Origin of the sequence: uncultured Thomasclavelia sp. (assembly GCF_944324745.1) — a bacterium.
Classification (GTDB): domain Bacteria; phylum Bacillota_I; class Bacilli_A; order Erysipelotrichales; family Coprobacillaceae; genus Thomasclavelia.
Map to the genome: position 1 here is coordinate 1 of NZ_CALUXO010000086.1, position 46,243 is coordinate 46,243.

A 46,243-nucleotide genomic window follows, 5' to 3' on the forward strand; every position below is an offset into this window, starting at 1 on the left:
TGTTATGCTGGTACTTATTGGCGAAAAAGAAGATGTCACCGATCAAAGTAATGTTACTGTTAGTAGTGATTGCCTTTGTAGGAGTATTAGTCGGATTCTTTAATCCAGGTTTACAATATTAAAAAAGGAGCAGAAGTTATATGGAGGCCAAAATTAAAAATGCTTATCTTGAAGAGATAAAATATCAAAGTCGAATGTTGAATAATTTAAAAAGATGGATGCGAAACTTAATTATTTTATCATCAATTTCCTTAGTTCTTGTTCTATTTGGTTCATCCATTCATCCTTTAATTCAGATTATTGGAGTTGTTTTGATGATTATTAGTATTCTAGCTTGCGTTCTAGTAGGATTAGGATACAAAAATGGTCAAAACAATGTATGTAAAATCATTGATAATATTAAATAAGTTAGTGGGTTTTATTCTTAATGAATAAAACCCATTAGAATTTAGGAGAGTTTTAATATGAAACAAATTGTTTTTAGTGATGTTGATGGTACTTTGTTGAATCATCGACATCAAATTACCCCATTAACCCATAAAGCAATTATTGAATTACAAAAGAAAAATATTCCTTTTGTAATAGTTTCTGCTAGAAGTCCATCTGGAATTTATCCCATTCTTGATAAATATCAACTTTGTGCATCGATAATTGCATATAGTGGAGCCTTAATCATGGATAGTAATTTTAAAATAGTAGCTAATCAGGGAATGCCCACCAGTTATGCTTTAAGTATTATTGATTATATTGAAAAAAATAACTTTGATTTGTCTTGGTCAGTTTATAGCTTTGATCAATGGTTAGTAAAAAACTGTCATGATGATAGAATAAAAAATGAGGAAAGGATCGTTGCTGCTAAATCAAAACAAATATCTAAAGAAGAATTAAGAAAATTGCCAGTTGTTCATAAAATACTTTGCATTTGTAATCCGCAATATACAAAAGATATTCAAAATCAATTAAAAGAGCATTTTAAAAATTGTACGATCGTACGATCATCTGATATTTTGATTGAAATCATGGATCATGGAGTTAATAAAGGAAAGGCAGTTAAAAAACTATGTTCACTATGGCAAATTCCTTTGGCTAATGCTATTGCTTTTGGTGATCAATATAATGATTTGGAAATGTTGCAAACAGTAAAATATGGATATGTGATGGAAAATGCGCCATTTGATTTGCAACAACAAATTAAAAGAATCACATTAGATAATGATCATGATGGAATCTATCAGGCCTTATTAAAGTTACAGGTAATTGATAAATAAAGAAGAGGGTATTAAAAATGAATTATGATAAGTATCCAGAAACTAAAATAATTGGATTTGATCATGAAGCTTTTGGAAATTTAAATGCGATGAAACAAGAATTATTAAAAGTTACTCAAGATATTTGTTATTTGACGGTTGATTGCTATCCAGGAGTTGATGACGAAGTTTTTGATTTTATAGTGGCAGTTTTTCAACCAGAAAGAATAATTAAAAGTGAAGATGTTTTTTATGACAAAGAGCAACTAAATGAATTGATGCAGCCTCATTTAACTGATGATCGTGTTAGAGGTGTAATGTTTTATGGAAAGCTTGAGGATTTTATTGATCAATCTAAATTAAAGAAAGTAAAAGATAGGTTACAAAATCATCAAAAGACACTAATATATGGAGTTGGTGCTGGCTTGATTAGTACTGGTGATTGTTATATCTATTGCGATTTGGCTAGATGGGAAATTCAATGTCGTTATCGTGCTGGAATGCCTAATTTTAAAGCCGAGAATTATCATGAAGATTCTTTAAGAAAAATTAAAAGAGGTTTTTTTATTGAATGGCGTATTGCTGATAAACATAAAATGAAGATGTTTGAACAAGTTGATTATTTTATTGACAGTAATCAAAAAGGTCATTTAAAAATGATAACTGGATCAGCTCTACGTCAGGGGTTAAAACAGATAGTGAAACAGCCGTTTCGATTGGTACCTTATTTTGATCCTGGAATCTGGGGAGGGCAATGGATGAAAAAGCATTGCAACTTAGATCCAAACGCTAAAAATTATGCCTGGAGTTTTGATGGTGTACCAGAAGAAAACAGTTTGTATTTGCGATATGGTCAAGTGAAAATTGAAATTCCTGCTATGGATTTAGTGCTTTATCAGCCAATAGAATTATTAGGAATGAAAAATTATTGTCGCTTTGGTGCTGAATTTCCAATTAGATTTGATTTTTTAGATACTGTCGATGGTCAAAACTTAAGTCTACAAGTTCATCCTTTGACCGAGTATATTAAATCTCACTTTGGAATGACTTATACTCAAGATGAAAGCTATTATATTTTAGATGTTCAAGATCATGGTGGCGTATATCTGGGGCTTAAAGAAAATATTGACCCTCAGGCAATGATTAGTGATTTAAAAAATGCCCAGACTGGTAAAAAGACATTTGAGGTAGATCGGTATATTAATTTTTTTCCTGCTAAAAAACATGATCATTTTTTAATTCCGGCTGGAACAGTTCATTGTTCATCATCAGGCTGTATGGTTCTTGAAATCAGCGCTACTCCATATATTTTTACTTTTAAATTATGGGATTGGGATCGTTTAGGATTAGATGGTTTACCACGTCCTATACATATCGATGATGGGAAAAATAATATTCAATGGAGTCGGACTACCAGCTGGGTTCAAGAAAATCTTGTTAATAAAATAGAAATCATCCACCAAGATGATGATTATTTGGAAGAAAAGACAGGATTACATGAATTGGAGTTTATTGAAACAAGAAGATTCACTACGGACAGTAAAACTTATCATCATACCAATGATGGAGTACAGATGCTTAATCTTGTAGCTGGATCTAGCGCGGTTATTGAGAGTCCAACTAATACTTTTAAGCCCTTTGTTGTTCATTATGCAGAAACGTTTATCATTCCTAGTATTGTTAATGAATATACTATCCGCCCCTATCATCAAGGCGAAACAATAAAATTTATCAAAGCTTATGTTCGTAATTGATGATAACATTAAAGATTAAAAATGAGCTAACAAATAGCTCATTTTTAACTGTTTTATTTTAATATATTTATTTAAGACCCTAATTAAAATTGGGGCTGCCAACAAATAAAAGAACAAATTACCAACAGCATGAAAAGTATCAAACAAAATCCCAAAACTATAATAAACGATAAATAAAGATGGACCACCAATCATCAATTTATCAAGTGAAACGACAAAGCCAAAAACATATCCCATAAAAAAGGCAAAGATAGCCATAACAATTATATGTGGTTTACGATTAAAAATTCGGTATAAATCGATTAAACATTGAGTTAATAGACAAATGACGATCCAGGCTAAGATTTGAAAGAAAGTCCAGGTGCCCATACCTAAAAAGATATTTGAAACTAAAGTTGTAACGATTGTTAGTTTGAAGCTAAAGCTTAATCCAAAAACATTACTAAAATACAAAGGGGATATGATGTCCCCTTTTGTATAATAAATTTTTAACTTAATGACATTAGTGCTGTGCTTCTGTTTTGTTCCCGTTGATTTCGACTAATTTTCCTTCTTTGATTTTTAGTTGAACATCCATTTTATCCGCAAATTGTTTGGAATGAGTGACAACGATAATACATTTATTTTTTTGATGAGCTAAATCGATAAATGTTTGAATAATACTATCAGAAGTTTTTTCATCGAGATTTCCAGTAGGCTCATCACAGAGAATTAAATCAACATTTTTAGCCATTGCTCGAGCAATGGCAACGCGCTGTTGCTGACCTCCAGATAGTTTTCTTATATCTCGACAACATTCATCTTTGGTTAGCCCAAGATTTTCTAAGATTGTGAAAATATAATCTTTCTTATTTTTAATTTTCATTTTGGCAATATTTACGGCATTTTCAACATTTTGATAAGCATTCAGATAATGTATTAAATTATATGATTGAAACATGAAACACAATAGAAACATCTTGACGACGATACTGGTTTAACCTAATTTTTTGTAAATCTTGATTTTTATATAAGATATGTCCTTTTTTTTGGTTTATCTAAACCACTGGCTAATACTAATGTAGTAGTTTTCCCGCTACCGCTAGCTCCAACAATGGCATAGGTTTTACCTAATTGAAATTTGCAGCTGGCATCTTGTAAGATAGTGACGCTACTGTTACCATCTTGATAAGAATAACTTACATGATCAAATACTAAAATATCTTCATTCATTGACTATCCCTCTTTTAGTTAATATTTCCCGTGGTGATAATCGTAATATATATCCAGTTGGTAATAAGACAGATATTAAACAAAGAGCACCAGTTATTTGGGCTAATTGGATTATCGTAGTACCAGTAATCGAAACATCGAGTTCTTGATTATTGGTTTTATCGACAGGATTATTCTCTTTTGATCTTTGGCCTGGTTCTTCACTATTATTTTCATCAGGTATTTCCATAACAACCTGATTTTCATTTGATGATACTAGCATAGAACTAATGAAGTTTGATGAAATCTTTCCACTAGCTAGTGAAAGACAAAAGGCCAAAGTGGCTACTATGATAATTTCAATTAACTGTTGCAAACCAATTTTTATTTTTGATTGTCCTAGTGATAATAAAACTCCAAATTCATAGAAACAACCACGCATTGATAAAATCAAAATTAAACAAAGAATTAAACTACCAGCTATTACAACTACCCATAAAAAGATCGTTGCAAATTGGGTAATGTTTTCTAAAGATATTACACTGTTTAGATAACCCATATCATCAGCATTTAATGTAAATGTATCAAAATCGATATAACTGTTAGATTGAGCTAATTCTATGAAGGCATCAATATGTTCAGGATCATCTAAATAGTAGGTCACTGATGAGATAGTTGAATTATCACTATTTAATGTTTGAGCTAAACTTAAATCTACATAAATTTGATTCATTGGGTTTTGAAAATTATTATTCATTCTTCCCATATCATTACTAGAAACAATTTCATAAATTCCAACGATTGCCAGAGTTACGGTTTGATCATTATTAGTAATAGTAAAACTGTCACCAACTAGTAAATCATTATCATTAGCTAAATTAGTTTCAATTACACAATTATTACTATTGGCGTCATTAGATAATAAATGACCTGAGATCAATGAATAATTACTATTTTCAAATGATTCTAAGTATTCCATTGTTGTATTACCACTGATACTAAAGTCTCCTTGACTGGTCATTTCTGGTTGTGATTCACCCATGATTTCTGGCATATTTTGATTATTTATAATTTTTGTCTAAAAGACTTGACCTTATAGTGGCTTAAAGGTTTATGGTATAAGTGAAATCAGGGAAAGGAGATTATTAGAAACGATTTTAAAGTATTAGTTTTAGAAATGGGGGAATAATGATGAAGATCAAAGAAGTAGAAACGATGTTACAATTAAATGCTCAGACAATTAGATATTATGAAAAACTAGGATTTTTAAATCCGAAGCGTGACTTAAATGGTTATCGTAATTATAGTGAAGAGGATATTAAAGTTTTAAAGAAGATTCGTTTTTTAAGAGAGCTGGACATGTCTTTGGAAATGATTGAAAGGATATTAGCTCATGAAGATGAATTCCAGGATGTTTTAGAAATACATTTAAAAACTTTACAGCTAAAAGTGATTAAATTAGAAGAAATTCAAAAGCGCTGCCTTGATTTAAATCGTAAAAATATTCCTTTACTTGATGGAGTAGTTGAAGGAGAGTTTCAGGAAGTAGATAAAATTCACCGTGATGGAATTAAAGAATTAACTAAAAAGATTTCTAATTATTTAAAACCATCATCAGTTATTACCTTAGGTAGAAAAACTACATCTTATCAGCTGTTAAAACAGTTATGTGGCTGTTATTTGGGGTTATCATTTGTATTTTTAGCTTTATTACATTTTTCATTGAGAATGAATATCATCCATCATGTAAATTGGTTATTATGGTTTGTGGTAGATTTTATTTTAGTTGCTTTATTGATAATCATGATGTTTGATGAACGATTTGTTGAATTTAGAAATAATGATTTTGTTGTATTTGAAAGCAAAGGGAAGAAACTAAAAAGTATTAAAGCTATTTTAATGAATACAACTGATCAACTTGCTAAAAAGTATTCTTATCAGCAAATAGATTCTGTTGTAATAAGAGTTGAAGAAAAATTAGGTGGATTAGGTTTTGGGGTTGAAAAATATCATAATATCATTTATCAATTTAAAATGAAAGATGCATCGCTGTTTGAAATTAATAGTTCGATGTTTTTAAAAAGTGATCAAGATCGTAGAGCTGTTTATGAAATTCTAGAATATCATGATGTAAAGATTATTGATCATCAAAATCTAAAGGAATATTTAGAATAATTAAACTTAATTTAACATTGCTTATAAATAATAAGCAATTAACGTTTTAGTTAAAAGAAGTCATATGTGGGTTCTTTTAGTTTTAATAGCTTTTGAATATAATTTAGTTATTTTTTTAAAACTACGATAATATATAAAATGTAATTGAGCTTTAAAAAAGATTGCTGATTTTTCAATAAAATGAAAAATATGGCAATAAAATGAAAATAGCATTTTAATTTTATTATCTAATATTGCTGACAGTTAGCTAAATATATTAACATATAAATATATTTAACAGGAGGACTGGAAAATGGATTTTAAAGACAAAGTAGTTGTTATAACGGGAGGAGCTTTAGGAATTGGTAAATGTATCAAAGAAATGTTTATCAAGGAAGGAGCTCATGTTTGTACGATCGATATTTTAGAAAATGATTATTTTCAAGGCGATATGGGTAATAAAGAAGTATTAGAACAGTTTGCAAGGAAAGTAATCGATGATTATGGTCATGTTGACTATTTGATCAATAATGCTAAACCGATTTTTAAAGGTATTGATGAGTGCAGTTATGAAGAATTTCAATATGCATTAGCTGTTGGAATTACCGCACCATTTTATTTAACTAAATTATTAAAAAATCATTTAAATAAAAGTGCCTGTATTATCAATATGTCATCATCTCGTGATCGAATGAGTCAAAAACAAAGTGAAAGCTATAGTAGTGCTAAAGGTGGTATTTATGCTTTAACACATGCCATGGCTAATTCTTTAGCTGGTATTGCTCGAGTTAATTCTATTTCGCCGGGGTGGATTGATACGAATAATCAAGATTATCAAGGACCTGATGCTACTCAGCATTTAGTTAAACGAGTTGGTAAAGTTGAAGATATAGCCAACATGGTTTTATTTTTGTGCAGTGATAAAGCTGGTTTTATTACTGGTGAAAATATTTGTATTGATGGCGGTATGACTAGACAAATGATTTATCATGGTGATGATGGCTGGAAGTTAGATGAATAAGAGAATATTGTCGATATTCTCTTTTTTTTGGATAAAATGAAATATCGTTTTATTTTTTTGAATTAAATTATTAGTTATTTGTAAATGATAAATTAGTTTTAACTGTTTATATATCTTTATCTAAAATTTTTGTTTAGACTTACTATGACAAATGTTTAGGAGGATTAAGATGATTATAATCGCTATATTGATTAGTACTTTATTGGCTGGATTTATTCAGGGAGTATCTGGCTTTGGGGCTGGAATTGTCTTTATGAGTGTAATTCCCTACTTTTTGAGTGTTATATCTTCAGCTGTAATTTCTAATTTTATGAGTGTGTTTTTGAATTTGTTGATGACCTATCATTATCGTCAAGCAATTAATAAGACAATTATTGTTTTACCGGCGCTTTTTTTTATTATCGGTGGTACTTTGTCACTTTATTTTGTTACGATGATCGATACAGCTTTTTTAAAATTAATTTTAGGTCTTTTTTAACGATACTGGCCATTTATTTTTATTTTTTTAGTCATAGAGTAAAGATTACTAACAATATTTTTACCATGTTTCTTTGTGGCTTTGTTTCTGGAGTATGTGATGGATTATTTGGAATTGGAGGACCATTAATGGTGTTATTTTTCTTGGCCTTGACTAATTCTAAAGATGAATATTTGGGAACTATTTCATTATTCTTTTTAATTGTTTGTAGCTATAATCTAATTTTTAGAATAGTTCACGGAATTTTTACTCTGCAGCTTTTGCCATATGCTTTATTATCGTTAATTGTGGTCTTTGTAGGATTACAACTAGGAAATCGAGTTGTTTGTAAAATTGATGAACAGCGATTAAGAAAAATAACATATATATTAATAGGTTTTTCAGGAATTATTACTTTATTAACAGCGATTTAGGAGGAGATTATGGAAAGAGTTTTGATTCGTTATCAAGAGAGTTATTTAAGCTATTTCTTGATGTATTTATTTAGTTACATTGCTTTAGCTGTTTTTTCTAGTTATATTTCTATTTATTTAATGGATATAGGATATAGTGGCAGTGAAGTGGGATTTGTTGTTTCATGTTCATTTGTGCTGTCGATGATCACGCAACCATTTATTGGAATTTTAAATGATAAATACCATGATCAAATTAATGAGTTATTATTAATAATTGCCGGAATATTAGGAATAGTCTTTATCTATTTACATAATATTTTATTAATTGGTTTAATTTATGGGCTGGTCTTAGCGATTATCAACGGAATTACGCCGATGCTGGAAAAGAAAGCTACCATTTCCAGCCATCCGTATGTTTCTATTAGAATCTGGGCGACAATTGGCTATGCTGTGGGATCTTTGATTGGTGGGTTGATCTATCATCATATTTCCCCTGATGCTATGTATGTTTTATTTACGTTGGCAATTTTTATTAGTGTGCTGGGTATTCATGGAACTCGTGATATTCCTAGTGTAAAAAATAATAGTAAAACCCCAATAACAAAAGTATTTTTAAATAAACAAGTTTTGCTTTATTTTGTAATTGCCTGTTTATTTTATGGAACTACAAATGTCAATACGACATATTTACCAGCGATGTTTCAAAGTGTCGGTATGTCAATGGATTATGTTTCAACGATAATTCTGATCTTGACTTTATTTGAATTGCCAATCATTGCTTTAAGTAAGTATATTAACCGAATTAGTAATAAAACTTTATTAATTATTAATTTTAGTATTATCATTGTTCAGTTTATAGTTTATGCTTTTATTTCTAATCTAGTAATTGTCGTTATAACGGCATTTTTAACTAAAGCGGTAGCGACGATGTTATTTATTATGGTCAATATGAAAATAGTGTCTTATTTAGTCGCTGACCAATATCAAATGACGGCATTGGCTTTAGTTTCGACAGTTAAAAGCTTTTCATCAATTTTATTTCAATTTGTGGCCGGATATTTAGTGGATTTTTATTCATATCAATTCTTATATTTTGTTTTAGCTTTAATAGCGATCTTAGGATTGATTGTAGTTTTATTTTATCGAATTGGAACAAAAGACGAAGTATTATTTCAATGATAAGATGTTTTATTTGACTAAACCAGAATATTTTCTGGTTTAGTCTTTTTTAGCTTTTTCGGTAATTATTTCATTATCAATAACTCGATTAGTTTCAACCTGTTTAGCTACATTAACTTTATAATTTAAATTATCTTGATAATTTAAATTAAATAAACAGCTATATAAAATATCTAAAATCAAATTGATCGATGTCAATGAAGAAAATCCTGCAATTTTAGAAAAAGATTTCTCTCTGGTTGTTATATTTAAAGTAACATCCGCCATTTTAGTAAGACTATTAGACCCTAGACTGGTAATGGCAATAACAGGAACCTGATTTTTTTTAAAAATCTAACCGTTTTTAATAATGTTGGAGTTTCTCCAGAATAAGAAAGACAAATGGCACATTCGTCAGATGTTGCCATAAGCGCGTTTTGAAACATATTATCTTGAATTGGATCAATTTTGGCTTTTTTATTAATTCGGTTTAATTTAAAAACAAATTCTTCACCAGCATAATTTAAATTAGCAATAGCAAAAACATGGACATTTTTAGAATGATTTAATAGCATTACGGCTTTTTGCAGGGAATCATGATGAACTAACGATAGGGTATCATTGATACTTTCTAGATGTAAATTAGAAATTCGGCTGGCAATATTCATAATATTATCTTGACTGGTAAAAGGATAATTGGCATCGATATCTTTAAAATGACGGTTTAAATATTTTGCTTCAGCGACAAAAGCCTCTTTAAATTCATTCCAGCCAGAAAAGCCCAGTTTTTTAGAAATTCTAATTAAAGTAGATGGAGAAGTGTAGGTTTCTGTGGCAATTGATTTAGTGGAATAATCAGCAATTAGTTCGTCTTTATCTAAAATAAAATTGATAATGATGGTTTCACTATTTGAAAAATGAGTAGTTTTCATTTTCTCTTTAAGTAACATGGCTTTCACCTCGGTTTTATTATAGCTAATTTAAATCTTGTTTACAAATAACTCAATTTTTTAAAAATGATTTGTAAAAGATATTTTATAGTTGAAATGAACACTGTTTTTAATAAGTTATCTTGTGCTATTTTATTGGTAGAAAGATGACAAGGAGGAATCGGTGATGTTAAATTTTGTTTATCAAAATCCTACTAAGATTATTTTTGGAAAAGGGGTCATAGATAATTTAGCTGATGAGATCTTAAATTATGGTCGCAAAGTATTAATTGTCTATGGTGGCAAAAGTATTTTTAATAATGGACTTTATCAAAAAATTATTGATCAATTTGATCAAAAGAAAATTGAATATTGTGAATTAGCTAATGTAACTGTTCCATCACTTACATTATTGTATCAGGGAATTGAAATTGCTAAAAAAAATCAAGTTGATGTAATTATTGGGATTGGCGGTGGCTGCTGTATTGATATGGCTAAGTCAATTGCCGTTGGTGCTAGTAATGACGTAGATATTTGGGATGTATTACAGGGAAAGGTTCCTTATCAGATATTAAATTGTCTACCAATCGGAGCAGTAGTAACGATTGCTGGTAGTGGCAGTGAAATGGACGGTAATAGTGAAATTGATAATTTAGAAACGGGTGAACATGGAAGTATTGGTAGTTTTTTAAAAACTTATCCCGCCTTTAGTATCTTAGATCCTGAGTTAACTTATAGTTGTCCATTTACCCTAACAGCTTATCATGGAATGACGATTATTGTTCAAGCCATGGAACAATATCTAGTTGATCGTGAAGCAACTTATATTCAAGATGGTTTTGTCGAAACAATCTGTAAGACTGTTATTAGTTCTTTAAGAACTTTAAAAGAAAATTTGCATGATTATAATGCTCGAGCAAACTTAATGTGGGCGAGTGCAATTACTTGTAATCGAATTTTAGGACGGGGTAAAAATGCTCCATGGTTAGGGGGACCTTTAGGTGGCTTGATTGACGATAAGTTAAAAATCACTTATGCACAAGGAATTACGATTACCTGGCCAAAATTTTTAATTACTTGCTATCAAGATTATGTACAAACATTGAAGTCATTTGCGTTAAATGTTATGGAAATTGATCCGGCCGGTAAGACCTGTGACGAAATAGCTAAAGCTGGGGCACTAGCTTTACAGGATTTTGTTGATGAAATGGGGTTGGCCCATACAGTTAAAGATTTGAACTGTGGCAATCATGAAGTTGTAGAATTTAATGATAAAATTGAAAAATTAGCTAGTCGTCAAATAATTAGTAAAGAAGATATTGAAACAATAGTAAAATTATCAATTAAAGGAGAGTAGAGAAAATGTTATCAAATTCTAAATTAGGTTTTGGTTTAATGCGTTTACCAAAAGATGAAAACGGTACAATTGATATTAATCAAGTAAAGTTCATGGTTGATGCTTATATGAAAGCTGGTTTTAATTATTTTGATACCGCTTATGTTTATGGCGGTAGTGAAGCAGCAATGAAAGCAGCACTGGTTGATCGTTATCCTCGTGATGCTTATACGATTGCCGATAAGCTTCCAGCTTGGAAACTAAATAGTGAAGATGATGTTGCTCGTATTTTTAAGGAATCATTAGAAATTTGTGGTGTTGATTATTTTGATTTTTATTTATTACACAGTATAGAAAAGAAACATTATCCTACTTATGAAAAATATCATTGTTTTGAATTCATTCAAGAGATGAAAAAGCAAGGAAAGATTAAGTATATTGGATTTTCATTCCACGATACTGCTGATTTCTTGGATAAAGTTTTAACTGAGCATCCAGAAATTGATTTTGTTCAGCTACAATTAAATTATTTAGATTGGGAAAATGGTGTAATTCAATCACGTAAAAATTATGAAGTGGTTAGAAAACATCATAAACCAATTGTGGTTATGGAACCAGTTAAGGGTGGAACATTGGCATCATTTCCTGAAGAAATTGAAAAAATTTATCGTGATTATGCCCCAGATAAATCAATTGCTTCTTGGGCTCTTAGATATATTGGCTCAAAAGATGGGGTGATGACAATTCTATCAGGAATGTCAAATGAAGAGCAAATGAATGATAACTTAAAGACAATGTCAGATTTTAAGCCATTATCTAAAGAAGAAGATGATTTGATTCGAAAAGTAGTTGGACAGGTTCTTTCATACCCAACGATTCCATGTACAGCCTGTCGTTATTGTGTTCCAGGTTGTCCAATGAATATTCAAATTCCTGATTTATTTACTGCCTATAATAGCGCAAAAACTTATGGTTCTAATACTCGCTATAATACTTATTATAAAGATCATACTGGTGGCGAATTTAGTTTAGCTAGTGCCTGTATTGAGTGTGGTCAGTGTGAAGGAGTATGTCCACAACATCTAGAAATTATTAATTTATTGAAGGATGTTGCAGCTGGATTTGAATAATAATTTAATGGTAGGATGAATTTCAATTAAAGTTAGGAGGTTATCAGATGAATATTGGTGGTATGGAGCCGGGGCAGGCTTTAGAGTATATGAAAAATAATCCTGATTTGGTTTTAATTGAATGTACTGAGCCGGAGTGGAAGTTAAATCAAAATTTTGATGGTTCCCTTTATATTCCTTTTACGTTAATGGATGAGCGCTTTAATCAAATTCCTGCTAGTAAAAAGATAATTTTATATAGTGAAGATGGTAATACTTCAAAACGAGGTTATGAATGGTTGAAAAATAAAAAGATGGATATTGAAGAGCTTAGTTATATTGATGGAATTCCTAAGATTTATGAATATAATAATTGGAAAAGACATCATTAAAAATGGGGGAGCATGATGAGTAAAGATAATAATCAACATTTATCAATGTGGAATGGCTGGTCTGGCAGTCGTCGGGGGATTCCTGTTTATGATTTATGGTTACAGGAATATTTGCCATTATTAAAATACGATGAAATGATTTTAGATTTAGGCTGTGGTATTGGGGCTAATACCCGATATTTAATTGAACAGGGTTTTCAGGTTTTATCATGTGACTATTCTTTGGAAGCTTTAAAAAATGTTAAGGAATTTATTAAAGGAAGTCAAACTAAGTATTTGAATATGAATGACCCCTTTCCATCTAATGATGATAGTTTTAAAGTGATTGTTGCCGATATTTCTCTACATTATTTTCTCGATACTAAAACGATACAGATCATGAAAGAAATTAGACGAATCTTGAAACCAGATGGAATTTTATTAGCTAGAGTTTCTAGTATTCATGATGCTTTTAATGTCAGCAATGATGATCCGGATTCTCGTTATCATGATTATGGCAGTTATGGCCAGCGTTATATGAATGAGTCTGATTTAAAACGTTATTTTGGTTTAATTGGTGATTTTGAATATCGTGAAGTAACAATGGTTAGAGATGAACCATATTACTGTCATCCTAAAAAATTATATCAATTAAAAGTTTGTAAAAGATAGGAGTAGAAAGATGGATATTAATACACGGGTGAAATTATGTTGTGCTACTAAGATGCCAGTTGTAGCTCTTGGAGTTTGGCAAAGTGGCACTAAAACTAAACAGGCCGTTTTAGCAGCATTAAAAGCTGGTTATCGTCATATTGATACGGCATCTTGTTATGGCAATGAAGCAGCCGTCGGTGAAGCAATTAAAGAAAGTGGTATTGATCGTAAGGAAATTTTTGTTACGACTAAGCTATGGAATGATGATATTCGTAGTCAAAATGTGCGCCAGGCTTTATTAGATAGTTTAAATCGATTACAATTAGACTATGTTGATCTTTATCTAATTCATTGGCCGGTCACTGGATATGTCGATGCTTATCTAGAAATGGAAAAGTTGAAAAAAGAGGGTTTAACTAAAAGTATTGGGGTATCTAATTTTCGTAAAGCTCACTTACAAAATTTATTGTCTAAAGTTAATAAAATTCCTGCTGTTGATCAAATTGAAATTAATCCCTGGATGCAAGATGAAGAAACCATTCAATTTTGCCAAGAAAATAAGATTGTTCTCGAGGCCTGGTCGCCACTTGGAAATGGGGCTTGTTTACAAATTAAGGAACTGGAAGTGATAGCTAATAAATATCATAAATCAGTTGCTCAGATAATTTTAAGATGGTTATTGCAAAGAAGAATCGTAGTTTTACCTAAATCGGTTCATTCAACTCGAATTAAAGAAAATATTGATTTATTTGATTTTAAACTAACTGATGATGAAATGACGTTGATAAATTCATTAAATCAAAATCATAGAACCGGACCCGGTCCTGATAATTTTGATTTTTAATAAAAATACCTGTGAACTAGTTTAACTATGCTCACAGGTTTATTTTTAGAAATCATCTTCCTTAATTATATCGATTGTAGAAAAACGGCCTTTTTCAATCATTGATGAAATCTTGGTCTTTCGTTCCACGTTTTGATCATAATTTAAAGCAAAAATACAAGAGAATAATAGATCTAAAATATATTCAAAAGAGATATCAGTAGAAAATGTAGCAATTTTGCTATAAAGCTTTTCTCTGGTACAAATTCTTAAAACAACATCAGCATTTCTGGATAGCGTATTTTCACCAATATTAGTAATAGCGATAATCGGAATCTGATTGGTTTTTAGAGCTTTGATAACTCGAGACAATATTGGAGTTTCGCCTGAATAAGACATGATAATGGCACAAGCAGTGCTATCAATATTAAAAGCACTATAAACTAATTCCCCTTGAAGGTTACAGATAGTGACCTTTTTTTGAATTCGTGACATATTATGAGCAAATTCTTGTGAAATTAATCCATTATTACTGACAGCAAATAAATAGATAGAACTAGTTTTTCTAATTGTTTGGACAGCTTTTTGCAAATCATCATGAGTTACTAGTGATAGAGTATCATCGAGAGCTTCTTTTTTTAAAGTAGCTAATTTAGAAGCAATTGACATAATTGTATCTTCATTGCTAAAAGGAAAGTTGGCATCAACGTCTAGAAAATGGGTTTGTAAATACTCTTCTTCTTTTAAATAAGCTTCTTTTAATTCATTCCATCCTTTAAATTTCATTTTATGAGCTATTCTTATTAATGTTGATGGTGAGGTATAAGTCGCATTAGCGATATCTTTGGTGGTCATTTCTTTAATTGCCATCTTTTTTTCTAAAATATAATCAATAATTGCTCGTTCACTATTGGAAAATTCACATCTTTCTAATCTTTCGCGTATTAACATTAACGTATCACCTCTAATTAATCTTAACACAATCTTTTTATCTTAGCTATTGGCAAAAGTGCTTTGATTATTGATACTATCAAACTTTTAAATCTGATTTTTTGAAAAAGCGGTTTTAATATTTTATCAACATTTATGATAAGATTTATTAATATGTTTGCTTTAAAATGATTATAAAAGTGAAGAGTTCGAATGAGTAAACAGGTATTTTTAAAATTGAAATGTTTAAAAATATGGGTGTTGTTACATCGATCTTTTATTTTAGCTTTTATTAGTATTGGAATTATTGGTTTGAACAGCTTTATTGATCTATATTTAAAAGTTTTGATTATCTAGGTATGAATTATGTAATTAAAGCCGGAATTTTTGGATATATACTAGTCTTATTTTTAGAGACATTTATTTATCGAAAAAATAATCAGAAACGAAGAAATACAGCTAAAATGATAAAAAGAATCTTTCGTTATCTTTATATGGCAATGTATTTAACTTTAATAATGCTTGATGTAATAGAAATAACAGTTTTTCTAGAAATGAGATGGAATTGGTAATAGATGGCTGGTTATTTATTTTGGTAATTGTCTGGAATATGGGTGAATTATGGCATAATCTATTATGGTGCTTAGTAAAAAGTAATAAAAAATTAACAAATATAAGAATTGTTATCTGGGTTGCTTTTCTTGTTTTTTATTGAATTTAATGGCATAATATTTTAAGAAAGGGGAAATCATTGTGTTGCAACAGGAACGTCATAATCAGATCTTGGCAAGATTGAACTTGGAAGGTCAGGTCCGTGTTAAAGATTTAAGTAAAGAATTTTCAGTTACTGAAGATTGTATTCGTAAGGATTTAAATATCTTAGAAAAGGCTAATAAATTGAAGCGAATTCATGGAGGGGCAACGTTAGTTCGACAGAATCTTCACACAATTAATGTTAATGATCGTCGTAATGTTCGTCTTGAAGAAAAGAAGCAAATTGCTTTAAAAGCAATTGAGTTAATTAAGCCTGGAACAATGATTTTTTTAGATATTTCTACAGTTACTTTAGAAATTGCTAAGTTAATTTATCAAAGAAATTTAAAAGTAACGGTTGTTACTAATATGATCGATATTTTAGAAATCTTTACCCATGAAAGTAATGTGGAACTGATTTTTATTGGTGGTCAGCTGAATAAAGTTCGTGATGGTTTTATTGGTTTGGCAACCTTGAATCAATTACGAGAATATTATTTCGATTTGTCTTTTTTAGGAGTAGTTGGAATTGATATATATAGTGGTTACGTAGCTACTTATGATACTAATGATGGTCTGACAAAAAAGGAAGTTATTAATGGTAGTCGAAAATGTTATTTAGTTGGAGAATCAGCTAAATTGAATTTAGATGGTAATTATTTATTTGCTAAGATAAGTGATTTTACTGGTTATATTTGTGAAAAGCAGTTAGATAATAAAATTGAAAGGAAAATAAGGGATTATGGAATAGAAATCATCTAAGATGATTTCTATTTTAACTTCAACTTCTATTAACGTTATATATTATTGTTTTGGAGGAATATCATATGATATTCTACTGTTAGAACTGATTGAACTGTTATCAGTAGCTACAATTTCCATTGAAGGATTTAATAAATTAAACGCTTCATTTAACTTTTGAGCAAGAGGTACAAAGAAATTAGCATTTGTCATTTTTATTATATTGCTACGATTACAAAACCAAAGATATAGATAAAAACAAGTGCATTATGATTTTAATAATCATTATATTAAAGTAAAAATTCTGATTGAATGGATCAAGGCTAATAACAAGGTATTAAATAACGAAATTAAGATAATATAACTTAATAATCAGGAAGATTAGCTATACTTCCTTATTGAAAGATAGAAATTTACTGGTCGCAGGAGTGCTTGGTAATAATGTTCTTGCTCAAATAGACTTGCACTGGTAACTTCAAAGTCTGAAAGTGATGTACGATTACTAGCTAAACTTGGTAGTAAAACCTCACGTGTTTGCCCGTGGAAGTAGTCAGTAAAAAGGAAATATATTATCATTATTAAATCTTCAATGATGGATATCAATGACAAGAATTTATCATGATAGTTTAAATAGCTTTTTTTAATTAAATTAGATGTTAAGATTAAGACATCATAATAAATGAGTTTAAGCTAAATAAGAGGAGAAGATGAAAAAAATTAAAGCAATTATGTGTGATGTTGATGGAACATTATTAAATAGTCAACAAGTAGTATCACCTCGAACGATAGCAGCAATTAAAAAAGCTAGAGAAAAAGGAATTTTGTTCGGCCTTTCAACGGGTAGAGATGTCAATAGCGTTAAAACACTATTAAAACAATGGGGTATTGATGGTTTGGTTGATAGCATTGTTGGTACTGGTGGCGCAGAAATTTATGATTATGTTTTAAACGTTGACAAGCAGAGTTATCCATTGGATGGAGCTTTAATTAAAGAAATTATTGAACATTTCCAAGATATGGATGTCAATTTTGCTATTCCTTGGGATGGAATTTTATTTGCGCCTAAAGATGATCGTTTAATTCAAGAGTTAGCTACAGCTGATAAAGTTCCTTATCAAGTAGTTGATTTTGATGAGTTTTTAAAAGAACCACGACCAAAACTAATCATTGTTTGTGACCCAGAAAAAATGGAAACTGTTGTTGCTAGAAGTAAAACCTTTAAAAATGATCAATATAAATGTGCTTCTTTAATAACTGCAAGCACTTTATTTGAATATATGGATCCGCGGATTTCTAAAACATACGGATTAAAACAAGTCATGAAAATGCATGATATTGAAATGGCAGAATTATGTACTTTTGGTGATGCCGATAATGACTATGATATGACTTTAAATGCTGGTGTTGGGGTAGTGATGGCCAACGGTAGTGAAAAAACCAAAAGTGTTGCTGATTATATAACTGATGATAATAATCATGATGGAATTGCGACATTTATTGAAAAATATATTTTAACTGATCAATAGTTAATTCCCAATTCGTAAAGGGTCGTTGCATCTGTTTGACTTTTGGTAAAAAATCTCAAAGAAAGATAATAATATTTTCTAAAGAAAAAAGAAACCATTCTTTTAAGCTTTTAAAGATTAATGGTTTCTTTTTTTATGTTACATAATCTATTTATAAATATTGTTATAATCATATTTATGTGATGCAGCGTTAAATCCAGCCTCAGCATATTCATATCTTTTATGCCATCAACTACCACCAGTTTTCTTTATCGATTTTGAGTGAAGTTTTATAGCTTTTATTTAATCATTTAGCAAGCTGAAAAAAAGTTTCTATATTTTCATCAAGAATTCTATCTGCTGTTTTATCTATTTTTTGTTGTAATTGCCAATTAGATATCAGTTTTTCATAATCCTTAAAATTCAAAATAACAAATTTTGGTTTGTTGTTTTTCGTAACAATAGCTATTCCCTCTTTTTCCACAATACTAGATGCTTTTGAAAAATTGTTATTGATCTCTGATGCAGAAATTAATGTATTCATACTAACACCTCCTATGTGTATTATACGAAATTATACTATTATAATAAACAATATAATTTAACGATTAAATAGTTTATCAAAAAAAGAAATAGCATTATTAGCAAGAAAAACCACTACATTTTGTATCTCAAAACCTATTATTGAAAATGGTGATTCACCATTAAAGCTTCATTAAAAATCCAGCAGAATTTTGATTATTTTGATTAATGATAAAAAATAGTTCATAAATACCAATATCAATATCCAAGAAATAGCAGATATCTTAAAAAGAAGTGTTTTTGCCTATAACAAACAAGTGAAACAAGAGTTATTGCCTAAATAATCAGTTCAATTTCTTGTTTTTATTAAAAATATTATTGAAAATTATTGTTTACACTTGAAAATAATAATTTATATCGTATAATGAAGATGTAATAAGAAAAAACAATAAAAAATAATAAAGGAGAAGGAACGATGTTTGATTTAAAAACTAGTGATCGAATTGAAGTATTAAAAAATAAGATGCTAGATGCGCCACGTTATGCTTCGATTGAACAAGCTAGAATCATTACGCGGATTTATCAAGAAAATGAAACACTATCAATTCCTAAAAAAAGAGCCTTATCACTAAAAGCAGCATTGGAAGAATTAGAAATTAGTGTTGAACCAGAAGAATTAATCGTTGGTAACCGTACTAAAGGAGTACGTTCTGGTGTTGTTTTTCCTGAAAGTGGTTGTTCGTGGATCGATAGGGAGTTTGAAAGCTTACCAACCCGTCCTCAAGATCAGTTTTTAGTTGATCCAGCTGATATTCAAGAGTTTCGAGAAACTATCTATCCGTATTGGAAAGGTAGATCAATGGAAGACGTGATCAAAGATAACTATGGATTGCAAATTGAAGCTATTGCCAAAGTTGTTAAAATCAATCAAAAAGATCATGCCCAGGGACATATTTGTCCTGATAGTCAGTTATGGCTACAATTAGGCCCACATGGTTTAATGGACCGAGCTGTTAAAAAAATGCAGATATGTGATAATAGTCAAAAAGAATTTTATGAATGTGTTATTCTGGTCATGCAAGGAGCGATGAATTTCATGGTTCGCTATCATGATTATATTGATAAAATGCTGAATACTGTAGATAAAAAATATCAGGAGTCATTAAAAGAAGTCAGCCGTAGTTGTTTAAAGCTATCAAAACAGCCACCAGAAACTTTTCATGAAGCTATGCAGTCATTATGGTTTTTATTTGTAATCTTGCATATGGAATCTAATGCTTCTTCTTTTTCGCCAGGACGAATGGATCAGTATTTATATCCATATTTAAAAAAAGATTTAGATCAGGGCAGACTGACCCTGGAGACAGCATTAGAAATTATTGAATGTTTATGGTTGAAATTTAATCAGATTGTTTATTTAAGAAATCAAAATAGTGCTAAATATTTTGCCGGTTTTCCAATTGGTTTTAATATTGCTATTGGCGGCGTGGATGAAGATGGTAAAGATACTTATAATGATTTATCAATGTTATGTCTAAAAGCCCAGTATGATCTAGGTTTACCACAGCCAAACTTATCAGTTAGATTGAATAAGAATTCTTCACATGAATTAATGCAGGCAGCAATTAAGGTAGTGGCTAGAGGTAGTGGTATGCCACAGTTTTTCAATGATGAAGCCATAATTCAACCATTGATTGACGATTTAAAGATTGATCAAAAAGATGCTCGAAATTATGCTATCGTTGGATGTGTGGAACTTACGACGCATGGAAATAATTTAGGCTGGTCTGATGCAGCGATGTTTAATTTAAATAAGGCCTTGGAACTAACATTAAATAATGGAAGATGTTTATTAACTAATCAAAAAATTGGGTTGGATTTAGGAAATATTGAAACCTATCAAACCTTTGAACAATTAGAAGCGGCCTTTAAGCAACAGATTGATTATTTTATTGATCAAATGATGAAAGCAGAAGTTGTCGTAGAAAAAGCCCATCAGGATTGTTTACCAACAGCCTTTTTATCAAGTGTAATTGATGACTGTTTAGATAAAGGACTAGATGTCACTCGAGGTGGTGCTAAATATAATTTATCAGGAACCCAAATGATTCAAATTGCAAATCTGGCTGATTCATTAGCGGCAATCAAACAATTAGTTTATGATGAAAAGATGATTTCTAGTCATGAGTTACTTGAGGCTTTAAAAGCTGATTTTAAAGGACATGAAATTACTCAGACAATGTTATTAAATAAAGTACCAAAATATGGTAATGATGTGGCCTGGGTTGATGAACTGGGAGCTAAATGGGCTGGTTATTTTAGAAATCGAATGAACGATTATACTAATTATCGTGGTGGTCCTTATCATACCGGGATGTATACTGTCTCTGCTCATGTGCCGATGGGGGAAAATGTCGGAGCTTCACCTGATGGACGAAATGCAATGACTCCATTAGCTGATGGTGGTATGTCACCGGTTTATGGTCGTGATATGTCGGGACCAACAGCGGTTTTAAAATCGGTATCACGAATGAAAAATTCATATACTACTAATGGTGGTTTATTAAATATGAAGTTTTTACCAGAATTTTTTAATACGGAAACGGGAATGCTGAAATTTGAAAATTTCTTAAGGGCCTTTGTCGATTTAGAAATACCACATATCCAGTTTAACGTTGTTAGACGTGAAGACTTGATAGATGCAAAAATTCATCCAGAAAGACATCGTTCATTAACTATTCGAGTGGCTGGCTATACGGCTTATTTTGTCGAACTGGCTGGAAAGTTGCAAGATGAAATAATTGAGCGGACGAGTTATGACAATATCTAAAGCACTAGTATTTGATATCAAGCGCTTTGCCATCCATGATGGCCATGGACTTCGAACGACCATCTTTTTTAAAGGGTGTCCGTTAAGATGTAAATGGTGTCAAAATCCTGAAGGGTTATCATCGAAACAACGACCAATTTATTTTGAAAATAGCTGTATTCATTGCAAATTATGTCAAAAAGCAGCCTATACTAATCAAATGATTTATAAAAATAATCGTCCTTATTTTAATCTTAATTATGCTGGAGGGTTTGATAATTTGATCAAAGCTTGTCCTAGTGGGGCAATCCGTTATGATAGCTATGAATATGATCTTGATGGTTTGATGACCAAGATTAAAGAAGACCGGGTCTTTTTTCGGGAAGATGGTGGGGTCACTTTTTCTGGTGGTGAGCCCTTAAATCAAGGTGCGTTTTTACAGGCAATATTAAAAAGATGTCATGAAGAAAATATTAATACAGCAATTGAGACATCATTATATGCTTCAAAGGAGTTAATAAAAAGCATTTTACCGTTTTTAGATTTAATTTATATTGATTTAAAAGCTTTTGATGAACAAAAACATTATGAATTAACTGGAGTTTCTTCAAAGTTGATCAAAGAAAATATTGAGTATGTTTTAACAAGCGTACATAAAGACAAAGTAATTATTAGAACGCCTTTAATTCCCACGATGACAGCTATCGATGATAATATCAGCGCTATCAGTAACTTTTTAGTTAAGATTGATCCGGAAGTTAAATATGAATTATTAAATTATAATCCCTTAGCAGAAGCTAAATATGAACTGGTTGATCAAGAATATGGGTTAGATAAATCATATAAAATGTTTGATTTAAAACAAATGCAACATTTCTATGATATAATAAATGAAAGTGGTTTGAAAAATATTATAATAGAATAAAAAGGAGATATGATTAAATGGAATTTATAATTGATACTGTAAATTTAGATGAAATTAAAGAAGCGGTTGAATATATGCCAATTGCTGGAGTTACTAGTAATCCTTCAATCGTTAAAGCAACAAGTCCTAAAGATTTTTTTGAACATATGCGCCAGATCCGTGAAGTGATTGGAATGGAAAAAAGCTTACATATTCAAGTTGTTGCTACTACATGTGATGAAATTATTAAAGAAGCTAAACGGATCGTTAAAGAAATTGATGATCTGGTATATATTAAAGTACCGGTATCCTATGAAGGGATTAAAGCAATTAAAGAATTAAAAAATCGCGGAATGAATGTAACAGCTACTGCAGTATATGATTTAATGCAGGCTTATATGGCTTTGGCAGCTGGAGCTGATTATATTGCTCCATACGTTAATCGAATTGGTAATTTAGGAAGTGATCCTTTTGAATTGATTGCGGAATTATCAAATCGAATTGAAATGGATAATTATGAATGTAAAATTTTAGCAGCTTCATTTAAAGGGGTGCAACAAGTTCGTGATGCATTTAATCATGGTGCTCAAGCAGTTACAGCTCCTGTGGCAATTTTAAAACAGATTTTTAATAATCCTAATATTGAAAAAGCTGTTAATGATTTTAACCAAGACTGGTATTCAGTTTATGGTGAAGGTAAAGGAATCTGTGATTTATAATTTTGATCAGGCCTCATTAATATAAATGAGGCCTGATTTTTTTTGATATTAAGATAGCTTCCTGATTAGTTTTTTTCAGCCGATTTCGACTTCTTCACTATTTACAAATACCATTGAAGCACCATTATAAACAATTTTTTTAGCTACAAAGATTTGTGCATGTTGCAAGGCTTTGATTGGATCCATCTTCTGACTATAAAAATGAATGAAGCAAATGAAACATCACCAGCACCAATAGTATTAACGACTTTGGTAACTTTGGCTGGTGGTAAGAGAAATGTTTGATCGTTGCTATGAATATATAACATGGCTCCATAAGCTCCTAAACCAATAACACAAATTGAAAAAGAATATTTTTGTTTTAATTTTTCAATAAAACTTTCTGGGGTCCCTGGCAGTTGTTCGTTGCTTAAAAATAAAATGTTAGCAGCTCTAAAAAATCTTGATTATAAGTATCATCGATTTGATTTAAGACCTGGACATCAGTTGCAATCAACTTATTCATTGCTTGAGCAGCTTTTAATAATGATTGATTAAAATCAATGTTGCCGGTCACGACTAAGTCGGCTTTATCTAATATCGAATAATAATCTTTGTTTTTGAAGATTTTTTAAATCACTATAAATTTGGCGACGCCCATCTTTGTCATATAAAACAATGGAAATTGGTGTTTGAGCTAATTTATCAATAAAAACGACATCAAGTTGCTCGTATTCAATTTGCCAAACAAGTCGCATTCCTTCTTTGTCGTTACCATGATAAGTAAGCAATGTCGGTGCATTTCCTAAAACGGTCAGAGCTTTAGTTAAATTATAGCCGACCCCACCAACATGAGATTTAATTCCAAAGAATGGATAATCTACGGGATAATATTTAATTGGAAATTGTCGTATGACAACTGTTGTTTCAATATTAATTGAACCTGAGATTAAAATATTCATGATTATTCCTTTAAGTAATTTAAATAATTTTACCATACTGATAATTATTAATCTATTTAAATAATCTGGGTTAAGAATTCTTCTAGTAACTACTATGGAATATTAGATTCAATAATGATTATTTGACTACTTATATTTGAATTTTCAGAAAATCAATCAAAAATATTTAATAGCTAATTTAAAGCTTGTAATAAATCAGCTAAATTAGTTCCTAAAGATTGCATAGTCGCTAGACCTTGTTTATCCTGAGTAACTTCACCTGGTAATTGGCCATAGGCAATTGGAAAATAGGATCCTCCGACAATAAACATTTCTTGCAACAAGAAAAAGTGATTAATGTTATCAACGACATTTAAAGCACCACTTCTAAAGGCAACGCTTATCGCACAGCCAGCTTTATGCTTGAATAAGCAAAGCTTTCGATTCATATCTAAAACAACTGAAGCCCGTTCTAATAGTGCTTGAAGAGCAGCGGACATATTACCTGTATAAACCGGTGAAGCTAAAATAATTCCATCTGCAGTTTTCATCTTATCAAATATTTCATTAAAATCATCATTATCAAAAATACAATTGGGTTTTGATGGCAGTTAAAACAGGCCCGACAGGGATTGATTTTTTTATTGGCAAGTGGAATTAATTCTGTTTCAATTCCTGCTTGATTTAGCTGTTTAAATATTTCATTGATTAAGATCATCGTATTACCATTTAAACGACTACTTCCATTAATTGCAATAACTTTCATTACATTCTCCTCCATTTAGATTAGTTTTCTTGATTAAAATTATAATAGTAATTAGTAGTAATGCTAAATGGTTATTATTTATTACTAGTTATAGAAAAATAGAATATCTGTACAATATTTTTTAATGCCTTAAAGGTATTAATTGTATTTAATATAGATATTAGACATTTTCTATCGGTTAACATAAAATATAAGTGTCAAGAAAAGAGAATTAATAATTTAGAAAGGAATGTTAAGAAGATGGAAAAAAGAGAGTTAGGTGAAAGTGGTCTAGTTACTTCAAAAATGGGATTTGGATGCATGGGACTTAATTATCATCGGGGTCCAGCAAAAGATCGTAATGAAATGATTAAAGTAGTTCATGCAGCAATTGATGCGGGAATTACGATGTTTGATACAGCGGCTGTTTATGGTCCTTATACTAATGAAGAGTTAGTCGGTGATGCTTTAGTTGGTTATCGTGATCAAGTCCAAATTGCCACTAAAGGTGGTTTTAAAATTGATGGATTAGCTAATGAATTAGATAGCCGTCCTGAATCACTTCGTAAACAATTGGAAGGATCTTTGAAAAGATTAAAAACTGATTATATTGATTTATATTATATTCATCGAGTTGATCCTAATGTTCCAATTGAAGATGTAGCAATGGCCATGAAACAATTTAAAAAAGAAGGATTAATTAAACACTGGGGATTATCAGAAGCTGGAGTTGAAACAATTAAACGTGCTCATGCCGTGGAACCATTAGCGGCGGTTGAATATGAATATTCAATGTGGTGGCGTGAAATTGAAAAAGATGTTTTACCAGTTTTAGAAGAATTAGGAATTGGTTTAGTTGCTTATAGTCCTTTAGGAAGAGGTTTCTTAACTGGTAAACTGGATAAAAATATGAAATTTGGTGAAAATGATAATCGCGCCGATTTACCTAGATTTACTAAAGAAGCCATGGAAGCTAATCAGGTCGTTGTTGATTATATTAATGAATTAGCGACTAGTAAAAATGCAACAGCTGCCCAAATTGCTTTAGCTTGGGTTATGGCTCAAAAACCATGGATCGTTCCAATTCCTGGTACAACTAAAATCAGTCGAATTGCGGAAAACGTTAAAGCAACTGAAATTACTTTTACTGATGAAGAAATGGCTAATATTAATGGAGCTTTAAGTAAAATTGAAATTGTTGGTGATCGTTATCCAGAATCTGAAAAGAAAAGAACTGGTAATTAACAAGAGTGAGAATTTCGCTCTTTTTTTGTAACTTATTATATGCTTTTTAAGCATTATAAAGATTTATTATAGGCATTAGATATTTTAATTCTTTCTTTTTATAATATAGTTGTTAAGAAGGAGGAATCAAAATGTTATTTTCAAATCAATCGTTAAAAAAGCTTATCTGGCCATTAATTATTGAACAGATTTTAGTCATGATCGTAGGAATGGCGGATACAATGATGGTATCTTATGTAGGCGAAGCGGCTATATCTGGGGTTGGATTGGTTGATATGGTTAATAATTTAATCATTACTGTTTTATCAGCTGTAGCCACTGGGGGTGCCGTAGTAGTTTCCCAGTATATTGGTAGTCAGGATTTAAAAAAGGCCAAGTTAGCTTCAGGACAATTAATCACGGTAATGACTGTTATTTCAGTAGTTATTATGATTTTTTGCTTAGTGTTTTATCAAGGAATTTTAAGTTTATTTTTTGGTTCGATTGAAGCTGATGTTATGCAGGCGGCGATTACCTATTTTATCATTACAGCTTTGTCATTTCCGTTTTTAGGAGTTTACAATGCTTCATCGGCTTTGTTTAGATCAATTGAAAAGACTAAAGTGACAATGTATGTTTCATTATTGATGAATGCAATTAATATTGTCGGTAACTATATTGGGGTTTTTATCTTACATGCCGGAGTAGCTGGGGTGGCGGTACCAACTTTAGTTTCGCGGATTGTCGTTGCCATTATTATGCTAATCATGTCATTTGATCATAACCACAAAGTATATCTTACCTTTATGAATATTAAAACATTTAATCTGGTAATGATTAAAAAAATCTTACAGATAGCTATTCCTAATGGAATTGAAAATGGTTTATTTACTTTAGGTCGTGTTTTAGTTACTAGTATTGTAGCTTTATTTGGTACTAGTCAGATTGCGGCAAACAGTGTTGCAGGCAGTGTTGATCAAATCGCAGTGGTAGTTGTTAATGCGATTAATTTGGCCATTGTAACGATCGTCGGACAGTGTATCGGGGCTGGTGATGATAATCAGGCCAGCTATTATATTAAAAAGTTGATGAAGATTTCTTATGTGGTAACAGCCATAATTGGTGGTGTGGTTATTTTAGGATTACCATATATTTTAAATCTTTATACTCTTTCTAATGAGGCTAGAAATTTTACTTATATTCTAGTTATTATGCATAATGTTATGGCTTTTGCTTTACATCCAACTTCATTTGTTTTACCAAATGGTTTAAGAGCAGCTGGCGATGTTAAATATTCGATGTTTGTTGGAATTGGTTCAATGTTAATATTTCGTTTAGGAGCAGCATATTTATTTGGAATCGGTTTAAACCTGGGAATTATTGGGGTTTGGATTGCCATGGGATCTGATTGGTTATGTCGTTCGGTATTGTTTATGATTCGTTTTATTAGTGGTAAATGGAAAGAATTTAAAATTATTTAGAAGATATGCTTGTCAGGCATATAAGATGATAAAAAACAAGTATTAGACATATAAATAAATTCGGTTTAAGATAATAGTGTCAAAAGAAAAGATAATAGATACAAATATAAATTTTTAAGAAGGAAAGTGAAAATATGAAAATTGAAAATCAACGTTTTGATGAAGAAAGAGCATTATATGGTATTCATGATAGTGAAGTAGTTAATTGTGTTTTCGAAGGTCCTCAAGATGGAGAATCACCATTTAAAGAAACTCATGATATTACAGTTGATTCATGTTTCTTTGCATTAAGATATCCATTTTGGCATGTAAACCATGGCAAAATATTAAATACTGAAATGACAGATTTATGTCGAGCTGCTTTGTGGTATGATCATGATGTTACAATTGAAAATAGTAAGCTACATGGTATTAAAGCAGTAAGAGAATGTCACAATGTGACATTAACTAATTGTGATATTATTTCACCAGAATTTGGCTGGATGTCAGATCATTTAAAGTTAGAACATTGTAAATTAACTGGGGAATATCCATTTTTAAACAGTCATCAAATTGAATTGAATCATTTTGAATTAAGTGGTAAATATTCATTCCAATATGTTCATGATATGGTAATTAGAAATTCATATTTAGATACTAAGGATGCTTTCTGGCATAGTAAAAATGTTACAGTTTATGATAGTGTTGTTAAAGGTGAATATCTAGCTTGGTATAGTGAAAACCTAAAATTAGTTCGTTGCAAAATCATCGGTACCCAACCATTATGTTATGCCAAAGGATTAGTTTTAGAAGATTGTGAAATGATCGATACTGATTTAAGCTTTGAAAAAAGTGAAGTACGCGCTAAAGTTAAAGGAAATATTGTCAGTGTTAAAAATCCAGAATCTGGTTATATCTATGCTGATAGTATTGGTGAAATTATTCTTGATCAAGATACTGAATGTCAAATTCAAAGCTGCAACATGACACAATCAGATCAAGGATGTCAGAATTGTCTAGCTAGTAATTAAAAGTATTCAAAGATTCAAAATGTCACATTTTGAATCTTTTTGTTTAATTGGACATAATTGAATAATCAACTATTTAATGATAAAATTGATTAAATAAAATAATCAACAGTGGAGGTGTTTGTTAGTGGAAATAAGAGTTTTGAAATATTTTTTGGCAGTTGCCCGAGAGGGAAATATCACTAAAGCTGCTGAAATTTTACATATTACCCAGCCTACTTTAAGCCGTCAGTTAATGCAATTAGAAGATGAATTAGGGGCTGCTCTATTTATTCGTGGTAAACGAAAAATGGTATTAACTGATACCGGAATGTTATTAAAAAGACGGGCTGAAGAAATTGTAAGTTTATCAGAAAAAACTGAGTTAGAAATCAGTAATCAGGGTAATGATGTATCTGGTGAAATTGTTTTGGCTTGTGGTATTACGGAAGCCACTAATACGATGGGTAAATATATAAAGAAATTTAAAGAAATGTATCCAGATGTTACATTTAAAATTCGTAATGGTAATACTGATTTTATTGTTGAGGCCATCGATAATGGTTTAGTTGATATTGGTTTTGTAATTGAACCGGTTGATTTAGAAAAATTAAATTTTTTAAGAATGAATAAACTGGAGACCTGGGGAATTTTAATGAACAAAGATGCGCCATTAGCTAGTAAAGAATATATTACCGTAGATGACTTACTAACAATTCCGCTAATTAATACCGCTAGAGTTGAAACCCAAAATCAGTTAAAGAAATGGATTGGCAGTGATTATGAGCGCCTAAATTTTGCTGCGGTATCTGAATTATCGACGACAGCGGCAATCTTGGTAGAAAATGATATTGGGTATGCGATTATTATCGAAGGTTCTATTGAAAATGTGGTTGGATCTAATTTATGTTTTCGACCATTGTATCCGAAGATGACAACGACTTCATTAGTAGTATGGAAAAAGTATCAATCATTTGGCTTTACTATAACTAAATTTATTGATTTTATTTCTAAAGAAATAAAGGAAAAAAGATAGTAAATCATGCTTAAAACACATTAAATGCATTTAAAATGAGTATTAGACATATTGATAAGCTTCTTTTAAAATTAAGGTAAAGGAGATTTAATATGGATTGTTTTGGGTTAAAAGAGAGTTTTAAGATTGCTTTAAGTGATATTAAAAAGTTAGAAAAATTGGGTTTATTGGACGGTGTTACTTGCCAAAAAGGACAGTATCAATTTAATGATGAAGATATTAGAAAAATTGTGGAAATGATTTATTTTTTAGATATGGGGTTTGATGAAGATAGTTTAGTTGAATATTATCGTAATCAAAGTAATCAGGTAAATATTTTAATCAAAGTAAGAAATAATATGTTAAAGCAGCTTCATGAAAGTCAAAAGAAATTAGATAGTGTTGATTATTTGATCAATCATAAATAGGATGGTAAATAATTATTGTTTACCATTTTTTTACATATAAATCACTATTTTTTATATTTATGTGATAAAAAAGTAAAAAATTGTTCTTATTTTAGGAAGAATGGAAGCGCTTTAAATGATATAATTATCACCAAGGAGGATTGAAAGAGATGTACAAAAAATTCAAGAAATTTTTGATTAGTTCATTATGCCTGATGTTTGCATTAGGTGGTGTTAGTGCTATCTATGCAATCGAAGATGACTCTAAAGTACCGGAAATTGCCGAGTTTCAAGTCGGTGATAATGCCTTTTTGGCTGATCTTCAAGACGATGGATATGCTGAATTAGGAAAGTATAAAGTTGAAAAGATCAAAGATAATATTTATCACTGGGATGAAGGAACGACAGCTCTTCCAGGTGGTGCTTATGATGATGAGGGTAATATGAACAACCCATCTTCAATGTATTTTATTGTTGAAGATAATGATGTAATTTTAGTGGATCTAGGTAATGGAGCTGCTAAAGACAGTGAAGATGAAGCAAATGCTAAAACAATTGTTGAATCGATGGTTGGTGATAAACCATTAACTATTTTAATTACTCATAATCATGGTGATCATACTGGTTTTGGTACTTCAACAGCCGTATTTGAAAATATTAATGTTGAAGAAGTTTATATCAGTGAACCAGATTATGATGGTGCTGTTACAGCTTTACAACAGTTTGTTGATAAAGGAATTGTTAAGACAGTTAATCATGGGGATACTGTAACTATTTACGGTAATCCATATCAATTTTATGTTGTTGGTGCTCATACTGAAGGTTCTTTGATGATCAAAGATACTACTCATGAAGCTTTATTTATTGGGGATACTTTTGGTAGTGGTTTTGTTTGGGCGTTATGGGCAACTAATAATGGTAACCCAATTGCTGCCTTAAATGAAGGATGTACATTAGCTCGTAATATCATGAATGAAATGCCTAATGCGGTTATTTTAGCTGGACATCGCTGGCAACAGTTTGATGAATCTAATGCTCAAAGACCAGAAGAAATGACAATTCAATATTTCAATGATATGGCACAAGTAATTACGGGATTATCTGATGGTACAACTATTCAATCACCATATGATGCCGTTGCTTGGGCTAGTGATGCAATTGAACTTTCAAGTAATGGTGCTAAAGCTAAAATTGATACTTTACCAGAATTTGTGGAAACATATCTGGAATCAATCAATACTATGGATGAAGCTTATATCTATAGTGCCAGCAATTTATTAAGCATTGAATCTAGTAATGCTACTGCTGCTGCAACATTTATTGTTTATCCCGATGGTTATATGAGTGATGAGGAAGCTGAAACTTATATTGTTGATTCAGGTATTAAAGAAGTTGTAGATCGTAGTGCTAGCAGTGTTTATGTAGCTAGACCAGAAAATGGACAAAGCTTTACTGCTGAAGATGTTGCTGGTTTTGAAGCAATCGTTAAAAAAATCAGTACATCATGCAATATTAAATTAATTGGTATTGGTGATGGGGCAACTTTTATTAACCAAAATCTGACTGGTTATATGAATTTTGTCGCTGGATTAGCTTTAATCAACCCAGAAGAGGGGGCTGATGTTAATGTTTCGGTTCCAACATATTTAGTTACTGATAACCAAAATATTGTTGATAAATATGTTAGTGCTAATAGCGCAAGTGAAGTAAGTGCTGGATATTATCAAAATCCTGAAAGTCATTATGAAATAGTAGTAGTCAATAATGATACATCTGTAAATGCTGTTACAGCTACTCAAGATGCATGGAATCAAGTATTAAATAAATTTGGTCGGATTGGAAATTATAGTGATGTTTATAAAGAAACAGCTACTTGGTATTCAAGACCATTAATTACTGGAAATACTGAAGTTGATCAAGCTAGAAAATATCAATATTTTGATTCAATCGATGCAATCGATAATATTAATCGTACTGTGGTAACACAAGATTTAGATAACGATGGTATTGATTCATTATGGTATGAATATATTCCAGAACAATCAGTTAATGCTGCACAAGGATCAGTTCCAGTAGTTGTTTTATTCCATGGAAATACAAACGATCCAAGAACTCAATATGATACATCTGGTTGGGCTCAAATTGCCAGCGAAGAAGGAATTATCTTAATTTGTCCAGAATGGCAAGGACATACATATCAAGGATATACTTATGATCCAATGACTGATGATTCTAATGAAACACCAGATTCTGATGTTATTACAATGTTAGAAATAATTGAAGAAAAATATCCACAAATCGATACATCAAGAATTTATGCATCTGGTTTATCAGCTGGAAGTAGAAATACGACAAATATCTGTTTATCAAACGCTGATGTCTTTGCAGCTGGTGCTGGTCATTCAGGTCCATTTGGAGCTAGTGATACAAATAAAGAAATGGTAGCCCAAAATAAAGATAAATATGATATGCCAATCATTTTCTTCACTGGTGATGGTGATGAATATTGTAAAGATGCTTTCGATACTACAGAAATAAATGCAGGTTTACAAGTAGCACAATTATATCAAGAATTAAATGATATGGATGTAACTCAAGCTGTCGACCCAGACTTTGCATATTTATATGGTGTTCCATGGACCACTCATTATACAATTGAAGCTAATGCTGAAAATATTGCAAAAATTGATGTTGGTGTAATTGAAAATGCTAAAGGTGTTGAAATTTCAATGGCACGTATCTATGGATGGGGACATTGGAATTATTATCCTGATGCTAAGTTGATGTGGGAATTCATGAGTAAATATGCTCGTGATTTAGAAACTGGAGAAACTATTCGTTTAGATTTACAAACTCCAGAAAATCCTGATGATTCACAAGATCCAAATACTCCAGTAACCGATCCAAGTGGTTCACAAGATCAAACTACTACCACAAATCCTGATGATTCTGGAAATGTGACTGCAGCTAAGCCATCTTCTAGTGCAGTACGTACTGGTGATGATATGTTAATTGCTCCATATATTACAGCAATTGCTTTGGCAGCTGGTGCTGTTGCTGTATTTACAGTAATTAAAAAGAAAAATAAAATTTCTTAATCTAGTTGAAAGGTAGATATTATTAATTTATCTACCTTTTCTTTTAATATCTGTTAATTATCAATAGTTATGTTTATTAAAAAAGAATTAATGTAATTCATATGCCATTGAATCCTTATTATTTATGATTTATAATACATATTTATAGAAATATTAATGATATTGGTACAGTTAGTAATTTTTGTATACAAGGAGAGCTAGAATGAGTATCTATAAATATGAAAAGATTCGTATTGATGAAGAATTACCAGTCCAAATTTATAAAATTCATTCCCAGGTTGTCAGTTATAATCAAAGTAAACATTGGCATGATCATTTAGAAATAGTTATTGGTATTGCCGGTTGTTTAAAAGTGCTCTTGAACGAGCAGGAAATGATGCTTTCTAATGATAAAGTGATAATAATTAATTCAAAAGAAATACATCAGTTTTGCCCGATTGATGATGGAACTGAATTTGAAGGTTATTGTCTGCATATTAATTATTCGTATATTAAGCAAAAATTTAATAATCAAGATATCTATTTTACCCATCCACAAGATCTACAAACAATTCATTTAATTAAAGAAACTATCTTAAAAATCGTCCATGAAAGTAGCAGCAAAGAAAAATATAGTTTTTTATTCATTGAAAGTCAAATATTAAAGCTTTTATATATATTAAGTCAAAGATTATTGAAAATTAATCATCTTTATATTAAGAGCGATAAAAATAAAGACCGCATTAATGATATGATAGATTATTTAGAAAGTCATTATAACGAAAAATTGTCAATTGAAGAAATAGCCAGCTCTTTTAAGATGTCTAAACGTTATTTTTCTAAATTATTTAAAGAAAATACTGGTATTTCACCTAAACAATATTTAGTAATGTATCGTTTGAAAAAAGTTGCCGGTCTATTAGAAAAGACGGATTATCCAATTGTAGATATTGCTTTTGAAAATGGATTTACTAGTCTTAGTTCTTTTTATAATTCTTTTAATAATTTTTATGGATTGACGCCAGCCCAGTATCGTAAAAAATATCAGCATATAAATATTTAATTTAGGATTGGGATATTTGTTAATAGTCGTGCAATTAATCCTAAATTTTAGAATATTTATTTAATAATGATTATTTTTTACGTTATATCGATGATTTTTTTAATTTATGAAAAAATTTCTTTTTATTTTTGATATTTATGTTAGAATAGGAACGTGTCCAAAGCCGAAGTGATTTTTTGATGATATAATAAGCAATTTTTTGTTTTTTATTCGTTTTTTGAATAAAAATTGTAAGTTATTTATTAAAAAATATAATTATGGGTTTTTTGAAAGCGTTATCATTTTTTAATGAAATGCTAGTTTAAATATGATATAATGATTCTATCTTAGAAAAGGGGGAGTGACACATGCTCGACGATTTTTTGATTCATATATTTCATAAAGGAAATACGCTAGAAGCGTACAAGATTTTTGGGGCTCATTTAGAAACAAATGACCATAAAAAAGGTGTCCGCTTCACCGTTTATGCACCTAATGCTAAAAGTGTGCAAGTCGTTGGTGATTTCAATAACTGGGATGGAAGTAATCATTATATGGAAAGATATACCGATGGTGGTATTTGGACGTTATTTATTCCTGGGGTAAAAGAAAAGGCATTGTATAAATATCGAATTGAAACCCAAAATTCAGCAACTGTTGATCGGGCTGATCCATATGCTTTTTATAGCGAATTAAGACCAGGAACAGCTTCACGGGTTTACAATATTGAAAATTTCCGTTGGTCAGATAAACGCTGGCTTAATGCTCGAACTAAGAATTTTGATAAGCCGATGAATATATATGAAGCCAATATTGGCTCTTGGAAGATGAAAAAAGATTTTACTGATGAAGAAGACGGAGAATTTTATACTTATGAGGAAATGATTGATTTACTAATACCGTATTTAGTAGAAAATCATTATACTCATCTAGAATTAATGCCTTTAACTGAGTTTCCATTTGATGGATCTTGGGGCTATCAAGCGACAGGATATTTTAGTGTAACTAGCCGGTATGGTGAACCAAAAGGATTGATGAAGTTCATTAATGCTTGTCATAAGGCCGGAATTGGTGTTATTATGGATTTTGTTCCTGCCCATTTTGTTAAAGATGGACATGGTTTATATCAATTTGATGGTGGTTTTGTTTATGACTACCCAGATATTAATCGTCGTTATACTGAATGGGATAGTGTTTATTTTGATGTTGGACGTGAGGAAGTGCGAAGCTTTTTAATGAGTAGCGTAGCCTTTTTTGCGGAATATTTCCACGTTGATGGAATACGGTTTGATGCCGTAAGTAATTTAATCTATTGGAAAGGTAATAAAGAAGCTGGATTAAATGACGGAGCAGTTGAATTTATGCGTCGTATGAATAACCATATGAAAGGTTATTATCCAGGAGTTATGTTAATTGCTGAAGATTCTAGTGATTTTAATGGTGTAACTAAGTCACCAGATGTTGGCGGTTTAGGTTTTGATTATAAATGGGATCTAGGCTGGATGAATGATACATTAAAATATATGAAACTTGATCCAGTTTATCGTCAAAGTGATCATAATTTAATGACGTTTTCAATGGCATATTTCTATAGCGAAAACTTTATTTTGCCATTTTCACATGATGAAGTAGTTCATAGTAAAGGGACAATTGTCGATAAAATTTGGGGGACTCATGAACAAAAATTTGCTCAATTGAAGACTCTCTATACTTATATGATGATTCACCCAGGTAAAAAACTTAACTTCATGGGTAATGAATTAGGTGAATATAAAGAATGGGATGAAAAAGTAGCACTAGGATGGAATATTTTAAAATATCCAATCCATGACTCTTTCCATCATTTCATGATTCGTTTAAATGAAATTTACAAAGACTATCCATGTATGTATGAACAAGATTATGGTATGGATGGTTTTGAATGGCTGGTAGTTGATGATCGGCAACAAAGTGTTTTTGCGATTGAACGTAAAGGACTTGATGGCAGCTCATTAATTGCAGTTATGAATTTTACCGGAAATAAACATGAGGGATATAAGATTCCAGTTAATAAACCGGGATCATACAAAGAAATAATTAATAGTGATACCGATATTTATACCGGAAGTAATTTCACTAATAAACGGGCTATTAGAGCTAAAAAGGGTCAAACATTAAATAAAGAATATTACATACCAGTAAATATTGCTCCTTTTGGCAGCATGATTTTCGAATATAGAGCACCTAAATCTAAATAAAACTGGTAACGAAGAGGAGATAATATGTTTAAAAACAAAGATGAATTTAAATTTGAGTTTTCACGTAGAATTATTGAATCATATGGTAGAACAGTTGAAGAAAGTCATATTACTGAACGCTTTTTAGTACTAGAAACAATGGTGCGTGACTACGCATCTGTAAACTGGGCTACAAGTAAAGCAATGATTCGTAATAATTGTCAAAAACAAATGCATTATTTTTCAATGGAATTTTTAATGGGGCGTCTTTTAGTTAACAATATGATGAACCTTGGTATCTATGAAATCGCTAAAGAAGGATTAGCTGAATATGGTATCAATATTCATGACTTAGAGGAATTAGAAAGTGATGCAGGACTTGGAAATGGTGGTCTAGGTCGTTTAGCAGCATGTTTCATGGATTCACTTGCTTCATTAAAATATCCAGGTCATGGACATACTATCCGTTATGAATACGGTTTATTTAAGCAAAAAATCGAAAATGGTTATCAAATTGAATTACCTGATCAATGGATGCAGGTAGGGTTTAACTGGGAAGTAAGAAAACCTAAACATCGAGTACCAGTAAAATTCTTTGGAAAAATTGTTTTCAATGAAGAAACAGGTAAATACGAACATGTTGATGCTGAAGAAGTATATGCGGTTCCTTATGATGTACCAATCGTTGGTAATGATACAGCAACTACTAATACTTTAAGATTATGGCAAGCTGAAGCTAGTGATAATATTCCAGCTAATCAGGATTTTAGACAATATATCCAAAATGTTCGTGATATTTGCCAAATGCTTTATCCTGATGATTCTACACCAGCTGGTAAAACATTACGTTTAAAACAAGAATATTTCTTTACATGTGCTGGTTTAGCTTCAATTGTTAAAGCACACTTGAGACAATATCCAAGTTTAAGTAATTTCCATGAAAAAGTAGTTATTCAATTAAATGATACTCATCCAGTTTTGGCAATTCCAGAATTAATGAGAATCTTAATTGATGAACATGATTTTGAATGGGAAGAAGCTTGGGATATTACAACTCAAACATTTGCTTATACAAATCATACAATTTTAGCTGAAGCAATGGAAACATGGCCAATTAGTCTAATGCAGTCATTATTACCAAGAATCTATCAGATCATTGAAGAAATTCATCGTCGTTTTATCGGATACGCTAAAATGGTTAGTGATCATGATGATGAATTAGTAAATCGAGTAATGATCTTACGTGATGGAACTGTTTATATGGCAAGACTTGCAATTGTTGGAAGCTTTAGTGTCAATGGGGTAGCTAGATTACATTCTGATATTTTAGCTCATCGTGAATTAAGAGATTTTGCTTTACTATATCCAAATAAATTCAACAATAAAACAAACGGGGTAACTCATCGTCGTTGGTTGGCATATTGTAACCCTGAATTATCATCATTAATCACTGAATATATCGGTGATGACTGGATCAAACATCCAGAAAAGTTAGAAGATTTAATGGATCATGTTGATGATGAAAATCTTCAAAAACGTTTCTTAGAAGTTAAGAAACAAAGAAAACAAATCTTAGCAGATTATATTAAAGAACATAATGGTATTGAAGTTGATGTTAATAGTATTTTCGATATTCAAGTAAAACGTCTTCATGCTTATAAACGTCAATTATTAAATGTATTACACATTATTGATTTATACTTTAGAATGAAAGATAATCCAGATTATCGAATTGAACCAAGAACATTTATCTTTGGTGCTAAAGCTGCAAGTGGTTATTATTTTGCTAAAAAGATCATTAAATTAATTAATAGTGTTGGGGATGTTGTTAATAACGATCCTGAAACAAATAAATATTTAAAAGTTGTTTTCTTAGAAAACTATGGAGTAACTTTAGCTGAAAAAATCATGCCAGCAGCTGATGTTTCAGAACAAATTTCTACAGCTGGTAAAGAAGCTAGTGGTACTGGTAATATGAAATTTATGATGAACGGTGCGATTACTGTTGGTACTTTAGATGGTGCTAATGTTGAAATTGCTGAACGTGTTGGTGAAGAAAACTGCGTTATCTTTGGTTTAAAAGATGAAGAAGTTAAACAATTACGTGACAGTGGTGAGTATCGTGCTTGGGATTATTACAATAATGATCCAAGATTAAAACGTGCTATTGATAGCTTGATGGATGGTACATTCATTGAAAATCGTGAAGAATTCAGAGTTATTTTTGAAGAATTGATGAATAAAAATGACGAATATTTTGTTTTAGCTGATTATGAATCATTCTGTGGAACACAAATTAGAATTCGGGAAATGTATCAAAATCCTAGCCGTTGGGCAAGAGCATGTTTAGTTAATATTGCTAAGAGTGGTTACTTCTCTTCAGATAGAACTATTCAACAATATGTAGATGATATCTGGCATCTAGAAAAATTAAAATTCTAAAACTTAGGATAAATCGCTTAGCGATTTATCCTTTTTTAGACAATCTTTTTAATGGAAATTATGTAAAATCTATCTAAATAATTATATTATTTTTGGTTAAATCTAGTTATTTAAATTATATTGATTAAAACCGAAAAATAACTAATTATCACCCGTGTATTTGATTGCCTTATTTGAAATGATAAGATATAATGAGTTCTAGGTTAAGGGGTGAATATCATGGAAAATAGTGCTGTAAGAATGATTGCGAAAATGGTTGCTGAAAATAAGATAGAGGTTTTATTAGTTCGACAATATTATGACGGGAATAGTGGCAAATTTTATTTACGCAATGTTCAAACAGGAAAGTTGGAAGAAATTGAAATTTCTGCCAAGTATGTTGAAGAAAAATATACGCATTATTTTTTTGATGATGTCAAAATTGATTTTTCACAAATATATCAAGTTGTTGATGCCTATGGATTAAGTGAGACTTTACAATATACTCAGCTGGTAAAAGATCCTGATTTTATGAAGGCTAATCATTATGATGGACATGATCTGGGTAGTACTTACTATCCTGATTATACATCTTTTAAAGTTTGGGCGCCAACAGCATTAGAGGTTAAAGTGCGAATTACTAAAAATCATGAGTCAGTTAGTTATAGCATGACTAGGACTGAACATGGTGTTTTTTGCTTGTATTTAGCTGGAGATTATGATAATTGTGAGTATGTATATTTAGTTAGACATCATGATAGTTTTATAAGTGCTTTGGATCCTTATGCATATAGTTCTTCAGCTAATGGTAGAAGCAGTATTATAATTGATTTAAATAAATGTCATGTTGATTTAAATCGCAAGTATTTACAACCATTAAATAATAAAACGGATGCTATTATTTATGAAGTTAGTGTTCGTGATTTTACTATGTATGAAAATTGTCGTAGTAAACATAAGGGTAAATTTGCTGGAATTAGTGAGACTGCTCTTTTAACTAAACATGGAAATAGTGCTGGTTTAGATTATTTAGTAGATTTAGGTATTACCCATTTACAATTATTACCAATTTTTGATTTTGCTACAGTTGATGAAAATAATCAGGAACTTTTATATAATTGGGGTTATGACCCTGCTCAATACAATGTTCCTGAAGGAAGTTATTGTACTGATCCTAATGATGGCTATAGTCGGGTTTTAGAATGTAAAAAAATGATTGCCAAGGTCCATCGTCAAGGCATTAGAGTAGTTATGGATGTAGTGTATAATCATATGTATGATGTTAATGCTAGTGCGTTTGAACGAATTGTCCCAGGATATTATTTTAGAAGAAATCCTGATGATACATTATCTAATGGTTCTTGGTGTGGAAATGATTTAGATAGCTGTAAATATATGGTTAGAAAGTATATTATTGATATGTCACGACGTTGGCAAAGTTTTTATGGTGTTGATGGATATCGATTTGATTTGATGGGTATCATTGATATTGATACAATCAATCAGGTTTATTCAATTTGTCATGCTTATGATGATTCATTTATGGTCTATGGTGAAGGCTGGAATATGCCAACTAATTTACCTGATGATCAAAAAGCAATGCAATTTAACCATTATATGATGCCACATATTAGTTTTTTCAATGATGAATTTCGTGATGTTATCAAGGGTGGCAGCAGTGATGGAGTTTTAGTTAATAAAGGTTTTGTAACGGGAAATCTTTATGAAACGGAACGGGCTCGTAATGTTTTGACCGCATGTAACCGCTATACTACTCCTGATCAGTCAATTAATTATGTTGAATGTCATGATAATGCTACGGTTTTTGATAAATTGTATATTTCTAATGTTGAAGAGGGATTGAATGGAATTTTAAATCGTCAGAAGAATTTGACAATTGTGACTTTGATTGCCCAAGGAGTTCCTTTTATCCATGCGGGGCAGGAGTTCTATCGGACTAAAGGTGGAATTGGAAATAGTTATAATTCGCCTGATAATATTAATTCAATTAATTGGGATTTTCGAGATATCTATAAAGAGGATGTTGAGGATATTAAAAAAATCATTCAGTTAAGAAAAGATAATAAATGTTTCCGTTATGCTACAACAGAAGAAATTGAAGCTAATGTTTGGGTTGAAAATATTGACTTTAAAATGTTAAAATATACTCTAAAACAAGATGAGGGGCCATATCGGCAATTTGTGATTTATATTAACCCATCTAGTTTTACTTTTGATTATAATGAAACTGATTATCAGTTACTTTATGGTAAGATTACCGATAATCAAATTGGAGCTAAAACAGTTGTTATTTTAGCTAGATAGGAGAGTTTAATTTGAAATTAATTGTAGGTTTAGGAAATCCTGGTAAAGAATATGACAAGACAAGGCATAATACGGGCTTTATGGTCATTGATAATTTGGCTAAAAAGCTTAATGTCAGTATTGATCAAAAAAAATTTAAAGCTTTATATGTTAAATGTAAATATCATGGTGAAGATGTTATTTTATTAAAGCCACAGACATTTATGAATTTATCAGGTGAAGCAGTTATTGCTGCGATGAATTTTTATAAAATTGATATTGATGATATATTAGTGATTTATGATGATTTAGATATGCCAGTAGGAAAGCTAAGATTACGTAAAAGTGGCAGTGCTGGCGGACATAATGGGATCAAAAATATCATTTCTCATTTATCATCGCAAGATTTTAAACGGATTCGGGTTGGAATCGATCGTCATCCTTATATGAAAGTTGTTGATTATGTTCTATCTAAATTTACCGAAGAAGAAGATGCAGCAATTAATGAAGGGATTGAAAAAGCAACAGCAGCGATTCTTGATTATCTTGATCATGATTTTGATTATGCGATGAATCATTATAATTAGGGGATATTATGAAGAAGATAGATGAAATATTACAGAATAACCTGGCTTTTAAGACCTTGCTTAAAGGTCAGGGTAATATCATCGTTAATGATGTTAACGATGAGGCACTACTTATAACTAGTGCCTTTTTACACTTACAAAAAAATATTATAGTAATCAAACCTAATCAATATGAAGCTAATTTGCTTTATCAGCAATTGCTTTTAATAAATGAACAAGATTGTTTATTTTTTCCAGTTGATGAATCATATCGAATTGAAACTTTAGCAGCCTCACCAGAAATATTAGGACAGCGTATCGATACGTTATATCAGTTAACCTTAGATAAGCCAAAGATCTTAATTACTCATGGTCAGGCTTTAGTGCGTTATCTACCAACTAAGCAGTTATTTAAAGATAATTGTATCGAAGTCAAAGTTGGGATGCGAATTAATATTTATGATCTTCAAAAGCAATTAATTAAAGCAGGATATCAAAGTGCCTTACGAGTAGATCAGCCATTTTATTTTTCTAAGCGTGGTGGTGTTATCGATGTTTATTCAATTCAATATGAAAATCCAATTCGAATTGAATTTTTTGATGATGAAATTGATAATATTCGTTTCTATGATCAAAATAGTCAACGAAAAATTGAAACAACAAATGAAGTTACGATTATACCAGCTAGTGATATTTTATATGAAGACAGTGAAGTTAGAGCGGTACTAAGCAAGATCAATGACTTAAGAGATTTGCAATATGAGGAACTTGATGAAATTTATCAAGATGATTATTTGAACAAAGTTTCCATTGATCAAGAGAATCTTCGTAATCATGGAACGGGTTTTGATTTATATAGCTATTATAATTTATTTAAAAATACGACTAATCTGTTAGATTATCTTGATGATCCATTAATTATTCAGGTAAATCGAAAGGAAATCGAAACAGCGTATAAAAATTACCTGGAAGAAAATTTCTATTATTATAAAGAATTGACGACTATTGGTAAGGCGGTTTCTGGATTACATTTATTCAGTGATTTATATCAAATACTAGATCGAAAAGCAGTATCTTTCAGTTCTTTTGAAACTAAAGATAGTGATATTGTCTTTAATGCACGACCAGTTTTATTAGATAATAATGATGAAAATCAGTTAATTAAGGAAATAAGAGATTATTTAAAAGTTTCTAAGGTAGTATTGGCATTAGATGATAAGCATCAGGTACAGTTAATGTGTGAAATGTTTGATCGTCATGAAATGGGATATACTTTAGTTGGAATAAAAGATGAGTTGTATCCTGGATTGAATATTGGAATTTATCGTCTTAATGCGGGAGTTGAATTATTAGATGAGAAAATTGTTATTATTAGTGCTAATGAGTTGTTTAAGACTCGTAATTTAAATAAACCTAAGTATTTTAAATATAAGAATGCTAAGGTTATTAAAGATTATCAGGAATTAAATATTGGTGATTATGTTGTTCATGATAATTATGGAATTGGACAGTATTTAGGAATTAAAACATTAGAGGTTCAAGGATTTCATAAAGATTATCTATATGTGGCTTATGCAAATAATGATACTTTATATATTCCAGTTGAACAATTTAAGCTGATTCGTAAATATTCCAGCAGTGAAGGAAAAGTACCAAAGATTAATCAGCTTGGAAGTTCTAACTGGCAAAAATCTAAAGCTAAAGCTCGAAATAAAGTTGATGGTATTGCTGATAAATTGATAGAAATCTATTCTGCTAGAATCAATCAGCCAGGTTTTGCTTTTCCACCAGATAACCAGATGCAAAAAGAATTTGAAGATGCTTTTGGTTATGAATTGACAGCTGATCAGGCTCGTTCAGTTGCTGAAATAAAAGCGGATATGGAAAAACCACAGCCAATGGATCGTCTGTTATGTGGTGATGTAGGATTTGGTAAAACTGAAGTTGCTTTACGCGCTGCTTTTAAAGCTATTTTAGCTAATAAACAAGTAGCTTTTTTATGCCCAACAACTATTTTATCAATGCAGCATTATAAAACAATGCAAGAAAGGTTTAAAGATTTTCCGGTAAAAGTAGCTTTATTAAATCGTTTTACGACAGCTAAAAATCGTAAACAGATTTTAGCAGACTTAAAAGAAGGGAAAATTGATTTATTAGTAGGAACTCATCGAATTTTATCTTCAGATGTTGTTTTTAAAGATATTGGATTATTATGTATTGACGAAGAACAACGTTTTGGAGTAAGACAAAAAGAAAAGATTAAAGAATATCGAAAAACGATTGATGTTTTAACCCTAACAGCCACCCCAATACCAAGAACATTACAGATGTCGTTGATGGGAATTCGGGGATTATCACAAATCGAAACGCCACCAAAAAACCGGCAGCCAATTCAAACCTATGTTGTTGGTAAAAATAGCTTATTGATTAAACAAATCATTGAGCGTGAATTAGCTAGAGATGGACAAGTCTTCTATTTGTATAATAATACTAGTCGAATTAATGAAGTAGCTTATAACATTTCACTAACCATCCCACAGGCTAAAGTAGCAGTAGGTCATGGTCAAATGGATAAAAATGAGTTAGAAGATGTAATGATGCGCTTTGTCAATAAAGAATTTAATGTACTAGTTTGTACGACAATTATTGAAACTGGAATTGATATTCCTAATGCCAATACGATAATTGTTGAAGATGCTGATCATTTTGGTTTAAGTCAATTATATCAAATCAAAGGTCGGGTTGGCCGTAGTAATCGAGGAGCTTATGCTTATTTACTTTATAATCCATCAAAAGTTTTAAATGAAGAAGCGACTAAACGACTTAAAGCCATTAAGGAATTCACTGAATTAGGTAGTGGTTATAAAATTGCCATGCGTGATCTAGCAATTCGTGGTGCTGGGGATATTTTAGGTGGCACCCAATCTGGTTTTATCGATTCTATTGGTTTTGAGATGTTTATGAAAATCTTAAAAGAAGCTGTTGATGAAAAAATGGGAAAAGAGATAGAAGAAACCAAAGAAATTAAAACTGTTAATGTTAAGGTTGATGGATATATTCCTCATGATTATGTTTCTAGTGATATTGAAAAATTAGAATTATATCAACGGTTAGATCAAACTAAGACTATTAGTGCTATTGATCATTTAAAATCAGAATTTATTGATTATTACGGTAAGTTACCTAAAGAAGTAGCTGTCTTGATTGAAAAAAGAAAATTAGATATTTTAGCTTCAACCACAATTGTTGATAAAATCGTTGAAGTTAAAGATCGGATGGAAGTTACTTTTACAAGTAAATATAGTAGTGAATTAAAAGGTGATCAGTTCTTTGAACTAGTTAATCGTTTATTTACCCGACCACAGTTTAAACAAAGTGGTGGTAAAATAACAATTAGTTTACCTAAATCTGATCAATGGTTAGAAAGAATAAATCAAATGATTACTACTCTTAGTAGCGAGGCTTAGACCTCGCTTTTTTTGTCTTTTAATACAATAAATATCACTTTTAAGTTTAATTATAGATTTAATAAATCACAAAAAAATTTAAAATTAGCTAAATTTAGATTGAAAAATGAAATATTATACTCTATAATGTTACAAGTAGTTATAAGATTTATTAATCAGATAATATTTTTAATGAAGTAATCATTGACTTGGGCATGTTACGGATTTGAAATGGTCATATATAACCTAGTAGAACTATGTCTTTTTGTAGTTCTACAGGGATTTTATTGTCTTAAAAAGAAAAATTAAAAATAAACAGTAATTTTTTGATCTTTTAAGCATTAGCTTAAAAGATTTTTTTATTTGGATATTAATATATGATTTGTAGCATCAGCCCAAATTTATAATTCAAATTGGATTAGATTAATGATTTTTCATATGTATGATTGATAAATTGAATTATGAAGGGGGATATTATGTGATTTTACAAGAAAAATATAATTCTTTTTATAATCATTATATAAAAAGATTTTTAGATGTCGTGATTTCATTATCAGGGTTAATTATTCTTTCACCGATTCTAATTATCATTGCTTTTATTCAACTAGTGGAAACTGGATTACCAATCTTTTATCGAACTGAACGTGATATCAATATCAAAACGTTGAATTTAAATTAATAGTGGAGAAAAAATATGTATTCTAGGGGAATAAAAAGAATTATTGATTTTATTTTATCACTTTGTGGTTTGATAATATTAAGCCCAGTATTTCTAATTTTATGTATCTGGATAAAATTAGATAGTAAAGGACCAATATTATTTAAACAAAAACGAGTGGGTAAACATAAAACATATTTTAATATCTATAAATTTAGAACGATGTATATTG

The 46,243-nt window shown here is 30.7% G+C and carries 44 protein-coding genes and 2 pseudogenes; 33 read left to right on the forward strand and 13 right to left on the reverse strand.

All coding sequences use genetic code 11. The annotated features are described in order from the left end of the window. From Q0K54_RS12200 to Q0K54_RS12215, 4 genes are all read left to right on the forward strand, one after another. A partial coding sequence (locus tag Q0K54_RS12200; RefSeq protein WP_294577891.1) for a PTS system mannose/fructose/sorbose family transporter subunit IID occupies window positions 1–122 on the forward strand: 122 nt, incomplete at its 5' end. Window positions 123–140: 18 nt separating this feature from the next. Then, window positions 141–407: a hypothetical protein gene (locus tag Q0K54_RS12205; protein ID WP_294581618.1), complete on the forward strand. Its 267-nt coding sequence runs from the start codon at window positions 141–143 to the stop codon at window positions 405–407. A 57-nt stretch (window positions 408–464) separates the two neighbouring features. Next, the gene (locus Q0K54_RS12210; protein WP_294581619.1) at window positions 465–1,268 is read left to right on the forward strand and encodes an HAD family hydrolase; all 804 of its coding nucleotides are present in this window, start codon (window positions 465–467) and stop codon (window positions 1,266–1,268) included. A gap of 17 nt (window positions 1,269–1,285) precedes the next feature. Then, window positions 1,286–3,001 (forward strand): class I mannose-6-phosphate isomerase, encoded by a 1,716-nt coding sequence (locus Q0K54_RS12215; protein ID WP_294581620.1) that lies wholly within the window; start codon window positions 1,286–1,288, stop codon window positions 2,999–3,001. A 15-nt stretch (window positions 3,002–3,016) separates the two neighbouring features. Here Q0K54_RS12215 and Q0K54_RS12220 read toward each other — a convergent pair whose 3' ends face one another. The 3 genes and pseudogenes from Q0K54_RS12220 to Q0K54_RS12230 all read right to left on the reverse strand — a co-directional run bounded on the left by Q0K54_RS12220 (window position 3,017) and on the right by Q0K54_RS12230 (window position 5,234). Next, window positions 3,017–3,454, reverse strand: coding sequence for a hypothetical protein (locus tag Q0K54_RS12220; RefSeq protein WP_294581621.1), 438 nt, complete (start codon window positions 3,452–3,454; stop codon window positions 3,017–3,019). A gap of 49 nt (window positions 3,455–3,503) precedes the next feature. Next, window positions 3,504–4,213, reverse strand: a pseudogene (locus tag Q0K54_RS12225) (ABC transporter ATP-binding protein). After that, window positions 4,206–5,234: an ABC transporter permease gene (locus Q0K54_RS12230; protein ID WP_294581623.1), complete on the reverse strand. Its 1,029-nt coding sequence runs from the start codon at window positions 5,232–5,234 to the stop codon at window positions 4,206–4,208. Before Q0K54_RS12230 ends, Q0K54_RS12225 begins: the two are co-directional and overlap by 8 nt. A gap of 149 nt (window positions 5,235–5,383) precedes the next feature. Between Q0K54_RS12230 and Q0K54_RS12235 the strand changes: the two genes are divergently transcribed. From Q0K54_RS12235 to Q0K54_RS12250, 4 genes and pseudogenes are all read left to right on the forward strand, one after another. Next, window positions 5,384–6,367: a MerR family transcriptional regulator gene (locus Q0K54_RS12235; RefSeq protein ID WP_294581625.1), complete on the forward strand. Its 984-nt coding sequence runs from the start codon at window positions 5,384–5,386 to the stop codon at window positions 6,365–6,367. A 292-nt stretch (window positions 6,368–6,659) separates the two neighbouring features. Next, entirely contained in the window at window positions 6,660–7,367 is a 708-nt protein-coding gene (locus Q0K54_RS12240; RefSeq protein WP_294581627.1) for an SDR family oxidoreductase, read from the forward strand. Between the two features lie 169 nt (window positions 7,368–7,536). Beyond that, a pseudogene (locus tag Q0K54_RS12245) lies at window positions 7,537–8,258 on the forward strand (sulfite exporter TauE/SafE family protein). Between the two features lie 9 nt (window positions 8,259–8,267). Beyond that, window positions 8,268–9,419, forward strand: coding sequence for an MFS transporter (locus Q0K54_RS12250; RefSeq protein ID WP_294581629.1), 1,152 nt, complete (start codon window positions 8,268–8,270; stop codon window positions 9,417–9,419). A gap of 39 nt (window positions 9,420–9,458) precedes the next feature. Here the strand turns inward: Q0K54_RS12250 and Q0K54_RS12255 are convergent, their stop codons facing one another. Continuing rightward, the gene (locus Q0K54_RS12255) at window positions 9,459–9,686 is read right to left on the reverse strand and encodes a hypothetical protein (RefSeq protein WP_294581630.1); all 228 of its coding nucleotides are present in this window, start codon (window positions 9,684–9,686) and stop codon (window positions 9,459–9,461) included. Between the two features lie 20 nt (window positions 9,687–9,706). Beyond that, window positions 9,707–10,348, reverse strand: a complete 642-nt coding sequence (locus Q0K54_RS12260) for a MurR/RpiR family transcriptional regulator (protein WP_294581631.1) — start codon at window positions 10,346–10,348, stop codon at window positions 9,707–9,709. A gap of 166 nt (window positions 10,349–10,514) precedes the next feature. Here Q0K54_RS12260 and Q0K54_RS12265 point away from each other — a divergent pair, with 166 nt between their 5' ends. Genes Q0K54_RS12265 through Q0K54_RS12285 form a run of 5 tightly spaced genes read left to right on the forward strand, consistent with a single transcriptional unit; the run spans window position 10,515 to window position 14,641 of the window. Continuing rightward, window positions 10,515–11,684, forward strand: coding sequence for an iron-containing alcohol dehydrogenase (locus Q0K54_RS12265; RefSeq protein ID WP_294581635.1), 1,170 nt, complete (start codon window positions 10,515–10,517; stop codon window positions 11,682–11,684). A gap of 5 nt (window positions 11,685–11,689) precedes the next feature. Next, window positions 11,690–12,793, forward strand: coding sequence for an aldo/keto reductase (locus Q0K54_RS12270; RefSeq protein ID WP_294581637.1), 1,104 nt, complete (start codon window positions 11,690–11,692; stop codon window positions 12,791–12,793). Window positions 12,794–12,840: 47 nt separating this feature from the next. Then, window positions 12,841–13,164, forward strand: a complete 324-nt coding sequence (locus Q0K54_RS12275; RefSeq protein WP_294581638.1) for a hypothetical protein — start codon at window positions 12,841–12,843, stop codon at window positions 13,162–13,164. A gap of 15 nt (window positions 13,165–13,179) precedes the next feature. Further along, complete coding sequence (locus tag Q0K54_RS12280; protein ID WP_294581640.1) at window positions 13,180–13,815, forward strand: class I SAM-dependent methyltransferase; 636 nt, start codon at window positions 13,180–13,182, stop codon at window positions 13,813–13,815. Window positions 13,816–13,825: 10 nt separating this feature from the next. Further along, complete coding sequence (locus tag Q0K54_RS12285; protein WP_294581642.1) at window positions 13,826–14,641, forward strand: aldo/keto reductase; 816 nt, start codon at window positions 13,826–13,828, stop codon at window positions 14,639–14,641. A 45-nt stretch (window positions 14,642–14,686) separates the two neighbouring features. Here Q0K54_RS12285 and Q0K54_RS12290 read toward each other — a convergent pair whose 3' ends face one another. Then, complete coding sequence (locus Q0K54_RS12290; protein WP_294581644.1) at window positions 14,687–15,571, reverse strand: MurR/RpiR family transcriptional regulator; 885 nt, start codon at window positions 15,569–15,571, stop codon at window positions 14,687–14,689. A 338-nt stretch (window positions 15,572–15,909) separates the two neighbouring features. Here Q0K54_RS12290 and Q0K54_RS12295 point away from each other — a divergent pair, with 338 nt between their 5' ends. Together Q0K54_RS12295 and Q0K54_RS12300 are read left to right on the forward strand one after the other, a co-directional pair. Beyond that, window positions 15,910–16,122 carry a hypothetical protein gene (locus Q0K54_RS12295; protein ID WP_294581646.1) on the forward strand — a complete coding sequence of 71 codons (213 nt, stop codon included), beginning with the start codon at window positions 15,910–15,912 and terminating at the stop codon, window positions 16,120–16,122. A 181-nt stretch (window positions 16,123–16,303) separates the two neighbouring features. Continuing rightward, entirely contained in the window at window positions 16,304–17,065 is a 762-nt protein-coding gene (locus Q0K54_RS12300; protein WP_294581648.1) for a DeoR/GlpR family DNA-binding transcription regulator, read from the forward strand. 42 nt (window positions 17,066–17,107) lie between these two features. Here Q0K54_RS12300 and Q0K54_RS12305 read toward each other — a convergent pair whose 3' ends face one another. Then, the gene (locus tag Q0K54_RS12305; RefSeq protein WP_294581649.1) at window positions 17,108–17,257 is read right to left on the reverse strand and encodes a hypothetical protein; all 150 of its coding nucleotides are present in this window, start codon (window positions 17,255–17,257) and stop codon (window positions 17,108–17,110) included. A gap of 494 nt (window positions 17,258–17,751) precedes the next feature. Here Q0K54_RS12305 and Q0K54_RS12310 point away from each other — a divergent pair, with 494 nt between their 5' ends. Further along, a complete protein-coding gene (locus Q0K54_RS12310) occupies window positions 17,752–18,570 on the forward strand; it encodes a Cof-type HAD-IIB family hydrolase (RefSeq protein WP_294581650.1) in 819 nt (272 codons plus the stop codon). A 286-nt stretch (window positions 18,571–18,856) separates the two neighbouring features. Here Q0K54_RS12310 and Q0K54_RS12315 read toward each other — a convergent pair whose 3' ends face one another. After that, window positions 18,857–19,093, reverse strand: a complete 237-nt coding sequence (locus tag Q0K54_RS12315) for a type II toxin-antitoxin system prevent-host-death family antitoxin (RefSeq protein ID WP_294581652.1) — start codon at window positions 19,091–19,093, stop codon at window positions 18,857–18,859. Window positions 19,094–19,546: 453 nt separating this feature from the next. On the opposite strand from Q0K54_RS12315, the gene Q0K54_RS12320 reads away from it, so the two are divergent. From Q0K54_RS12320 to Q0K54_RS12330, 3 genes are read left to right on the forward strand one after another with little or no spacing between them, the layout of a single operon-like run. Beyond that, window positions 19,547–21,901 carry a formate C-acetyltransferase/glycerol dehydratase family glycyl radical enzyme gene (locus Q0K54_RS12320; protein ID WP_294581654.1) on the forward strand — a complete coding sequence of 785 codons (2,355 nt, stop codon included), beginning with the start codon at window positions 19,547–19,549 and terminating at the stop codon, window positions 21,899–21,901. Then, window positions 21,888–22,805, forward strand: a complete 918-nt coding sequence (locus Q0K54_RS12325) for a glycyl-radical enzyme activating protein (protein WP_294581656.1) — start codon at window positions 21,888–21,890, stop codon at window positions 22,803–22,805. Before Q0K54_RS12320 ends, Q0K54_RS12325 begins: the two co-directional genes overlap by 14 nt. 17 nt (window positions 22,806–22,822) lie before the next feature. Beyond that, window positions 22,823–23,503, forward strand: a complete 681-nt coding sequence (locus Q0K54_RS12330) for a fructose-6-phosphate aldolase (protein ID WP_294581658.1) — start codon at window positions 22,823–22,825, stop codon at window positions 23,501–23,503. 143 nt (window positions 23,504–23,646) lie between these two features. Here Q0K54_RS12330 and Q0K54_RS13805 read toward each other — a convergent pair whose 3' ends face one another. The 5 genes from Q0K54_RS13805 to Q0K54_RS12350 form a co-directional block, all read right to left on the reverse strand. After that, window positions 23,647–23,925 carry a PfkB family carbohydrate kinase gene (locus Q0K54_RS13805; RefSeq protein ID WP_374011463.1) on the reverse strand — a complete coding sequence of 93 codons (279 nt, stop codon included), beginning with the start codon at window positions 23,923–23,925 and terminating at the stop codon, window positions 23,647–23,649. Further along, window positions 23,913–24,059, reverse strand: coding sequence for a hypothetical protein (locus tag Q0K54_RS12335; protein ID WP_294581660.1), 147 nt, complete (start codon window positions 24,057–24,059; stop codon window positions 23,913–23,915). Before Q0K54_RS12335 ends, Q0K54_RS13805 begins: the two co-directional genes overlap by 13 nt. Window positions 24,060–24,072: 13 nt before the next feature. Then, window positions 24,073–24,444: a PfkB family carbohydrate kinase gene (locus Q0K54_RS12340; protein WP_294581662.1), complete on the reverse strand. Its 372-nt coding sequence runs from the start codon at window positions 24,442–24,444 to the stop codon at window positions 24,073–24,075. A gap of 173 nt (window positions 24,445–24,617) precedes the next feature. Beyond that, window positions 24,618–24,974, reverse strand: a complete 357-nt coding sequence (locus Q0K54_RS12345; RefSeq protein ID WP_294581663.1) for a flavodoxin family protein — start codon at window positions 24,972–24,974, stop codon at window positions 24,618–24,620. Continuing rightward, entirely contained in the window at window positions 24,971–25,189 is a 219-nt protein-coding gene (locus Q0K54_RS12350; protein WP_294581665.1) for a flavodoxin family protein, read from the reverse strand. Before Q0K54_RS12350 ends, Q0K54_RS12345 begins: the two co-directional genes overlap by 4 nt. A 240-nt stretch (window positions 25,190–25,429) precedes the next feature. Between Q0K54_RS12350 and Q0K54_RS12355 the strand changes: the two genes are divergently transcribed. From Q0K54_RS12355 to Q0K54_RS12420, 14 genes are all read left to right on the forward strand, one after another. Beyond that, window positions 25,430–26,413, forward strand: a complete 984-nt coding sequence (locus Q0K54_RS12355; protein WP_294581666.1) for an aldo/keto reductase — start codon at window positions 25,430–25,432, stop codon at window positions 26,411–26,413. 131 nt (window positions 26,414–26,544) lie between these two features. Beyond that, window positions 26,545–27,873, forward strand: coding sequence for an MATE family efflux transporter (locus Q0K54_RS12360; protein ID WP_294581668.1), 1,329 nt, complete (start codon window positions 26,545–26,547; stop codon window positions 27,871–27,873). A 134-nt stretch (window positions 27,874–28,007) separates the two neighbouring features. Beyond that, window positions 28,008–28,883: a DUF3737 family protein gene (locus Q0K54_RS12365; RefSeq protein WP_294581670.1), complete on the forward strand. Its 876-nt coding sequence runs from the start codon at window positions 28,008–28,010 to the stop codon at window positions 28,881–28,883. Between the two features lie 124 nt (window positions 28,884–29,007). Then, a complete protein-coding gene (locus Q0K54_RS12370) occupies window positions 29,008–29,895 on the forward strand; it encodes a LysR family transcriptional regulator (protein WP_294581672.1) in 888 nt (295 codons plus the stop codon). 92 nt (window positions 29,896–29,987) lie between these two features. Then, window positions 29,988–30,302: a hypothetical protein gene (locus tag Q0K54_RS12375; RefSeq protein WP_294581673.1), complete on the forward strand. Its 315-nt coding sequence runs from the start codon at window positions 29,988–29,990 to the stop codon at window positions 30,300–30,302. Window positions 30,303–30,451: 149 nt separating this feature from the next. After that, window positions 30,452–33,379: an MBL fold metallo-hydrolase gene (locus Q0K54_RS12380; RefSeq protein WP_294581675.1), complete on the forward strand. Its 2,928-nt coding sequence runs from the start codon at window positions 30,452–30,454 to the stop codon at window positions 33,377–33,379. A 202-nt stretch (window positions 33,380–33,581) separates the two neighbouring features. Next, entirely contained in the window at window positions 33,582–34,421 is an 840-nt protein-coding gene (locus Q0K54_RS12385; RefSeq protein ID WP_294581677.1) for an AraC family transcriptional regulator, read from the forward strand. A 347-nt stretch (window positions 34,422–34,768) separates the two neighbouring features. Then, the gene (gene glgB, locus Q0K54_RS12390) at window positions 34,769–36,637 is read left to right on the forward strand and encodes a 1,4-alpha-glucan branching protein GlgB (protein ID WP_294581678.1); all 1,869 of its coding nucleotides are present in this window, start codon (window positions 34,769–34,771) and stop codon (window positions 36,635–36,637) included. A gap of 24 nt (window positions 36,638–36,661) precedes the next feature. Beyond that, window positions 36,662–39,058, forward strand: a complete 2,397-nt coding sequence (locus Q0K54_RS12395) for a glycogen/starch/alpha-glucan phosphorylase (protein WP_294581679.1) — start codon at window positions 36,662–36,664, stop codon at window positions 39,056–39,058. A gap of 219 nt (window positions 39,059–39,277) precedes the next feature. After that, window positions 39,278–41,362, forward strand: a complete 2,085-nt coding sequence (gene pulA / locus Q0K54_RS12400; protein ID WP_294581680.1) for a type I pullulanase — start codon at window positions 39,278–39,280, stop codon at window positions 41,360–41,362. 11 nt (window positions 41,363–41,373) lie between these two features. Next, entirely contained in the window at window positions 41,374–41,928 is a 555-nt protein-coding gene (gene pth / locus Q0K54_RS12405; protein ID WP_294581681.1) for an aminoacyl-tRNA hydrolase, read from the forward strand. 8 nt (window positions 41,929–41,936) lie between these two features. Further along, a complete protein-coding gene (gene mfd, locus Q0K54_RS12410; protein ID WP_294581683.1) occupies window positions 41,937–45,374 on the forward strand; it encodes a transcription-repair coupling factor in 3,438 nt (1,145 codons plus the stop codon). 457 nt (window positions 45,375–45,831) lie between these two features. After that, a complete protein-coding gene (locus tag Q0K54_RS12415; protein WP_294581685.1) occupies window positions 45,832–46,032 on the forward strand; it encodes a sugar transferase in 201 nt (66 codons plus the stop codon). Between the two features lie 15 nt (window positions 46,033–46,047). Beyond that, window positions 46,048–46,243: sugar transferase (locus Q0K54_RS12420; protein WP_294581686.1), on the forward strand; the 196-nt coding region annotated here is incomplete at its 3' end.

What these genes read in the sequence shown, in the direction of transcription:
- Q0K54_RS12205 (WP_294581618.1), top strand. Translation starts at nt 141, where the DNA reads ATGGAGGCCAAAATTAAAAATGCTTATCTTGAAGAGATAAAATATCAA.
- Q0K54_RS12210 (WP_294581619.1), top strand. Translation starts at nt 465, where the DNA reads ATGAAACAAATTGTTTTTAGTGATGTTGATGGTACTTTGTTGAATCAT.
- Q0K54_RS12215 (WP_294581620.1), top strand. Translation starts at nt 1,286, where the DNA reads ATGAATTATGATAAGTATCCAGAAACTAAAATAATTGGATTTGATCAT.
- Q0K54_RS12230 (WP_294581623.1), bottom strand. Translation starts at nt 5,234, where the DNA reads ATGGGTGAATCACAACCAGAAATGACCAGTCAAGGAGACTTTAGTATC.
- Q0K54_RS12235 (WP_294581625.1), top strand. Translation starts at nt 5,384, where the DNA reads ATGAAGATCAAAGAAGTAGAAACGATGTTACAATTAAATGCTCAGACA.
- Q0K54_RS12240 (WP_294581627.1), top strand. Translation starts at nt 6,660, where the DNA reads ATGGATTTTAAAGACAAAGTAGTTGTTATAACGGGAGGAGCTTTAGGA.
- Q0K54_RS12250 (WP_294581629.1), top strand. Translation starts at nt 8,268, where the DNA reads ATGGAAAGAGTTTTGATTCGTTATCAAGAGAGTTATTTAAGCTATTTC.
- Q0K54_RS12255 (WP_294581630.1), bottom strand. Translation starts at nt 9,686, where the DNA reads ATGGCGGATGTTACTTTAAATATAACAACCAGAGAGAAATCTTTTTCT.
- Q0K54_RS12260 (WP_294581631.1), bottom strand. Translation starts at nt 10,348, where the DNA reads ATGTTACTTAAAGAGAAAATGAAAACTACTCATTTTTCAAATAGTGAA.
- Q0K54_RS12265 (WP_294581635.1), top strand. Translation starts at nt 10,515, where the DNA reads ATGTTAAATTTTGTTTATCAAAATCCTACTAAGATTATTTTTGGAAAA.
- Q0K54_RS12270 (WP_294581637.1), top strand. Translation starts at nt 11,690, where the DNA reads ATGTTATCAAATTCTAAATTAGGTTTTGGTTTAATGCGTTTACCAAAA.
- Q0K54_RS12275 (WP_294581638.1), top strand. Translation starts at nt 12,841, where the DNA reads ATGAATATTGGTGGTATGGAGCCGGGGCAGGCTTTAGAGTATATGAAA.
- Q0K54_RS12280 (WP_294581640.1), top strand. Translation starts at nt 13,180, where the DNA reads ATGAGTAAAGATAATAATCAACATTTATCAATGTGGAATGGCTGGTCT.
- Q0K54_RS12285 (WP_294581642.1), top strand. Translation starts at nt 13,826, where the DNA reads ATGGATATTAATACACGGGTGAAATTATGTTGTGCTACTAAGATGCCA.
- Q0K54_RS12290 (WP_294581644.1), bottom strand. Translation starts at nt 15,571, where the DNA reads ATGTTAATACGCGAAAGATTAGAAAGATGTGAATTTTCCAATAGTGAA.
- Q0K54_RS12295 (WP_294581646.1), top strand. Translation starts at nt 15,910, where the DNA reads ATGAATTATGTAATTAAAGCCGGAATTTTTGGATATATACTAGTCTTA.
- Q0K54_RS12305 (WP_294581649.1), bottom strand. Translation starts at nt 17,257, where the DNA reads ATGACAAATGCTAATTTCTTTGTACCTCTTGCTCAAAAGTTAAATGAA.
- Q0K54_RS12310 (WP_294581650.1), top strand. Translation starts at nt 17,752, where the DNA reads ATGAAAAAAATTAAAGCAATTATGTGTGATGTTGATGGAACATTATTA.
- Q0K54_RS12315 (WP_294581652.1), bottom strand. Translation starts at nt 19,093, where the DNA reads ATGAATACATTAATTTCTGCATCAGAGATCAATAACAATTTTTCAAAA.
- Q0K54_RS12320 (WP_294581654.1), top strand. Translation starts at nt 19,547, where the DNA reads ATGTTTGATTTAAAAACTAGTGATCGAATTGAAGTATTAAAAAATAAG.
- Q0K54_RS12325 (WP_294581656.1), top strand. Translation starts at nt 21,888, where the DNA reads ATGACAATATCTAAAGCACTAGTATTTGATATCAAGCGCTTTGCCATC.
- Q0K54_RS12330 (WP_294581658.1), top strand. Translation starts at nt 22,823, where the DNA reads ATGGAATTTATAATTGATACTGTAAATTTAGATGAAATTAAAGAAGCG.
- Q0K54_RS12340 (WP_294581662.1), bottom strand. Translation starts at nt 24,444, where the DNA reads ATGAATATTTTAATCTCAGGTTCAATTAATATTGAAACAACAGTTGTC.
- Q0K54_RS12345 (WP_294581663.1), bottom strand. Translation starts at nt 24,974, where the DNA reads ATGAAAACTGCAGATGGAATTATTTTAGCTTCACCGGTTTATACAGGT.
- Q0K54_RS12350 (WP_294581665.1), bottom strand. Translation starts at nt 25,189, where the DNA reads ATGAAAGTTATTGCAATTAATGGAAGTAGTCGTTTAAATGGTAATACG.
- Q0K54_RS12355 (WP_294581666.1), top strand. Translation starts at nt 25,430, where the DNA reads ATGGAAAAAAGAGAGTTAGGTGAAAGTGGTCTAGTTACTTCAAAAATG.
- Q0K54_RS12360 (WP_294581668.1), top strand. Translation starts at nt 26,545, where the DNA reads ATGTTATTTTCAAATCAATCGTTAAAAAAGCTTATCTGGCCATTAATT.
- Q0K54_RS12365 (WP_294581670.1), top strand. Translation starts at nt 28,008, where the DNA reads ATGAAAATTGAAAATCAACGTTTTGATGAAGAAAGAGCATTATATGGT.
- Q0K54_RS12375 (WP_294581673.1), top strand. Translation starts at nt 29,988, where the DNA reads ATGGATTGTTTTGGGTTAAAAGAGAGTTTTAAGATTGCTTTAAGTGAT.
- Q0K54_RS12380 (WP_294581675.1), top strand. Translation starts at nt 30,452, where the DNA reads ATGTACAAAAAATTCAAGAAATTTTTGATTAGTTCATTATGCCTGATG.
- Q0K54_RS12385 (WP_294581677.1), top strand. Translation starts at nt 33,582, where the DNA reads ATGAGTATCTATAAATATGAAAAGATTCGTATTGATGAAGAATTACCA.
- glgB (WP_294581678.1), top strand. Translation starts at nt 34,769, where the DNA reads ATGCTCGACGATTTTTTGATTCATATATTTCATAAAGGAAATACGCTA.
- Q0K54_RS12395 (WP_294581679.1), top strand. Translation starts at nt 36,662, where the DNA reads ATGTTTAAAAACAAAGATGAATTTAAATTTGAGTTTTCACGTAGAATT.
- pulA (WP_294581680.1), top strand. Translation starts at nt 39,278, where the DNA reads ATGGAAAATAGTGCTGTAAGAATGATTGCGAAAATGGTTGCTGAAAAT.
- mfd (WP_294581683.1), top strand. Translation starts at nt 41,937, where the DNA reads ATGAAGAAGATAGATGAAATATTACAGAATAACCTGGCTTTTAAGACC.